Consider the following 55460-nt stretch of genomic DNA (forward strand, 5'->3'; position numbering starts at 1 on the left):
TCGCCGGGTATCGCGCGGTGATCGAGGCTGGCAACAACTTCGGCCGCTTCTTTACCGGACAGGTGACGGCAGCGGGCAAGGTTCCGCCGGCAAAGGTACTGGTTGTGGGCGCAGGTGTTGCGGGTTTGGCCGCCATCGGCACCTCCACCAGCCTTGGCGCGATCACGCTGGCCTTCGACGTTCGCCCCGAGGTGTCCGAGCAGATCGAATCGATGGGGGCGGAGTTTGTCTTCCTTGATTTCGAGGAGCAGCAGGTCGATGGCGCGGCAACGGGCGGTTATGCCGCACCCTCGTCGCCCGAGTTCCGCGAAGCCCAGCTGAAGAAGTTCCGCGAACTTGCGCCCGAGGTGGACATCGTCATCACCACGGCCCTCATCCCCGGCCGTCCGGCACCCAAGCTGTGGACCGAGGATATGGTCGCGGCGATGAAGCCGGGTTCGGTCATCATCGACCTTGCGGCCGAACGTGGCGGAAACTGCGATCTGACCAAGCCGGACGAGAAGTTCGTGACCGATAACGGCGTGACCATCGTCGGCTATACGGACTTCCCCAGCCGGATGGCAACGCAGTCCTCCACGCTTTATTCCAACAACATCCGCCACATGCTGACCGATCTTACGCCGAAGAAAGACGGCGTGATCGATCACAACATGGAAGATGACGTGATCCGCACGGCCACGGCCACGCATGAAGGTGCCATCACCTTCCCGCCGCCGCCGCTGAAGGTGCAGGCCATCGCCGCGCAAAAACCGCGCGAGAAGGTCAAGGAACCAACGCACGAAGAAAAGCGCGCCGCCGAGGTGGCGAAGTTCAAGCAGCAGACCAAGACGCAGGTCGGGCTTCTGGTGGCAGGCACTGTGCTTCTGCTTCTGGTGGGGTCGGTTGCGCCTGCCAGCTTCATGGCGCATTTCGTCGTCTTCGCGCTGTCCTGCTTCATCGGCTTCCAGGTGATCTGGGCGGTTTCGCACTCGCTCCACACGCCGCTGATGGCCGTCACCAACGCGGTATCCGGGATCATCATCCTCGGATCGCTGGTGCAGGTGGGCGCGGGTGGCTTTCTTGTGGTGCTGCTGTCCTTCATCGCGATCCTGATCGCGACCATCAACATCGTCGGGGGCTTCCTCGTGACGCGGCGCATGCTTGGCATGTTCCAGAAATCGTAAGGGGCGGGCATGGATATCGCACTGATCTCGGCGGCATATATCGCCGCCGCAATCCTCTTCATCCTGTGCCTTGGCGGTCTGTCGGGGCAGGAAAGCGCCAAGCGGGCCGTGTGGTACGGCATCGCGGGCATGGCGCTGGCCGTGCTGGCCACGCTGTTCGGGCCGGGCATGGGTTACATGCCGCTGGTGCTGCTGGCCATCCTGATCGGCGCCGGCATCGGCTGGTACCTGGCCAAAAAAGTCGAGATGACGGCAATGCCGCAGCTTGTGGCCGCGCTGCACAGCTTCGTGGGTCTTGCCGCCGTGTTCATCGGCTTCAACACGCATATCGTGATGGAACGCGTGCTGGGGATGGATGCCGGCCTTCTGACGGGCTTCGAGTACCTGATCGCCCACAAGACCCCGGCCGAAATCGCCATCCTGAAGGTTGAAACCTTCATCGGCGTGTTCGTGGGTGCCGTCACCTTCACCGGATCGGTCGTGGCCTTCGGCAAGCTTGCGGGCAAGATCGACGGCAAGGCGAAGAAGCTGCCGGGTGGCCACTGGCTGAATGCCGGGGCGGCCGCGCTGTCGCTGATCCTGCTGATCGCCTACATGAACGGCGCGGGTGGCTGGACGCTGCTGCTGATGACGCTGTGCGCCCTGTTCATCGGCTATCACCTGATCATGGGCATCGGCGGGGCGGACATGCCCGTGGTCGTTTCGATGCTGAACAGCTATTCCGGCTGGGCGGCTTCGGCCATCGGCTTCAGCCTGTCGAACGATCTGCTGATCGTGACGGGGGCGCTGGTCGGCTCGTCAGGTGCGATCCTGTCCTATATCATGTGCAAGGCGATGAACCGCAGCTTCGTCAACGTGATCCTTGGCGGGTTCGGCACCACCACCGGCCCCGCGATGGAGATCGAGGGCGAACAGGTGGCCATCGACGCCGACGGCGTGGCCAACGCCCTGAACGAGGCCGACAGCGTCATCATCGTGCCGGGTTACGGCATGGCCGTTGCGCAGGCCCAGCAGGCGGTTTCGGAACTGACGCGCAAGCTGCGCGCCAAGGGCAAGACCGTCCGCTTCGGCATCCACCCCGTTGCGGGCCGTCTTCCGGGCCACATGAACGTGCTGCTGGCCGAAGCGAAGGTGCCCTATGACATCGTGCTGGAAATGGACGAGATCAACGATGATTTCGCCTCCACGGACGTGGTGATCGTCATCGGCTCGAACGACATCGTGAACCCGGCCGCGCAGGAAGATCCGAACAGCCCCATCGCGGGCATGCCGGTTCTGAAAGTGTGGGAGGCAAAGCAGGTCTTCGTGTCCAAGCGCGGGCAGGGAACCGGCTATTCCGGAATCGAGAACCCGCTGTTCTTCAAAGAGAACACGCGCATGTTCTATGGCGATGCCAAGGGCTCGATCGGCCAGCTGGTCAACCTCATCGACTGAAAATCGAACGCCCCGCGAAAGCGGGGCGTTTTCCTGCCAGAGCGAAGCCGGTCGTTCAGTCCGGAATGGTGGCTAGGTCGTCCAGCCACACCTTCGCAACAGCATCGGACGGCGCGCGCCAATCGCCCCGTGGGCTGAGGGATCCGCCCGCCGACACCTTCGGCCCGTTCGGAATGGCAGACCGCTTGAACTGGCTGAACGCGAAGAACCGCTTCAGGAACCCTTCCAGCCACTTCTTCACCGTCGGCAGGTCATAGACGTGCTTCTTGGCCTCGGGGAAGCCGGCCGGCCATTTACCTGCCTCCAGATCCCGCCACGCCTGCCATGCAAGGAAGGCCACCTTCCGCGGCGCAAAGCCGTAACGCAGGATGTGGAACAGGAAGAAATCGTGCAATTCATAGGGGCCGATGAGGGCTTCGGTGCCCTGCAATTCCTCTCCCGGCACCAGCTCGGGCGAAATCTCGGTGTTCAGGATCGCCATCAGCACGTCATTCGTCGGCTCGTCGAACTGGTCCGAGGTTGCGGCCCAGCGGATCAGGTACTGGATCAGCGTTTTCGGCACGCCCGCATTTACCGCATAATGGCTCATCTGGTCGCCGACGCCATAGGTGCACCAGCCAAGGGCAAGCTCTGACAAATCGCCCGTGCCGATGACAAAGCCCTTGTGGTGGTTCGCCAGCCGGAACAGGTAATCGGTGCGCAGCCCTGCCTGAACGTTTTCGAAGGTGACGTCATAAACCGGCTCTCCCTTGGCGAAGGGGTGGCCCATATCCGACAGCATCTGCGTGGCAGCCGGGCGGATGTCGATCTCCTCCGCCTCGATTCCCATGGCGCGCATCAGGGTCCACGCGTTGGACTTCGTCCCCTCGCTGGTGGCAAAGCCCGGCATGGTATAGCCCATGATGGTCGATCGGGGCAGGCCCAGCCGGTCGCAGACCTTCGCCGCAACGATCAGCGCGTGGGTGCTGTCCAGCCCGCCCGAGATGCCGATGACCATGCGCCCGCCGCCAACGGATTCGAAGCGGCGGCGCAGGCCGTCCACCTGGATGTTGAACGCCTCATAGCAGTCCTGATCGATCTTGTCCGCGCGGGCGGGGATATAGGGGAAACGGCGCTGCTTGCGGTGAAAGCCGATGTCGCCCCTCGCAGGCTTGTGGGCGAAGCGGATGCGGCGGAAAGGTTCGGTGCCCTCTGCCGCGTCGTTGAATGTGCCGGTGCGCATACGCTCGGACAGGATGCGCGCGGTATCCACGTCAGCAATGCATAGCGGCGGATCAAGGTCGAACCGGTCGGACTGGGCCAGAAGATCACCCAGTTCATAGATGCCGCCCTGACCGTCCCAAGCCATGTCGGTGGTGCTTTCGCCTGCACCGGCCGCCGAATAGGCATAGGCCGCGACCGCGCGCATGGATTGCGAGGCGCAAAGCAGGTGCCGGTCATCCGCTTTGCCAATGGTGATGTTCGATGCGGAAAGGTTGGCAAGAATCACCGCCCCCGCCAGCGCGGCAGAGGTGGAGGGCGGGGCGGGGGACCAGAAATCCTCGCAAATCTCCGCATGCAGGATCAGGCCGGGAAGATCCTCGGCTTCGAAGATCAGGTCAGGACCGAAGGGAACGGTCTGGCCGGCAACCGTCACCTCTCCCCGCACATCACGGCCATGGGCGAACCAGCGCTTTTCGTAGTATTCGCGATAGTTTGGCAGAAAGGATTTCGGCACCACGCCGAGGATGCGGCCCTTCGACAAGGCCGCCGCGCAGTTGTAAAGGCGCCCGTCGCGGCGCACCGGAAGCCCGACAAGCACCACCGGCGACAGATCCGCCGTGGCCTGCGCCAGATCAGCCAGCGCGTCTTCGGCAGCTTTCAATACGGCTTCCTGCAACAGCAGGTCGTCGATTGCATAGGCGGTCACGCAAAGTTCGGGGCAGATCAGGACATCGACGTGCGCGGCATCCGCCTCGCGCATCCGCGCAATGATCGCGTCGCGGTTGAACGTCACATCGGCGGGGCGCACGGCAGGGGTGCATGTGGCGACGCGAACGAAACCATGGGCGTGGATGGAGGCGAATTCGTTCATGTACAATCCTTTCCGCGAAGGGCATCCTTGCTAGTTCTAGCCCGTCCGGACGAAAACGCAAAACCGGACCGCGACTTGGATCTGTTGAGAGTGCGGAACTCATGAGGGGAAATGTCATGCGCAGGATCATGCTGGCATCAGGCGTCGTTATGGCTTTGGCCACGGCTGCTTCGGCGCAATATACCGGACCGGTGGAACCGGCCGAGGAATCGCCCGAAAAGTACGTGCCCATGACGATTGGCGAAGCTCTGTCCAATACCGAGGATGGAAAGAAGGCGGTTCTGGAAGGAATGCTTGTCCGCAAGATCGGCAATGAAAGCTATATCCTGTCGAACGGCCGCCGCGAGATCGAGGTGGAGATCGACAACGACGACTTCCCCGAAACGCCCGTGAGCGAAACGACCCGGGTCCGGCTGGAGGTCGAGCTGGAGCGCCACATGTTCCGGCCCAACGATGCCGAAGCCGACAGCATGGTGATTTTGGACTGACCCGCCCAAAAGCCGCAGCCCCAGACTGCCGGCGCCCTTCGGGGCGCTGGTGCCATGTGCTGCCGGATAAGCGGAATTGGTAGGCCCGGAGGGACTCGAACCCCCAACCAAGGCGTTATGAGCGCCCTGCTCTGACCATTGAGCTACAGGCCCGGCCGAACTTGTGACTAAGGCCAAGGCGCCTTCGGGTCAAGTCGCGTTGCGCGGGGGGCGGGGATCGTCTAAATGCGGGCAAACGGGGATCGACGGGGGCCTTGACGTGACGACCAAGAACGGACTGACCTATGCCGATGCGGGCGTGGACATCGATGCGGGCAACGCGCTCGTGGAGCGGATCAAGCCGGCGGCCAAACGCACCAACCGCAGCGGCACCGTATCGGGCCTTGGCGGCTTCGGCGCACTGTTCGACCTGAAGGCGGCGGGTTATCAGGACCCGATCCTTGTGGCCGCGACGGATGGCGTGGGCACCAAGCTGCGCATAGCGATCGATACGGGCGTGGTGGATACGATCGGTGTCGATCTTGTGGCCATGTGCGTGAACGATCTGGTTTGCCAAGGGGCCGAGCCGCTGTTCTTCCTTGATTATTTCGCAACGGGCAAGCTGGACGTGGATCAGGCCGCGACCATCGTGGAAGGCATCGCCAAGGGCTGCGAGGCTTCGGGTTGTGCACTGGTTGGCGGTGAAACCGCCGAGATGCCGGGCATGTATCACAAGGGCGATTTCGATCTTGCCGGTTTTGCCGTGGGTGCGATGGAACGCGGCACGGCGCTGCCCGATGGCGTGACCGAGGGTGACGTGCTGCTGGGTCTTGCCTCGGACGGGGTCCACTCCAACGGTTATTCCTTCGTGCGCAAGGTGGTGGAGATGTCGGGCCTTGGCTGGGACGCGCCCGCGCCTTTCGCGGAAGGAACGCTGGGGCAGGCACTGCTGGTTCCGACGCGGCTCTACGTCAAACCCTCCTTGGCGGCGATCCGCGAAGGCGGGGTGCATGCGCTGGCCCATATCACCGGCGGCGGCTTGACGGAAAACCTGCCGCGCGTTCTTCCCGAGGGGCTGGGTGCGCAGATCGACCTTGGCGCTTGGACGCTGCCGCCCGTGTTCCGCTGGCTGGCTGAAACGGCTGGCATGGCAGAGGCGGAGCTGCTGAAAACCTTCAACGCCGGCATCGGCATGATCCTTGCCGTATCGGCCGACCGCGCCGACGCGATCGAGGCGCTGCTGGCACAGCAGGGCGAAACCGTCAGCCGTCTGGGCCATGTGACCGCAGGGCAGGGCGTTTCCTATTCGGGCCGCCTTCTGTGAAACGCGTCGCCATCCTGATTTCGGGAGGCGGGTCCAACATGATCGCGCTGGCGCAAAGCATGACGGGCGATCATCCCGCCCGCCCCGTGCTTGTCGCCTCCAACGACCCGCAGGCCGGCGGGCTGGCAAAGGCGCGATCCATGGGGATCGAAACGGCGGCGGTGGATCACCGGCCTTTCAAAGGCGATCGGGCGGCCTTCGAAGCCGCGCTGCTGGAGCCGATCCTTGCGGCGCAGCCGGATATCCTGTGCCTTGCCGGCTTCATGCGCGTTCTGACGCCTGCTTTCGTGCAACGGTTCGAGGGGCGGATGCTGAACATCCACCCGTCGCTTTTGCCGAAGTATCCGGGGCTGCACACCCATCGCCGCGCGATCGAGGCGGGCGATGCCGAAGCCGGCTGCACCGTGCACGAGGTGACAGCCGTGCTGGATGACGGGCCGATCCTTGGCCAGTCGCGCGTGCCGGTTCTGACCGATGACACGCCCGATACGCTGGCGCAGCGGGTGCTGGCCGAAGAACACAAGCTTTATCCCGCCTGCCTGCGAGAGTTCGCGGCGCGATAGGATGCTTTTCCCCTGCCGCAATCTCGGCTAGGAACAATCGGGCCGGACGAACCGGCGCCGAAAGGACAATAATGCGGACGATCACCACCACCGCCGATCTGGAAGAGATCTGCCAGCGCGCCAAGGCCGAAGCCTATGTCACGCTCGATACCGAGTTTCTGCGCGAGCGGACCTATTGGGCAAAACTGTGCCTGATCCAGATGGCGCTGCCCGGCCAGGGCGAGGCTGTCCTGATCGACCCCATCGAAGGGGACATGGATCTTGCCCCCCTTTACGATCTGTTCCGCTGGGAAAAGACGGTGAAGGTGTTCCACGCCGCGCGGCAGGACCTGGAGATTTTCTTCGTCGATAGCGGGGTGATCCCCAAGCCCCTGTTCGACACGCAGGTTGCCGCCATGGTGTGCGGCTTTGGCGAACAGGTCGGGTATGAAACGCTGGTGCGCAAGATCGCGCGTGAAAACCTTGATAAGACGTCGCGGTTCACGGACTGGTCGCGCCGTCCGCTGTCCGAGGCGCAGAAAGCCTATGCGCTGGCCGATGTGACGCATCTGCGCGTGATCTATGAACAGCTTTCGGCACAGATTGCGAAATCGGGCCGTGAACGCTGGGTGGCGGAGGAACTGGCGGTCCTGAACGATCCCGCCACCTATACGGTGCATCCCGAAGATGCGTGGCAGCGGGTGAAAACACGCACCACCTCGGCCCGTTTCCTTGCCATCGTGAAGGAGCTGGCGCGCTTCCGCGAGGATTACGCCCAGACAAACAACGTGCCCCGGTCGCGCGTGATGAAGGATGACGCACTGCTGGAGCTTGCATCGACAAAGCCCGTGACGCTGGAAGATCTTGGCCGTTCGCGCCTTCTGCTGCGCGAAGCCCGCCGCGGCGACATTGCCGAGGGCATCCTTGCCGCCGTGAAGGCGGGACAGGAGATGCCGGCCGACAAGATGCCCAAGCCCGACCTTTCGAAGGATCAGGTGCAGGTGAACCCCGCACTGGCCGATCTGTTGCGCGTGCTGCTAAAGGCCAAGTCGGAAGAACTGGGCGTTGCCGCCAAGCTTATCGCATCTTCGGCCGAACTCGATGCACTTGCGGCGGGTGACCGCGATCTGACGGCGCTGAAAGGCTGGCGGATGGAAGCGTTCGGCGCTGACGCGCTGCGCCTTTGCCGGGGCGAGATCGCGCTTTCGGCAAAGGGCAACAATGTTCGGGTCGTGACCCTTAACGCGAGCTGATCGCGTTCGTGGCGCCGCGCACGACGATGCGCTGCGCCGCCTGCTCGCCATTCAGTGCGGCAGCGGCGATGATTTCACGCGTTGCGGGGGTGCCGACGGGCTGTTCGGCCGTCGGCGCTTCGGCCACGAAATCAAACGTCAGCGTTCCGTCTTCCATCCGGGGATTAACCAGTGCAGGGCGGAACCAGCCCTGCGTCGGGGGCAGCGCGGTGGCGCGCACGATCGCGCCGCTTGCGGTGCGGTCCACCTCCAGCGCCGTGACCTGTGCGACAAGGGGGCGCGTGTCCTGCACCGCCGATGCCTTTTCGGCCACGCCCTGCGGGCGGGGGGAGTCTGCCCCACCGCTTAGCCACGTGCCCGGGTTCAGGCGTGAACAGCCGGCAAGCGCGGTGGCGGCGATAAGGATGGCAAAAAGCGGACGGTTCATTGCAACTCTCCTGACGTCGGTGAAAGTGCTAGACCATTGAAGCGGGTTTGGGAAGTCGCGGGCTGGACCTTGCGACCGGGTCGGCATACCTCTGCACCCACCGCTGAAGGAGAGGACCATGGCGACGCAGGCCTTCGAAGATATTGCCGACACGTTCGACTTCCTGGACGACTGGGAAGATCGCTATCGCCACGTGATCGAGCTGGGAAAGGCGATGCCGCCCATGCCCGACGCGTTGAAAGCGCCCGTCACCAAGGTGGAAGGCTGCGCAAGCCAGGTCTGGATCCATCCGCGGATCGAGAACGGGCGCTTCGACTTTGAAGGGGACAGCGATGCGATGATCGTGCGTGGCCTGATCGCGGTGCTTCACGCGCTTTACAGCGGCTTACCCGTGGCCGAGGTGGGGAAGGTGGATGCAAATGCCGAACTGGCGCGGCTGGGGCTGGACCGCCACCTTTCGGCGCAGCGGTCCAACGGGGTGCGCGCCATGGTTGCGCGCATCCGGGAAGTGGCGGCGGCAGCTTAAAGCTGCTCGACCGTGACCTTGGCCGCATCGAAGGCGATGTGTCCCGCCAGGCGTGCGGCTTCGGGCTTGGGCGTCTGCACGCTCCATGCCACGTCCGGCGTCGTGGAGGATGCATCGACCAGCGCGAAGCGCGTCGCTTCTCCGACGCTGCGCAGGTCGCTTTCGCCGGCATCAAGGAATGCCATCGCGACATCGCCTTGCGGGAAGAAGATGACGGGTTCGCCCGCGCCATCCTCAAGCTCCAGCGCTTCGGACGTTTCGGCAAGGACGGCACCGTCACTGCGAACGACCCAACGTCCCGGAACCTTGCGGATACGGATATCAGACGCCATCGGCACCTCCTCTGTTTGATTGTGTGGGCACATCATACAGAGGAAGCCCTTGCTGTCACCCCTTAAAGCGGTGCTGCGGCGTGGCGCAGCCAGTCCAGCGCAGATGCCGAAAGGCGCGGACCGATCTTTTCCAGCACCTCCGCGTGATAGGCATCAAGCCACGCGCGTTCATCCGGCGAAAGCCGCTCAGGCAGCACAAGGCGCCGGTCGAAAGGCACGAAGGTCAGGGTTTCAAAGCGCAGCTGTTCGCGGTCATCCGGGCCTTGCGGCGCGGCCTCCACCACGATCAGGTTCTCCAGCCGGATGCCGAAAGCCCCCTCGCGGTAATAGCCCGGCTCGTTCGACAGGATCATCCCGGCTTCCAGCGGCACCTCCGAGATGCGGGAGATGCGCTGCGGCCCTTCATGCACCGACAGGAATGCGCCGACGCCATGGCCCGTGCCGTGATTGAAATCGCGCCCGTCCAGCCAAAGGTGGAAACGCGCGATCGGATCCAGATCGCGGCCGGCCAGCCCCGCAGGCCAGCGCGCGCGCGACAGGTTGATCAGGCCCTGAAGCACGCGGGTATAGCAATCCCGCGCCTCGTTCCCGGGATCGCCCACGGCCATCGTGCGGGTGATGTCAGTCGTGCCATCGGCATATTGCGCACCGGAGTCGACCAGCAACAGCTCATTCAGCCGGACAGGGCGGTTGGTTTCCTCGGTCACGCGGTAATGCATGATCGCGCCGTTCGGGCCCGCGCCGGAAATCGTCTCGAAGCTGATGTCGTGCAAGGCGTTGGTGGCGCGGCGGAAGCCTTCCAGCGCCTGCACGACCGCGATCTCGGTAAGTGTGCCTTTCGGCGCTTCGGCATCCAGCCATGCAAGAAACTCGACCATGGCCGCACCGTCGCGCAGATGCGCCTCGCGCATGCCGGCAATCTCGGCTTCGGTCTTGCGGGCCTTGGGCAGACGGCAGGGATCGCCGGCGCCAAGGATCTTGGTGCCTTCCTCCTCCAGCGTCAGGCGCAGGGCAAGGGGGGCGCTTGCCGGATCAAGCTGCACCGGCCCGTTCAACGCGCGCAGCGCTTCGCCAAAGGCGGTGGTCGGGCGCAGCGTAACCTGCGGGCCAAGATGATCCATCACCTCGTCCGGGATCTTCGACGGATCGGTGAACAGATCCACCCGCGCATCATTGTGCAGGATGGCAAAGGCGTGCAGCACCGGATTACGCGGCACGTCGGCCCCACGGATGTTCAGCAACCAGCAGATGCTGTCGGGCAGGGTCAGAACGGCGGCAGTGCCCTTCAGCCCCTTGGCGACCATCTTGCGCTTTTCGGCCGCCGTCATGCCTGCCAGTTCATCGGGATGCAGGAAGGCGCGGCTGCGCGGCGCGGCGGGCTGGTCTTGCCAGATGCGATCCACCAGATTCTGGACCGGCCGCAGCGTGACCCCCGCATCGCGCAGGGCCGAGATTTCGTCCTGCGTGTGCAGCCACGGATCGAAGCCGATCTCTCCATGCGTGCGTTCCATGATCCACGGGCCGGGCTTGATGTCGGGCCACGGAACGGGCGTGAAATGATCCAGAGCGACCTGTGCCTTCACCTGCGTGCGATAGCGTCCGTCAATGAACACGCCCGCCTGATCCGCCAGCACCACGCAAAAGCCGGCCGAGCCGGTGAAGCCGGTCAGCCATGCCAGCCGGTCATCGCGCGCTGCGACATATTCGCCCTGATGCACATCGGCACGGGGCACGATGAAGCCAGACAGCCCTTCGCGTTGCAGCTGTTCACGCAGGGCGGCAAGGCGGGGCGGCCCCTGTTCGGGGCTGGCAGTGGTGGTGAAGGTCTGAAACATCAGCCGGTCTTTCTCATGCCCAATGCGCGGGCGCGTTTCCTCGGGTCCGCCTCGAACAGGGAGGCGAGCTGCTCGGTCATTGCACCTGCAAGCTGTTCCACATCCGTAATCGTGACGGCACGCTGGTAGTACCGCGTCACGTCATGGCCGATGCCGATGGCGATCAATTCGCAGGCGCGGCGGCGTTCGACCATCGCGATCACATCGCGCAGGTGCTTTTCAAGATAGTTGGCGGGGTTCACCGACAGGGTGGAATCGTCCACCGGTGCGCCGTCGGAAATCACCATCAGGATCTTGCGGGCCTCGGGCCGGGCGGTCAGGCGGCGATGGGCCCATTCCAGCGCCTCACCGTCGATGTTTTCCTTCAGCAACCCTTCCTTCATCATCAGGCCAAGATTTGGGCGGGCGCGCCGCCACGGCGTGTCCCCGCCCTTATAGATGATGTGCCGCAGATCGTTCAGCCGGCCGGGCTGTGCCTTGCGCCCTTCGGACAGCCACGCCTCGCGCGATTGGCCGCCCTTCCACGCGCGCGTGGTGAAGCCAAGGATTTCCACCTTCACCTGGCACCGCTCCAGCGTTCGCGCCAGAACATCCGCGCAGATTGCCGCGATGGAGATGGGACGCCCGCGCATGGACCCAGAATTGTCCAGAAGCAGCGTCACGCAGGTATCGCGGAACTCGGTATCATGCTCGATCTTGAAGGAAAGGGGGGTGGTCGGGTTGGCGACAACCCGCGCCAGACGCCCGGCATCAAGGATGCCCTCTTCAAGGTCGAATTCCCACGAGCGGCTTTGCTGCGCCTGAAGGCGGCGTTGCAGCTTGTTGGCCAGGCGGCTGACAGCGCCCTTCAGCGGTTCAAGCTGCTGATCCAGATAGGCGCGAAGCCTTTCCAGCTCTGCCGGTTCGGCCAGTTCCTCGGCGTGGATCTCCTCGTCGAAGCGGGTGGTGAAGACGGCATAGTTCGGATCGGCATCGGAATGGGTCGGCGGGGGCGGGGGCTCGTTCGGGGCCTCCCCCTCGGGCAGCTCGGCTTCCTCGCCCTCAAGCTGCTCGTCGCTATCCTCCATGGAGACTTGCGCCTGACCGGCATCCTGCTGTTCTTCCTGTCCGCGTTCAGGGGCGGCGTCATCGGGTTCGTCATCCGCGCCATCCTGATCGGCCGAAGAATCGGGCTCCTGATCGTCCTGTTCCGCCTCGTCCGGGGCATCGTCGCCTGGATCCTCCTGATCGGGATCCTCGCCAAGCTGGTCGCCGAAGCCCAGATCCCTGATCATCTGCCGCGCCATGCGGGCGAAGGCGGCCTGATCGTCCAGCGTTTCCAGATCGCCGATGGCGATGCGGTCGCGCCACAGGTCCATCACGTTGGCGGCGGCGGGCGGCAGGTCGCGCCCGGTCGCCATGTGGCGCACAAGATAGCCGGCGGCAACGGCCAGCGGCGCATCCTCGGCCTTCCTGATCTGGCCATAGCCCTTGCGATCGGCTTCATGCGCGATCTTGGCGTCGATGTTGGTGGCGGTGCCGGGCATGTCGCGCGCGCCCATCGCCTCCACCCGTGCGGTTTCCATCGCATCGAAGATGTCGCGCGCCATCTGGCCGGTGGGGGCATAGCGGGCCGCCACCGCCTCATCGTGATAGCGGCGGCGAAGGGCGAAGGCATCTGCCGTGCCGCGGGCCAGCAGTACCTCGTCGCGCGTCATGCGGCGAGTCACCTGCGGCAGGCGCATCCCGTCACGCGTCAGGCCCGGCGGATCGACCGAGTAGGTGACCGTCAGGTCGCGATCGCGCGCCATCGTCTTCGTCGCCTCGGCCAGAGCCTTCTTGAACGGATCGGCGGGATTTTCGGGCGGTTTGCTCATTCTGCCCTCCTCGGGCTTACCTCATCGCCGTGGATGCGGCGCTTTCGGGAAGTTCCTCGCCGAAGCAGCGCTGATAGAATTCGGCCACCGTCTGGCGTTCCAGCTCGTCGCACTTGTTCAGGAAGGTCAGGCGGAAGGCATAGCCGATGTTGCGGAAGATCTCGGCGTTCTGCGCCCATGCAATGACCGTGCGCGGCGACATGACGGTGGACAGATCGCCGTTCATGAAGGCGGTCCGCGTCATGTCGGCAACCGTCACCATCTGGTTGATCTGCTTGCGGCCCTTTTCGTTGTTGTAGTGGGGGGCCTTGGACAGCACGATGTTCACCTCGGCATCGTGGCGGAGGTAGTTCAGCGTGGCCACAAGGCTCCACCGGTCCATCTGGCCCTGGTTGATCTGCTGGGTGCCGTGGTAAAGGCCGGTCGTGTCGCCAAGGCCCACCGTGTTGGCCGTGGCGAACAGGCGGAAGGACGGGTGTGGGGTAATCACCTCGTTCTGGTCAAGCAGCGTCAACTTGCCGTTCGCCTCCAGCACGCGCTGGATCACGAACATCACGTCGGCGCGGCCCGCGTCATATTCGTCGAACACGATGGCGCAAGGGTTGCGCAGGGCCCAGGGCAGGATGCCTTCCTGAAAGCTCGTGACCTGCTTGCCATCGACCAGCTTGATCGCGTCCTTGCCGATCAGGTCGATCCGGCTGACATGGCTGTCAAGGTTCACGCGGACCGAGGGCCAGTTCAGGCGGCTGGCCACCTGTTCGATATGCGTGGATTTCCCCGTGCCGTGATACCCCTGGATCATCACGCGGCGGTTATAGGCAAACCCCGCAAGGATCGCGAGCGTGGTGTCCGGGTCGAACTTGTAGGTGGGGTCCTCTTCGGGAACGCGATCGGTGCGATCCGCGAATGCCTTCACCTTCATGTCGGTGTCGATCCCGAAAACCTCGCGGACAGAGATTTCCTCGGTGGGTTTCGCGGGCAGGTCGAGCATGCGTCTATCCTCTGATGGCTTGCTATTTGATGTAACATTCACAATCGCGGTGCAAGGCCGGAACCCGGTATTCCTTCCGCTCGTTCACGCTGCAACGCAGCAAGAAACAGGGGGATTGCATGCGCTTCGAAGGCAAGGTGGTCGTGGTCACAGGCGCCAGTTCCGGCATAGGGGAGGCCGCTGCACGTCGCTTTTCCTCGGAAGGGGCGATTGTGCTGCTGGTGGCACGCAACGAGGAAAAGCTGTCGCGCGTTGCCCAAAGCCTGCCGCAGGATCGTACCGTGTGGATCACAGCTGACCTTTCCACCGAAGAAGGTGCGCGCAAGCTTGCGGACAAGGCGCAGCAACTGGGCGGCGCGGATGTGCTGGTGAACAATGCCGGCATCGCGGTTGGCGGTACGATCGATCAGGTCAGCCTGCAGGACTGGAACACCCAGATCCAGACCAACCTGACCGGCTATTTCCTTGTGACCAAATTCCTGTGGGGCCAGCTGAAGGCCAAGAAGGGCAACGTGGTCATGACCTCGTCGGTATCCGGCCTTGGCGGCGACTGGGGGATGTTCGCCTACAATTCGTCCAAGGGCGGGATCACCAACATGGTGCGCGCACTGGCGCTGGACGGTGCGAAGCTTGGCATCCGGGTGAATGCCGTGAACCCCGCGCTGACACGGTCCGACATGACCAAGAACATGCTGGACGACGAGGCGCTGATGGCCAGGTTCAACGAACGCCAGCCGCTGGGCGCACCCGCCGATCCGGCGGATGTCGCGTCGGTGATGGCCTTCCTCGCCTCGGACGATGCGCGGCTGGTGACGGGCGTGAACCTGCCCGCGGATGGCGGGGTCATGGCCTCCAACGGTCAGCCCCCGCAGTGATCAGTCGCGGAAGAAGCGGCTGTCCTTGATCTGGTCCCACGCCCAGACAACCTCCTGCAACCGCTCCTCGTCGGCGCGGTTGCCCCCGTTCATGTCGGGGTGCAGGTCTTTCACAAGACTCTTGTACTGCTTGCGGATCTCGATCTTGGTCCAGCTGTCGCGGGCATCGAGGATCTCCAGCGCCTTGCGTTCCGTCGGGGGCAGCTTGCGTGTGGCGGTGTGGCGCGCAGGGTTCTGCGTGCCCTTGTCGCCAAGGATTTCCAGCGGATCATCCACGCCAAGGCGCGACCAGACATGCCCTTCGTCGGGCTTCTTGGTGGCGCGGCCCCACATGCGGTCAGATTCAAGGAAGCTTTCGAACTCTTCCTCTGTCTTTCCTTGGAAGAAGTTCCACTTCAAGTTGTATTCGCGAACGTGGTCTTTGCAGAACCACACGTATTCATCCAGATGATCGGGAGAGCGGGGCGCGCGATACAGCCCCGCTTCGGTGCAGCCGGGATAGGTGCATTCCCGTGTGGATGTTTCCTGCGCACCCGACATGCCACGACGCCCCGTTTTACGGCGCTTCTTGTCGGTCGAAACGCGGATGTCGAAATCAAAGGGGGATTTGTTCATCGTCAGGGCCTTTCCGAGTCGGAGGCGTGAGTTTAGACATTTGGGCGTCGAGGAGAAGAGGGCACCGACCATTATGACCATCGCCGAGCAGATACACGCCCGTCTTCAGGACGCATTCCAGCCGACCGTCCTGACGGTAACGGATGACAGCGAAAGCCATCGCGGCCATGCGGGCTTTCGCGAAGGGGGGCAGACCCATTTCAACGTGACGATCCGCGCGGCTGCTTTTGCAGGCAAATCGCGCATCGCGCGCCATCGCGCCATCCATACCGCGCTGGGCGACATCATGGGCCGCATCCACGCGCTTGCGCTGGATGTGGATGCCTGAGGAAGGAATTTCAATGACCGTTCACCTGTCCGACTATACCCCCTTTTCGCACCCTGTCGAAAGCGTTGCGCTGACCTTCCGTCTGGCGCCGCGGGCCACGCGTGTGCAAAGCGTTATCCGCTTCGGGCAGGGCGGCACGACCCTGCGGCTGGACGGGGAGGGGCTGACCCTGATCCGCGCCGCCATCGACGGCCAGCCCGTGGATGCCGCACCGGACGCAACCGGCCTGACGCTGACCGTTCCCGATGCGCCGTTCGTGCTGGAAACCGAGGTGGAGATCGCCCCCGAAGGCAACACCGCGCTGGAAGGGCTTTACATGTCGAACGGCATGTATTGCACCCAGTGCGAAGCAGAGGGTTTCCGCAAGATCACCTTCTATCCCGACCGCCCCGACGTCATGGCGCCGTTCCGCGTCCGGATCGAAAGCGACATGCCGGTGATGCTGTCCAACGGCAATCCGGTGGCGCAGGGGAATGGCTGGGCCGAATGGGACGATCCCTGGCCCAAGCCCGCCTACCTGTTCGCGCTGGTGGCGGGTGAACTGGTCGCCCATTCGGACCGTTTCACCACGATGAACGGCGATGACGTGGCGCTGAACATCTGGGTGCGTCCGGGAGACGAAGACCGCTGCGCCTATGCGATGAACAGCCTGATCCGCAGCATGAAGTGGGACGAACAGGTCTATGGCCGCGCCTATGACCTTTCGGTGTTCAACATCGTGGCCGTTGATGATTTCAACATGGGCGCGATGGAGAACAAGGGCCTGAACATCTTCAATTCCAAATACGTGCTGGCCCTGCCGGAAACGGCGACGGATGACGATTTCGCGCGGATCGAGGCTATCATCGCGCATGAATACTTCCACAACTGGACGGGCAACCGGATCACCTGCCGAGACTGGTTCCAGCTGTGCCTGAAGGAAGGGCTGACGGTTTACCGCGACCAGCAGTTCAGCGCGGACATGCGGTCGGCCTCCGTCAAGCGGATCGAGGATGTGTTGACCCTGCGCGCCCGCCAGTTCCGCGAGGATGCAGGCCCGCTGGCCCATCCGGTCCGCCCCGAGGCGTATGAGGAGATCAACAACTTCTATACCGCCACGGTGTACGAAAAGGGGGCCGAACTGATCGGCATGCTGAAGCTGCTGGTTGGGGATGACGCCTATCGCCGCGCGCTGGATCTTTATTTTGAACGCCATGACGGGCAGGCCTGCACGATCGAGGATTGGCTGACCGTGTTCCAGGATGCAACGGGCCGCGATCTGACGCAGTTCAAGCGCTGGTACAGCGAAGCCGGAACGCCGCGTGTATCGGTAGATGAGACGTGGGAGGAGGGCGTCTTCACCCTTACCCTTTCGCAGGACGGCCAGAAGATCATTCCCGTGGCTGTTGGCCTGCTTGGTCCCGACGGGACCGAGGTGGTGCCCACGCAGGTGCTGGAGCTGACGAAGCACCGGCAAGACTTCCGGTTTGAAGGGCTTGCGGCGCGGCCCGTCGCCTCGGTTCTGCGGGGCTTCTCGGCCCCCGTGATCCTTGACCGCAGCATGACTGCGCAGGATCGTGCCTTCCTGCTGGCCCATGACACCGATGCCTTCAACCGCTGGGAAGCGGGGCGGACCTTGGCCAAGGACGTGATGGCCCGGCTGGTGACCGATGGCGCGGCACCCCCCGCGATGTGGCTGGATGCCGTGGCTGCGGTGGCCACGGACGATGCGCTGGATCCTGCCTTCCGCGCGCTGGCCCTGCGCCTTCCGGCCGAAGATGACATGGCCCAGACGCTTCACCAAGGCGGCGTGACGCCCGATCCCGACCGCATCCATGCCGCGCGCCGGCAGATGGCGCTGGCACTGGCCGAACGGCTGCGCGATGCGCTGCCGGCGCTGGTTGCACCTGTTGCGGGCCCATGGTCGCCCGATGCCGCGCAGGCCGGGCAGCGGGCATTTCGGATGCAGGCGCTGGGCCTTTTGTCGCGCCTTAATGGCGGGGCCGAAGCGCAGCGCGTGTTCGATGCCGCCACGAACATGACCGAAGAGGTTGGCGCGCTTTCCGCCCTGCTGGAGGTGGGCGCAGGCGATGCCGCGCTGGGCGTTTTCGCCCGCAAATGGGGCGATGACAGGATCGTCATGGACAAGTGGTTCAGCCTGCAGATCCTGCATGCCGCCGATGCGCCCGCAGTGGCGCGGCAGCTGACGGAACATCCGCGGTTCGACTGGAAAAACCCCAATCGTTTCCGCGCATTGTTCGGCGCGCTTGCGGGCAATCATGCGGGGTTCCACAGGGCCGACGGCTCCGGCTATCGGTTGCTGGCGAATTGGCTGATCCGGCTGGATCCGGTCAATCCGCAAACGGCGGCACGCATGTCGCAGGCGTTTGAAGGATGGCCCCGGATGGATGCCGACCGGCAGGGCCTGATGCGCGCAGAGCTGGAGCGGATCCTTGCAGTTCCCTCCCTGTCGCGCGACCTGTCGGAGATGGCGCGGCGCATGGCCGGCAGGCGGAAATAAACCGCTTCAAGCCGGCTGCACTTGCCTTCGGGGTGTATTCGCGCCATTTCTAGGTAACGACGCCGTGTAGGGCAGGACACCATGAGAGATCGCATTGACCCCCTTATTGCCGAGCGTGCGCCTTGGCTGTTCACGGGGCGCCCGCACCACCGCGTGGCCTATGCCGTCCTGACCCGCATGCTGGGATATGAACGGACGCTGAAGCTGGGTGCCGAATATCGCGACCTGCCCACGCCCGAGTTGATGGGGCGGGTTGCCGCCCTTATCGCCAAGGATATCCAGATCACGGGGCTGGAGAACATTCCGCGCAACGGCCCCGCGATGATCGTGGCGAACCATCCCACGGGCATCGCCGACGGGGTGATCCTTCACCACCTTCTGGCGCCCCTGCGGCCGGATCTGTTCTTTTACGCCAACAGCGACATCCTGCGCGTGATGCCGCAGATGATCGACCTGATCTGCCCCGTCGAATGGCGGCAGGAAAAGCGTTCGATGCAGAAAACGCGCGAAACGATGGAGTATACGCGCAAGGCGATGGATGCGGGGCGGATCGGGGTGATCTTCCCGTCGGGCCGTCTGGCCAAGCGCACCGGCCTGAAGCTGATGGAGCGTCCGTGGATGGCCTCGGCCGCGATGATCGCGCGCAAGTTCGACGTGCCGGTGATCCCGCTGAACATCCGGGCGCGCAATTCCACGCTGTTCTATCTGTTCGACCTGATCCACCCGACGCTGCGCGACATCACCCTGTTCCACGAGGTGTTGAACAAGCATCGACAGCCCTATCGCGTGGCCGTGGGCCATCCGATCGCACCCGACCGCATTCCGGCCAAGTCGGAAGACGGGATCGAGATGCTGCGCGCAGAAACGCTGGCCTTGGGCGGTGAATACGCGCCCGCAGTCAGCCTTGTGCAGATGACGCGCATTCCCGGCCTGCGCCCCGCACCGCCGCGTCTGACCAGCCCCTGAACATGAAAATGCCCCTTCGGATGCGAAGGGGCTTTGCTTTATCCGGTCGTGGCGGCGTTACAGCGCGCAATAGGATTGCGTCCGCGTCCATGCCGCCATTTCCGCCCGCTTGGCCGAAGACCGGAAGGGCGCCCAGTCGCGGCCCATCCCGCGGCGACCCCGCGGGCCTGCAACCATGTTGTCCTTCGCCACCTGCGCCGAGGCGATGTTGACAGCGCAGGCAAGGTTCGCCGCACCGTCCTTCAGGCTGGAAGAGGTCGTGGCCTCGCAGTCATAGGCGCGCGCGGTGCGGGGAGAAATCTGCACAAGGCCGATCCACTTGCCGCCGCCACCTGCCGCGGCAGGGTTCCACGTGCTTTCATGTTTCGCCAGCGCCGACAGCATCGCTGTCCAGAAGGCCCGGCGTTCATCCACTGAAGCATTGCGATAGCCGGGGCACCACGTGTCGATATCCGCTGGAACAAGTTGGGCCAGATCCGTTTCGTTCTGGCTGACGGCCGCAAGCGTCTGGCGCGTCCAGTTGGCTCCTTCCGGGCGGAAATCCCAACGCATCGCCGGCAGGGCCGTGGATTGCGTGGCTTGGGTCTCGGTGGTTGCGCAGCCGGCGATCGGCAGGGCAAGCATCGCGCCGAAAAGAAGCATTTTGATCTTCATTGGTCTCGACATCGGTGGCACCGCCCCTCGCAGGCGGCCCGCTGTTTTTGGCCGCAGGCGGGGCCTGATGCAACCTTTTCGCGCAAAGATAGGCGTGTTTCTGCCCATGGTGCGTGGCCGCACAGGGTTGAAGCGGGCAGGCGGGCGGCTTAGAAATGCCTGATCCAAGAGGAATGACGATGCTGGACCTGACCTACGAGACCCCGAAGCCGAAGACCATCGCCGGTGCGAAGGAAGACTGGGAACTTGTGATCGGCATGGAAATCCATGCGCAGGTTTCGTCCAATTCCAAGCTGTTTTCAGGCGCATCCACAGGCTTTGGCGCAGAGCCGAACAGCCATGTGTCGTTCATCGATTGCGCCATGCCGGGCATGCTGCCCGTTATCAACGAATTCTGCATCGAACAGGCTGTCCGCACGGGTCTGGGCCTGAAGGCGGCGATCAACCTGCGTTCGGCGTTCGACCGGAAGAACTATTTCTATCCCGACCTGCCGCAGGGGTATCAGATCAGCCAGCTTTACCACCCCATCGTGGGCGAGGGCGAGGTGCTGGTTGAGATGGGGCCGGGCGTTGCCCGCCTTGTCCGGATCGAGCGGATTCACCTTGAACAGGATGCGGGCAAGTCGATCCACGACATGGACCCGAACAACAGCTTCGTCGATTTCAACCGCACGGGCGTGGCCCTGATGGAGATCGTCAGCCGTCCCGACATCCGCGGTCCGGAAGAGGCTGCGGCCTATGTGACCAAGCTGCGCCAGATCCTGCGCTATCTTGGCACCTGCGATGGCAACATGCAGAACGGCAACCTGCGCGCCGACGTGAACGTTTCCGTCTGCCGTCCGGGCCAATACGAAAAGTATCAGGCGACACAGGATTTCAGCCATCTTGGCACGCGGTGCGAGATCAAGAACATGAACTCCATGCGCTTCATCCAGGCGGCCATCGATTACGAGGCGCGCCGCCAGATCGCGATTCTGGAGGATGGCGGCAAGGTGGTGCAGGAAACGCGCCTGTACGATCCCGACAAGAACGAAACGCGGTCCATGCGGTCGAAGGAAGAAGCGCACGATTACCGCTATTTCCCCGACCCGGACCTTCTGCCGTTGGAGATCGAGCAGGCCTGGGTGGATGACATCGCCGCCTCCATGCCCGAGCTGCCCGACGCAAAGAAGGCACGGTTCATGGGCGATTTCGGCCTGACCGATTACGATGCCAACGTGCTGACCGCCGAACTGGATGCCGCCGCCTTTTTCGAGGAAGTGGCCGCAGGCCGTGACGGCAAGCAGGCCGCGAACTGGGTGATCAACGAGTTGTTTGGCCGCCTGAACAAGGAAGGGCAGTCCATCACCTCCAGCCCCATGTCGGCAGCGCAGCTTGGCGGCATCCTTGACCTGATGACCAAGGGCGAAATCTCGGGCAAGATGGCGAAGGACCTGTTCGAAATCGTTTGGACCGAAGGCGGCGATCCGGCCGAGCTGGCCGCCGCGCGCGGCATGAAGCAGGTGACCGATACCGGCGCGATCGAAAAGGCGGTGGACGAAATCATCGCCTCCAACCCGGCGCAGGTGGAAAAGGCCAAGGCCAACCCCAAACTGGCGGGCTGGTTCGTGGGGCAGGTGATCAAGGCCACCGGCGGCAAGGCCGCGCCGCAGATGGTGAACGAGATCGTTCTGAAGAAGCTTGGCCTTTGATGGAACGCGACCCGCTTGCCACCTTCAACGAGCGGGTGAAGCTGGTCGCGTCGTTCTATAATGCGATCGGGCTGGGGATGATCGCCGTGGGCGTTGTTCGTCCCCTGTCCGACGGCACAAGGCTTTCGGGGCTGTCGATCACGCTTTGGATCGCGGGCGGACTCGCTTTTCATGCGCTCGCACTCTATATTCTCAGGTATATGAAGAAGGGAGTGCTGCCATGACGTTCTTCGATTACGGAATTCCACGGATCGCGCTGGCCATGGGCGGGTGCGGCCTTCTTTTCGTCCGGGAAATGTCGCGCCGATTCGACCGCAAGATGGCGGCCGTGGCCCAGCAAAAGCACCACCCGGCGGAGTGATCCGCCGCGGGTTTCGGGATCAGCGCGATACGCTCGGCTCCCTATGATGCAGAACTGCCCGAGATTGCTGATCCTCGGTTCCGGGTCAGACAGCTTTACATTATCCGCCACAGCGATATTGCCACCGCCGCGATGCGGCTGACGGCCCTTCTGGCTGACCACACCACGCGCTTTGCAACGAAAAAGGCTGCCCCGGGGGCAGCCTTTCTGCTTTGTCATCTGCGCCGATCAGTCGGCAGCGACGACATTGTCCTTGAACGCAGGCGGCATTGCTTCCGGCGCTTTCGTGGCTGCGACCGGCTCCGCCTCTCCGTTCAGGGCGGCGTGCAGCTTGTCCATGTCGAGCTCTCCCTCCCAGCGGGCGACGACAAGCGTGGCGACGGCGTTGCCGACAAAGTTGGTCAGCGCGCGGCATTCCGACATGAAACGGTCAACGCCAAGGATCAGCGCCATGCCTGCGATCGGAACCGTCGGCACGACCGAAAGCGTCGCCGCCAGCGTGATGAAGCCGGCGCCCGTGATGCCCGCAGCCCCCTTGGAGGACAGCATCGCAACCAGCAGCAGCAGGATTTCCTGCCCCAGCGTCAGGTCGGTATTGGTGGCCTGGGCGATGAACAGCGCCGCCATCGTCATATAGATGTTGGTGCCATCGAGGTTGAACGAATACCCTGTCGGCACAACCAGACCGACCACCGAACGGGACGCACCTGCGCGTTCCATCTTCTGCAGCAGCGACGGCAGGGCCGCCTCGGACGAGGAGGTTCCCAGAACCAGCAGCAGTTCTTCGCGGATGTACTTGATCAGCTTGAAGATCGAGAAGCCGTTGTAACGCGCCACGGCACCAAGGATCACCAGCACGAATAGCAGCGCCGTCACATAGAAGCAGATCACGAGGAAGGCGAGGTTCACGACGGATTCGATGCCATACCGACCGATGGTGAAGGCCATCGCCCCGAAGGCGCCGATGGGTGCGGCCTTCATCAGGATCGAGACGAGCTTGAAGATCGGGTAGGTCAGCATCGTCAGGAACTCGGTGACCGGCTTGCCGCGTTCCCCGACCATCGCCAGCGCGACCCCGAACAGCACCGAAACGAACAGCACCTGAAGGATGTCGCCCGAAGCAAAGGCCCCGACCAGCGTCGACGGGATGATGTTCATCAGGAACCCGGTGATCGACGTTTCATGCGCGGCGGTTTGGTAATTTTCGATGGCAGCCGCGTCCAGCGTGGCCGGATCGATGTTCATGCCCGAACCGGGCTGCACCACGTTCGCCACGACCAGGCCGACGATCAGCGCCAGCGTGGAGAAGGTGATGAAGTACAGCATCGCCTTGCCGGCCACCCGGCCGACCTTCTTCATGTCGGACATGCCGGCGATGCCGGTCGTCACGGTCAGGAAGATCACCGGCGCGATGATCATCTTCACCAGCTTGATGAAGGCATCGCCAAGCGGCTTCAGCTGCGCGGCAAAGGCCGGATAGAAGTGCCCCAGAAGAATCCCGAGGATGATTGCCACAATCACCTGCACGTAAAGATGCGTGTAGAACGGGCGCGGCTTGAATGCCGGCCCCTCGGTTGCGGGTTCGAAATGCAATGTAGATCCTCCTCAAGACCCTGCCGCTGCGGCGCGGCAGGCAACAATCGCTCGCCTCTATACGTTCCTGACAAGGGGCGCAATTTTGACGTAACGGCGCTTTGCCGGGCGCCGCGCCTTGTGAAGAATGTGACAAGGCATGGTCAAGCCTCTTTCAAAACATCTGCGTTTGGCGCAGAAGGCGCGGGAAAGGATCCGGCACATGACAGGTTTCAGCTTCCGCATCGACGCGACGGACGGCAAGGCGCGCACGGGCGCGATCAACACCCCGAGGGGCGAGATCCGCACCCCCGCCTTCATGCCCGTGGGCACGGCGGCCACCGTGAAGGCAATGCTGCCCGAGAACGTGCGCGCCACGGGGGCGGACATCCTTCTGGGCAACACGTATCACCTGATGCTGCGCCCCACGGCCGAACGGATCGACCGGCTGGGCGGGCTGCACCGCTTCATGAACTGGGACCGCCCGATCCTGACCGATTCCGGGGGCTTCCAGGTGATGAGCCTGACCGCCCTGCGCAAGATGACCGAGGAGGGCGTGCGCTTCAAATCGCATATCGACGGCAGCACGCATCACCTGACGCCTGAACGCAGCATGGAAATCCAGCGCCTTCTGGGGTCTGACATCGTGATGGCGTTCGATGAATGCACCCCGTTCCCTGCCGATGAGGCGACCGCCCGCCGGTCGATGGAACTTTCGATGCGATGGGCACAGCGGTCCCGCGATGCCTTCGGGGACCGGCCCGGCCACGCCCTGTTCGGCATCCAGCAAGGCAGCGTCTTCCGCGACCAGCGCGCCGAAAGCGCCGAAAAGCTGCAGGCCATCGGCTTTGACGGCTATGCGGTTGGCGGCCTTGCCGTGGGCGAAGGGCAGGAAACGATGTTCGAGGTGCTGGACTATGCGCCCGACATGCTGCCGCAGGACAAGCCGCGTTACCTGATGGGCGTGGGCAAACCTGATGACATCGTGGGTGCGGTGGAACGCGGCATCGACATGATGGACTGCGTGCTCCCCTCGCGTTCGGGCCGCACGGGCCAGGCCTTCACGCGGCACGGCGTCATCAACATCAAGAACGCCCGCCACATGGACGATCCGCGCCCGCTGGACGAAAATTGCACATGCCCGGCCTGCCGCAACTATTCCCGTGGCTATCTGCATCACGTGATGCGCGCGGGGGAGATCATCAGCTCCATGCTGATGACATGGCACAACCTGCACTATTACCAGGAACTGATGCAGGGGCTGCGGGACGCGATCGCGCAGGGGCGGCTGCAGGCTTTTGTTGCGGACTTCCATGCGCAGCGCGCAGCGGGCGATATCGACCCGCTTTGACTTGCTGCGCGGGCAGGGCGGCATAGCTTCCGTGAAAGCTCAGGAGTTATGCCCATGCCCGAAAATCTGTTCCGGCCCATCACGGTCGGTGATCTTCAGCTGAAGAACCGGGTCGTCATGGCCCCGCTGACACGCAACCGCGCCACGGCGGATGGCGATGCGCCGCATGATCTGACGGTGGAATATTATCGCCAGCGCGCCGGTGCGGGGCTGATCCTGACCGAGGCCTCGCAGATTTCGCCCGAAGGCAAGGGCTATGCCTGGACGCCGGGCATCCATTCGGATGAACAGATCGCAGGCTGGAAAAAGGTGACCGAGGCCGTCCATTCGCGCGGTGGCAAGATCGCGATCCAGCTTTGGCATGTGGGGCGCATCAGCCACACCTCGTTGCTGAACGGGGCGCAGCCGGTCGCCCCTTCGGCCATTCAGGCAAACTCGCAGACGTTCGACGGCACGCAGATGGTTCCCGTGTCCGAACCCCGCGCGCTGGAAACGGACGAGATCCCCCGCATCGTGGAGGATTTCCGCAAGGCGGCCGCGAATGCCAAGGCGGCCGGGTTCGACGCGGTGCAGATCCACGCCGCGAACGGCTATTTGATCGACCAGTTCCTGCGCGACACGACGAACAAGCGTGATGACGCCTATGGCGGCCCGATCGAGAATCGCGTGCGCCTGCTGGACGAGATCACGGCTGCCGTGGTGGGCGTGATGGGGGCGGGGCGCACCGGCCTTCGCATTTCGCCATGGTCGGATGCGAACGATGTGGGCATCGACAGCGACACGCAGGCGGTCTTTGCCAAGGTGGTGGATGTCGCGAATGCACACGGCCTTGCCTTCATGGAGGTGGTGGAGGGCCAGACCGGCGGCCCGCGCGACTGGCCTGAAGGCGGGGTGGAGGCGCTGCGCGCGGCGTTCAATGGCGTTTACATTGCCAATAACGGCTATCACGATCACCAGTCCGCGCTGGAGGCAGCGGGCGACATGGTTTCGTTCGGCCGGCCCTACATCTCCAACCCCGATCTGGCCGAGCGTCTGGCCATGAACGCCCCGCTGAACCCCCTGCCGACAGAGAACCTTTATGGCGGCGGCGCGGAAGGATATACCGATTATCCGCCGTTGGACCGGTACGCCTGACGCGGGTGCGGGCGCGTCCCTTCACATGGTTGACACCGGCAGGGCGCGCTACCAGATAGGGTGCTCAGCCGGGGGAGGCCGGGTGTTGCCGATGACCGGGACCAGAGCCTTCCTGCGAAAGGACCTTAGATGACCGATACTCTTGCACCGAGCTATCCCGTGTTGCCGCTGCGCGACATCGTGGTGTTTCCGCACATGATCGTTCCGTTGTTCGTGGGCCGCGAAAAGTCGGTCCGCGCGCTGGAAGAGGTCATGTCCGAGGATCGGCAGATCCTCCTTGCCTCGCAGATGGATCCGTCGGTGGATGATCCGGGCGATGACGGCATCTACCGCACGGGCGTTCTGGCCAATGTGCTTCAGCTTCTGAAGCTGCCCGATGGCACCGTGAAGGTGCTGGTGGAAGGCAAGACCCGGGTCAGCATCACCGATTTCATCGAAAACGACCGCTTCTTCGAAGCCCGCGCCGAGGCACTGACGGAAACCGACGGCGATGCCGAAACGGTGGATGCCCTGCTGCGCGCCGTGGCCGAGGAATTCGAGCGTTACGCCAAGATCAAGAAGAACATCCCCGAAGAGGCGCTGGCCGCCGTTTCGGAATCGCGCGACCCTGCGCGGCTGGCCGACCTTGTGGCGGGCCATCTGGGCGTGGACGTCGCCGAGAAGCAGAAGCTGCTGGAAACGCTGGACGTCGGCACCCGTCTTGAAGGCGTTTATGGCCACATGCAGGGCGAGATGAGCGTTCTGCAGGTGGAAAAGCGCATCAAGTCCCGCGTCAAGAACCAGATGGAGAAAACGCAGCGCGAGTATTACCTGAATGAGCAGATGAAGGCCATTCAGAAGGAACTTGGCGATGGCGAGGACGGCCAGAACGAAGTGGCCGAGCTGGAAGCGCGGATCGCCAAGACCAAGCTGTCCAAGGAAGCCCGCGAAAAGGCCGATGCCGAGATCAAGAAGCTGAAGACCATGTCCCCGATGAGCGCCGAGGCGACCGTCGTGCGGAACTATCTCGATTGGCTTCTGGGCGTTCCGTGGGGTGTTAAATCCAAGGTGAAGAAGGATCTGGGCAAGGCGCAGGCCGTGCTGGATGCCGATCACCACGGGCTGGAAAAGGTCAAGGAACGCATCACCGAATATCTGGCGGTGCAGGCGCGCGCCACGAAGCTGAAGGGGCCGATCCTGTGCCTCGTCGGTCCTCCGGGCGTGGGCAAGACCTCGCTTGGCAAGTCGGTTGCCAAGGCCACGGGGCGCGAATTCATCCGCATCAGCCTTGGCGGCGTGCGTGACGAATCCGAGATCCGCGGCCACCGCCGGACCTATATCGGCTCCATGCCCGGCAAGATCATCCAGGCGCTGAAGAAGGCCAAGACCACGAACCCGCTTATCCTGCTGGATGAGATCGACAAGATGGGTCAGGACTTCCGCGGCGATCCGGCTTCGGCCATGCTGGAGGTGCTTGATCCGGAACAGAACGGCACGTTCGTCGACCATTATCTTGAGGTGGAATACGACCTGTCGAACGTGATGTTCCTGACCACGGCAAACTCCTACAACATGCCTGGCCCGCTTCTGGACCGGATGGAGATCATTCCGCTTTCGGGCTATACCGAGGATGAGAAGCGCGAGATCGCGAAGACGCACCTCGTGCCCAAGCAGATCGAGAACCACGGCCTGAAGAAGGGCGAATTCTCGGTCACGGATGATGCGCTGACCGAGGTGATCCAGTCCTATACCCGCGAAGCCGGTGTGCGGAGCCTGGAGCGTGAGATTGCGAAACTGGCCCGTAAGGCCGTGACCGAGATCGTGAAGGGCAATGCCAAGTCGGTCGAGGTGACTGCCGAGACGGTGGGCGATTACCTGGGTGTGCGCCGTCACAAGCATGGTCTGGCCGAAAAGGAAGATCAGGTCGGTGTCGTGACCGGTCTGGCCTATACCTCGGTTGGGGGGGAACTGCTTCAGATCGAGGCGCTGCGCCTGCCGGGCAAGGGCCGGATGAAAACGACCGGCAAGCTGGGCGATGTGATGAAGGAGTCGATCGACGCGGCCTCCAGCTATGTCCGTTCGGTTTCGCCCGAACTGGGTGTGAAGCCTCCGCGGTTCGAAACGCTGGATATCCACGTTCACGTTCCCGAGGGCGCAACGCCCAAGGACGGGCCAAGTGCGGGTCTGGCGATGGTCACTTCCATCGTGTCGGTGCTGACCGGCATTCCGGTGAAGAAGGACATCGCCATGACGGGCGAGGTGACGCTGCGCGGCAACGCGCTGCCGATCGGCGGCCTGAAGGAAAAACTGCTCGCGGCGCTGCGCGGCGGCATCAAGACGGTGCTGATCCCGCAGGAAAACGAGAAGGATCTAGCCGAGATTCCGGACAACGTGAAAGAGGGGCTGAAGATCATCCCCGTTACCCACGTTCGGGAGGTGCTGCGCGAGGCGCTGGTTCGTCAGCCAGAGCCGGTGGAATGGGACGAGGCGGCTGAAGAGGCCGCCGCCGCCCGCCGCCTGGCCGAACAGCAGATGCCGCAGCCGACGGCACATTGATCACGGGGCGCGCCTTCGGGCGCGCCTTTTTCTTTGCCGTTGTCGTGGATTGGCGGGTCACCTGCCGTTAGGGTCGGGGCAGCCTTCCATCAGGGAACGATTCGCATGGTTACCAAGACGACTCCCCGCAAGAAAGCCGCAGAACCCGAGGCGACCGAGGCGCCGGCGGCCAAGGAACCTTCCATCACCTCCAAGATGCCGGACCTGCTGGACGTGGTGGTGGAAAAGACAGGGCAGAAGCGCTCCTCGGTCAAGTCGGCGGTCGATGCGTTTCTGGCCGTCATGGCCGAAAGGCTGGGCAAGGGGGAGGACCTGATGCTGCCCCCGCTGGGCAAGCTGCGCGTCGTCAAGCAGAAGGAAGAAGGCGGGCCGCTGACGCTGAGACTGCGCCCGCACAATCCTGATGCGAAATCGGACAAAAACGCGAAAGAGTCTCTTGCAGAGGCCGACGACTGAGGCTAAACCCCGCGACATCGGGCGATTAGCTCAGTGGTAGAGCGCTTCGTTCACATCGAAGATGTCGGGGGTTCAAATCCCTCATCGCCCACCATCCCGTTCAGTGCGGGCCGTTAGCTCAGTTGGTAGAGCGTTTCGTTTACACCGAAAATGTCGGCGGTTCGAACCCGTCACGGCCCACCACTGCCGCACCACCGCGCGGTGCATTACAGGTTTCGTGTCCTCTTGCGGCAAGACTACACGCGTCTTGCAATTTACAGGGGTGAAGATGCGCAGCCGATTTGCAGCCAACCAGATGAGCGTGAATGCACCGGCACTGGGTGCCATGGCGATCGATCCCTCGGACAGCGCCGATCTGCCCAAGGGCGTGCGTGCCGTCACTATCGCGGGGGCAGGGGTTCTGAATTATCTGGCAGAGGATGGTCAGACCTGCACAACGGGAGAGTTGCCTGTCGGCACCTATTCCCCGTTCGCCCGCAGGATCCTCGCCACCGGGACCACAGCCACGAAGATTACCGGCTGGATGTGACGGCGGCGACCGCCCCTTTCGGGGCGGCGGCTTTCCTTACAGGCGGATCGGATCGGCCTTGGCCAGCGCGTCGAAGGCCATCAGCCGTTCAACCAGCGCCTGCATCTGGTCCAGCCGGATCATGTTCGGCCCGTCCGAGGGGGCAGTGTCCGGATCTTCGTGCGTTTCGATGAACACGCCAGCGATCCCAAGGCTGACGGCGGCGCGTGCCATGACAGGCGCGAATTCGCGCTGCCCACCAGAAGATCCGCCAAGGCCGCCCGGCTGCTGCACCGAATGCGTGGCATCCATGATGACCGGATAGCCGGTCTTCGCCATCGTCGGCAGGCTTCGCATGTCGGCAACCAGCGCGTTATACCCGAAGGAGGCCCCTCGCTCGGTCAGCATGATGCGCTCGTTCCCGGTGGAGGCGACCTTTTCAGCCACGTTCGCCATATCCCAGGGCGCAAGGAACTGGCCCTTCTTGATGTTGACAACCGCGCCGGTTTCGCCAGCGGCCAGCAGCAGGTCCGTTTGGCGGCACAGGAAGGCGGGGATCTGGATCACATCCACAACCGTTGCCGCTTCACGCGCCTGACCGATATCGTGCACATCCGTCAGGACGGGCAGGCCCGAGCCGCGAATAGCTTCCAGCACCTTCAGCCCCGCCTCGATGCCCATGCCGCGTCGCCCTTTCAGCGAGGTGCGGTTGGCCTTGTCATAGCTGGCCTTGAACACGAATTGTGCGCCGGCGGCCTTGCAGATCTCGGCCATGCGGCCAGCGATCATCTGGGCGTGGTCAAGGCTTTCAAGCTGGCAGGGGCCGGCGATAAGCAAAAGCGGGCGGTCATTGCCGACCTGGAGGTTACCGATTTCTACAGTTTTCATGGGGCAGTCCTTTACGACGAAACCTGTTCGCGCAGAATAGCGACGGTCATCGAGATCATCAGATAGATACCGAGAAACACCAGCAGGGATACCAGCGTGTTTTCGAACGCGCGCGGATAGACCGGGGCATCAGAAACCACCGGGTTGACCGAACGCGACAGATAGCGCGTCTGGCGCGCGGCCTCCACCCGTGCCGTTTCCATCGCCTGCAGTGATTGGGCCAGCATCGCCTGACGCGTTTCCACATCGGCCTGTGCAACGGCAAGCTGGGCCTGCAGCCGCGCAAGGGAATCATCCCCATTGGCCGAGTTTGTCAGCTGCGCGCGCAGGCTTTGCGCCTGTTCCTGAAGCCGGGCGATCCGTTCCCGCAGTGGCTGCATCCGCGCCTCGTTCGGCTGGGGATTTGCCTCGATCTGTGCTAGCGACAGGCGATCCTGCATGAGCTGGCTATTCAGTTCGGCCAGTTGGCTGGTGATGAGGTTGACCTCCACATCCGAGGAGATGATGCTGAACCGTTCCTGCAGGTCCACAAGGTTCATCTGGGCGCGCAGAACCGCAGCCTCGGCGTCCTGATATCCTTGCAGCGCGCCGGCCATCTGGTCTTCGCGCATACGCGCTGTCAGCTGGTCCACCTGTTCTTCGGCATAGCCGATAAGCGCTTCAGAGAAGGCGACGGCCGTCGGCGAATCCTCGGCGATGACCTCCATCTTCATGATCCCTTCGGTGGGATCAAAAGAGATCTTCACGTTCTTTTCATAAACGTTATAGACGTCTTCCATCGTGGCATCGGCCGGAAGGCGCTGCAGAACGTCGATCGATGGGGCGGAGAAGTGTTCCCGGAAGCCCAGATCCTCGTTCAGGCGTGTCATCGCTTCGCGCGATTGCAGATAGCCCTGCACCGCAATGGAATCCTGCAGCGCGCTCAGCGACGGGCCGGATACCATGCCGCCAAGCCCGCCCGAAGTGGTGGGGTTTTCCGATTGCTGGATCACGAATTCCGATTTCGCCGAATAAAGCGGCGTCGCGATGTTGTAGAAGTAGTAGCCCGCGATGATCGTTGGCAGCAGCACGAAGAAGGCCAGCCGCGCGAACAGCAGGGTCAGCTTGCGGCGGCGGCGCCGGGCGATGTCACGCTGGATCTCTCGCAGGTCGTTCAGATGGCTGTCACGGGCGCGCTGTTCAGTGGAAGGGACCTGGATCGGCTGGATGCGCTGCGGCAGGTTAGTGGGGGCTTCCGCCTCCCCCTGCCTGCTGGACACGACCAGATCCATCAGCGAAGCGCGCTGGAACGGATCGATGCCTGCCCGCCGCAACAGCACAACCGCCGCCACGTCCGAAGAGGCCTGGATATTTTGCTTGGCCGCGATGCGACGCGCCAGGCGAAGCTGCCGGCCCGTCAGCCCCTCGCCCTCCACGGCGGCGATCTCCTCGGCGGTGATGCGATGGTCGGTCGCGGCTGTATTTTCCTGCCTGCGGTTCACGCCCGCGCCAAGCCCGTCATCGGCTTCGGGAAACAGCTCCTCCGGCGGCACCTGCGATACCGGATGATCGCCTTGGGCGGGTTGGGATGGACGCGTGCGAAAGCGCCTAGCCGTGAGCTTCGTAGTCATAGAGACGCTTCGCCTCCTCAAGGGAATCAAACATGTAAAGCTGGCCGTTGCGCAGAACGGCGGCAGTGCGGCAGAATTTTTCCAGCGTCTTGGGCTGGTGCGACACGATCACCATGGTGCCGTTTGCCAGCCGCTCCTGCAGGATCATGCCGGCCTTGCGGTTAAATTCGACATCCGTCGTCGTGGGCATCCCTTCGTCGATAAGATAGATATCGAACTCCAGCGCCAGCATCAGTGCGAAGGTGAACCGCGATTTCATGCCCGCCGAATAGGTGGCGACGGGCATGTCGAAATATTCCTTGATGTCCGCCAGCCAGCGGCAGAAACTTTCGACGTAATCTGGATCAAGCCCGTAAAGGCGCGCAACATAGCGCGCGTTTTCGTTCGCGGTATGCTTGCCGATCACCCCGCCCATGAAGCCCAGCGGGAATGAGATGCGCGAGGTGCGGGTGATGGTTCCTTCATCGGGCTTTTCCAGCCCCGCCATCATGTTGATGATGGTGGTCTTGCCGGTGCCGTTGGGGGCAAGGATCCCCAGCGAATTTCCGATTTCTACGCGGAACGACGCCCCGTCAAGGATCACCTTGCGCTGCGTTCCGGTCCAGAAGGACTTGCTGACATTGTCGAACTCGATCATCCCCGCATCCTGTCAGGTTCGGCCATCTACCGGGCAGGTATTAAGGTCTCGTGTCTAGCTCTACGGCAGGATGATCGCGTTGACAATTCGCAAGGCTTGTCCGGGCCCCCGGATGAAGATAGCCCTGCCGCAAAAGGAGAACGCCATGACGCCCCTTGATCACGCCTATGCCCGGATGGCCGCGGACGATGCCGATGATGCGGCGCGGCTTTCCTTTTACGAACAGCTTGCCGATGCCGAGCTGGTGCTGCTGGTGGAAGAAGAGGCCCGCGGCGGCACCATCACCCCGCGCCTGTTCCCGCTGGAGGACGGCCCCTATGTGCTGGCTTTCGACAGCGACGAGAAGATGTCGGCTTTCACCGGGTCGATCAACGCTTATGCCGCGCTGCCGGGCCGTGTGATTGCGCAGCAGCTGGCGGGGCAGGGAACCGGCCTTGCCGTAAACCTTGGTGCCGACAGCGCCATGCTTCTTCCGCCCGAGGCCGTGGACTGGCTTGCCGGCACGCTGGAACACGCCCCTGAAGCGGCCGAGGCCGTGCCCACGGGCTTTCACGCGCCCAGCGTTCCGCAGCGCCTGTTGGACGCCCTTGGCCAGAAGCTGTCACGCTCGGGCGGTTTGGCCGACCATGCGCTGCTGGCCGGCGTCAGCTATGCCGACGGGCGACGGGGGCACCTGCTGGCCTTCATCGGCGCAAAGGACGGGGCAGAGGATGCGCTGGCCCGTGCCGCCGGCGAGGCGCTGACCTTTTCCGGCATCGATGCGGGAGAGATGGACGTCGTCTGCCTGCCTGACGGCCCTGCCGCGCGGCTGATGGCGGAAACCGGCCTGCGGCTGGACATGCCCGCCCCGGCCGGACCCGAACGTCCCGCCCCGCAGGCACCGGGCAGCGATCCGGACCGCCCGCCACGCCTCCGATAGTGGGGTAGTATGATACCGTTTTTGTAAGCGGTTGTTTTTCCTCATTTATTCATTGCGCGCGCCGCTTGACGGGCGGCGCGATATGAACGATACACCACCATCAATTCGCGAGGGCAGCCTCGCTTCACTTCGATAGGGTTCAGAGATGAAAACCTTCACCGCTACCCCGGCGGACATCGAGAAGAAGTGGATCCTGATCGATGCCGAAGGCATCGTTCTGGGCCGCCTCGCCACGATCGTCGCCAACATCCTGCGCGGCAAGAACAAGCCGTCGTTCACCCCCCACATGGACATGGGTGACAATGTCATCGTCATCAACGCCGACAAGGTGCAGATGACGGGCAAGAAGCGCAGCGACAAACGCTACTACTGGCACACCGGTCACCCGGGCGGCATCAAGTTCCGCACCGCGGCACAAGTGCTGGACGGCGCGCACCCCGAGCGTGTGGTGACCAAGGCTGTTGAGCGTATGATCACCCGCAACTCGCTGGGTCGTCAGCAGATGACGAACCTGCGCGTCTATGCCAGCGCCGAGCACCCGCACGAGGCACAGCAGCCGACCGTTCTCGACATCGCGTCGCTGAACAAGAAAAACACGCGGAGCGCCTGATCATGGCTGACATCAAATCCCTCGACGATCTGAAATCGGCCGTCTCGGACGCTGCTCCGGAAGCTGCGGCTGTTTCCATCAACCGCGAACCTGTGCGCGACGCACAGGGCCGCGCCTATGCAACCGGCAAGCGTAAGGACGCGGTTGCCCGCGTCTGGATCAAGCCGGGTTCGGGCAAGGTCGTGGTGAACGGCAAGGAAATGGCCGTCTACTTCGCCCGCCCGGTGCTGCAGATGATCCTGCGCCAGCCGTTCCAGATCGCAAACGTTGAAGGCCAATTCGACGTTTACGCAACGGTTGCCGGCGGTGGTCTGTCCGGTCAGGCCGGTGCTGTGAAGCACGGCGTGTCCAAGGCCCTGCAACTTTACGATCCCGCACTGCGTGGCGCCCTGAAAGCCGCTGGCTTCCTGACCCGCGACAGCCGCGTTGTGGAACGGAAGAAATACGGCAAGGCAAAAGCCCGCCGCAGCTTCCAGTTCTCGAAGCGCTGATACGGTTTCGACCAAAAGAAAGGCCCGCCAATCGGCGGGCCTTTTTACATGTCAGGGGCGCCAGAACGGTTTTTCCGCTTCCATTGCCGCGTCTTCCGCGGTCAGGCCGATATCGGCCAGTTGGTAATCGTCCAGCAGGGCAAGGCGCCGGCGCGTGATCCGGCGCAGTTCCCAGTTCAGGATGGTGTTTGCGATTCCAAAGGCTGCCCGCGCGAACGGCGGCAGGGGCAGCGCAGCTTGCAGATTGTTCGGCAGGGACATGATGCACCTTGTGTCGATACAATATGTGGCATAACGTGACTCAAACATAGATTGTGCCATATATTCGGGCGAGGGATTTATTGTGACAGACACAAACTGGCGTCCTGATCTGGCACAATATCCCGGTCCGAAATATCTTGCGCTGTCGCGTGCACTGCGTGACGCGGTGCGCAAGGGAACGCTGCCTGCAGGCGCCCAGCTTCCCACGGTTCGCGATCTTGCATGGCGCCTGGAGATCACGCCCGGCACCGTTTCCCGCGCATATCAGCTTGCAACGCAGGAAGGGCTGCTGGCGGCAACCGTGGGGCGGGGGACGTTTGTTGCGGCCACAACGCCCCAGCTCGGACCGACACAGCCGCTTTTCGTGGACGGATCGCTTGTGACGCAGGGCGTGGTGGATCTGCGGTCCCCGTCGCTGCCGCATGCCGGGCAGGGGGCGGCGATCCGGGCTGCCATGATGCGTGTCGCCGAGCGGGTGGGGGACGATTATGTTGACTATCCGACCCAGACGGCTGAAACGGATCTGCGGCAGGCCGTTGTCCACTGGGTTGCCGATCGCATCATGGGCGAGGTGCAGGAGGAAGACGTGGCCCTGACCCATGGCGGGCAGGCAGCGATCAACCTTGTGCTGAACTGCTGCCTGCGCGGCGACCGGCCCGTGGTGCTGGCCGAGGATCTGGCTTATCCCGGCTTCCGCCACGCCGCCCGCCTGTCGCGCGCCGAAACTGTGGGGGTGGAGCTTGACCAGCACGGCCTGCGGCCCGACGCGCTAGAGGCGGCATGCCGCCGCCACAAGGCACAGATCCTGTGCGTAACGACGGAGGCGCAGAACCCCACCGCCGCCCGGATGCCAGAAAGCCGGAGGTCGGAAATCGCGCTGATTGCCCGAGCGTATGATCTGCAGGTGATTGAGGACGACTGCTATTCCGTGGCCGAAAGCTCGTCCCCCATGATCCGTGCCCATATCCCCGAGCGGGCGTGGTACATCGGCAGCCTGTCCAAGTCGGTCTCGGCCAGCTTGCGGTTCGGCTATGCCATCTGCCCGCGCGGCATGGGCATGGCAGGCCGCCTGACGGCGCAGCATGTCAGCTTCGCGCTGCCCAGGCCCGTGGCCGATCTGGTGCAGGAACTGATGCTGTCCGGCACTGCGCAAAAGCTTCGCCAGCAAACGCAGGTGGAGTTTGCGGAGCGCCTTTCGATCATGGTTCAGGCGCTTCAAGGGCAGGATATCCGCTGGCAACCCAGCGTGCCCTTTGTGTGGCTGCGCCTTCCGGGGGGATGGCGGGGCTCCACCTTCGCACGCATGGCCCAATCGGTGGGTGTGCTTGTCCGATCGGCCGATGAATATGCACTGATCAACGGGCACGCGCCCAACGCGGTTCGACTTGCAGTTGCAGGCGGGATGCCGCGCGAACGATTCGCGAAAGCCGTGCACAGCCTGCGCGATCTTCTTCTAAGTCCGCCTGCGGAGCTGGTTGTTTAGAAGATACATGAACGCATCCACCTAAATCGCTGCCATACGGCGATTTTCGGACGTATGACTTCTGCATGAAAGCTGATGGCGGGGAAACGAATTCCCCTTGTCGCCGGTGCGCAGCCTGTGCAGAATCCGGACGAAGATCCCATAAAGGAGGAAGCATGGCTCGACGCGCCAAAGGTGCCGGGGCAGAGACGGCTGGCGGCCTTCTGCTGATCGCACCGCCCGCAATTTATGCATTGCTGCTGCTGGCCGCGCCGCTGCTTCTTCTGCTTACCTACAGCTTCCTGACCGACGGATACCTTGAGATCCTCCGGGAATTCACATGGGCGAACTACTCCGAGGCGTGGACAAACCCGCTTTATCGCGGGGTGATGCTGCGGTCGCTGGGCGTGTCGGCGCTGGTGACGGCGGCAACGGTGCTGCTGGCCTTTCCGGTGGCCTATTTCGTCAGCTTTCACGTTGACCCGGCGCGCAAGTCCACGTGGTTGTTCCTGATCACCATCCCGTTCTGGACCAGCTATCTGATCCGCGTGTTTCTGTGGAAGGTGATCCTTGGCTATAACGGCGTGATGAATGCGGGCCTGATGAAGCTTGGCATCATAACGGAGCCGCTGACGTTCCTGCTTTACAACGTGAACTCGGTCATCATCACCCTTGCCCATGCCTATGCGCCCTTTGCGATCCTGCCGATCTTCGTGGCGCTGGAAAAGATCGACCGTTCCTTGCTGGAGGCCTCGCAGGACCTGGGGGAATCCAAGATCGTCTCCTTCCTGCGCGTGACGCTGCCGCTGGCGATGCCCGGCGTGGTGGCCGCGGTGCTGATCGTGTTCATCCCGACCATCGGCGATTACGTGACGCCGCAGCTTGTGGGCGGGCCGGAGGGGCGCATGGTCGCGAACCTGATCCAGCTGCAATACCTGCGGCTTGACAACTATCCGCTTGGTTCGGCGCTGGCCATTTCGGCCATGGGGATCGTGGCGGTGATCAGCCTGATCTTCCTGCTTTTGACACGCCGCTATATCCGGGGGCCGAAATGAAGGGCGGCATCTTCCGCATCTATACCATCGCGTATCTGGTCTTCCTTTACGCGCCGATCATCCTGCTGCCGATCTTTGCCTTCAACAATGCCACGGTGATCGCGTTTCCGCTTCAGGGGTTCACCACGAAATGGTTCACCCAGATGTGGTCCGAGCCCGGGCTTTGGCCCGCGCTGCAGAATTCGCTGACGGTTGCGATTTCCACCGCCATTCTTTCCACGGTTCTGGGCGTTCTGGCCGCCCGCGCATCAACCCGCTATCGCTTTCCGGGCAAGGCGCCGGTGATGGGCCTGATCATGCTGCCGCTGGTCCTGCCCGAGATTATCGTGGCGGTCTCGCTTCTGGTTGTGCTGCTGGGGATCGGCGTGCCGCTTTCGATCCTTACCATCATCCTTGGCCATGTGCTGATGACCACGCCTTTCGCCATCGCGATCCTGTCCTCGGCTTTTCAGGGGTTGGACCGGTCGCTGGAGGAAGCGGCCTATGACCTGGGGGAGACGCCGGTTTCGGCCTTCCGGCTGGTGATCCTGCCGCTGGTCATGCCGGGGATCATCTCCTCGCTGCTGATATCGTTCACGCTGTCGCTGGATGAATTCATCATCGCCTTCTTCCTTGGCGGAACGCATGTCACGCTGCCCGTCTATATCTTTTCGCAGTTCCGTTTCCCTGCTGCGGTGCCTGTCATCATGGCGCTTGGCACGCTGCTGGTGGCGCTTTCGGTGCTGCTTCTGACCATTGCTGAATATTACCGTCGCCGCGGCATCGCGAAGTCCGGCGGCAAGGATACCGGAGGTTTCATTTGATCCCCAAGACGCCCCCCGCCTCCGCCCCCACGATGATCGAGTTTCGGGACGTTCATAAGTGGTATGGCGACTACCACGCGCTGCGCGGGATCAACGCCACCATCCGCGAGGGGGAGTTTTTCTCGCTTCTTGGGCCGTCGGGCTGCGGCAAGACCACGCTGCTGCGCACCATCGCGGGGTTCGAGGGCATTTCGGAAGGGGTCGTTCTGCTGGACGGCCGCGACATGGCCGATGTTCCGGCCAACAAGCGCCCGACCAACATGGTCTTTCAAAGCTATGCCATTTTCCCCCACCTGACCGTTGCCGAGAATGTGGGCTTCGGCCTGCGCCGCCAGCGCCTGCCCAAGGCCGAGCTTGCCGGGAAGGTGGAGGAAGCGCTGACCATGGTCGGCCTCCGCGGCTTTGGCGCACGCGCAGCCCACGCCCTGTCGGGCGGCCAGCGGCAGCGTGTGGCGCTGGCGCGGGCGCTGATCCTGAAGCCCAAGGTTTTGTTGCTGGACGAACCGCTTTCGGCGCTGGACAAGAAGATGCGCGAACAGATGCAGGTGGAATTGATCCGCTTGCAGCGTCAGGTCGGCATCACCTTCATCCTTGTCACGCACGATCAGGAAGAAGCGCTGGTCATGTCCGACCGGATCGCCGTGATGTTCGAGGGGCAGATCGCGCAGCTTTCGGATGCCGAAACGCTGTATCGCCGCCCGAATTCGCGCAAGGTGGCGGATTTCATCGGCACGATGAACTTCCTACCCGCCACCGTGCTGAACGAAAGCGACGCTGTGGTGGAGGTGGAGGCCGAGGGCTTCGGCCGGCTGAGCTTCGGTGCGGATCAGGTGGCCGACGACGGCGATGCCGGCACGGCGATCGGTTTCCGCCCCGAAATCCTGACCTTGCTTTATGAAGGTCAGGCATGGGGCGACCGAGAGGTGTCCGCCGTGGTGGAAGAAGTCGTCTATTACGGCGACATGACCTATTACGATGTGCGCATCGATGGCAGTTCCAAAACGGTCCGTCTTTCGGCGCGCAACGTGTTCGGGCGGCCGGTCTTTGATCGCGGGGTGCGGGTGCGCGTGGGCTGGAACCCCGGCGCGCTGATCCTTTTCCGCTAGGTGTCCTGCGGCAGAAGCCCAAGGCCGCGCAGATAGATGCCTATGCCGGCTTCCAGAAGGTCTTCCGCCGGAAAGGGCGATCTTGCCTCGCCGCGGGTGAAAAGCTCCACCACGCCATGGCTCATGGCCCAGACATGGGCCGAGAACATGGCGGCGGGCGGACGTTTCCCGGGTGGAATATGGGCCGAAAGCGCCTCGGCCGCGCGTTCCAGAACGGCCGAGGATTTGCGCGATGCAAGGGCAAGATCCGCGTGCTTCTGGGCGGAAATCCCGCTTTCGAACATCGCCTGATAATGCCCGGGATATTTCCGCGCGAAGGCCAGATAAGCGCGGCCCACGGCTTCGAACGCTGCCAGTGCCGAAGGTTTGCCATCGTCGAAGGCATATTCCATCAGCGCGCCGAAGATATCGAAGCCCTGGCGCGCCACTTCCACCAGCAATTCCTCGCGGCCGGCGAAATGGCGATACACCGCGGCGGGGGTGACATCGGCTTGCTTTGCCGCCTCGCTGAGGGTGAAGCCTTGCGGACCCTTTTGGGTGATCAGCGCCAGTGCGGCCTCGACCAGTGCCTGCCGAAGGTTGCCGTGGTGATAGCCGCGCCTAGCCACGGATCTCCGGCCCTCCGCAGATCAACGGATCGGGTGTACCGATCACGTCAGGATCGCGCCCGTCAAAGGGCAGGGAGCGCAGAACCGTCTGCACCGCCGCAATCCGCGCGCGCTTCTTGTCGTCAGACCGGATGACTGTCCAAGGTGCGACCGGCGAATGCGTCCGTTGCAGCGTTTCCTCGATTGCAGCGGTATAGTCGTCCCACTTCGCGAGCCCTTCCACGTCGACGCGGCTCAGCTTCCACTGCTTCAGCGGGTCGGTTTCGCGGGCAAGGAAGCGGCGAAGCTGCTCGGCGCGGCTGACATTCAGCCAAAGCTTCACAAGGGTGATCCCGTCTTCCACCAGCATCCGTTCGAAATCGGGAACTTGCCTGAAGAACCGCTCGCGGTCGGAATCGGTCGTGAAGCCGAACACCTTTTCCACCACGCCGCGATTGTACCAGCTGCGGTCGAACAGGGCGATTTCCCCCGCCGCCGGAAGCCGCTGGACGTAACGCTGGAAATACCACTCGCCCTTTTCGCGTTCCGTGGGGGATGCAAGCGCCACGACATTGGCCACGCGCGGGTTCAGGTTCTCTCGCATCGCGTTGATGGTGCCGCCCTTGCCTGCGGCATCACGCCCTTCGAACACCACCAGCAGGCGCTTTCCGGTTTCCTTCACATCGGCGGCCATCCGGACAAGCTGGCGTTGAAGGCCGTCCATCTGCGCCTTGTAGTCCTTCTTGTCCATCTCCTCGGGGTGTGGCCAGTTGGACGCGAGGATATCGTCCTTGCCCGCCTTGCGGATCGCCTCGCGCACCTCTTCGGGGGCGCCTTCGTTCAGGTATCGGGTGATCGCACCTTCGAAGGAATGGGTCATGGGGGCTCCTTTTGGCCAAGTATCGCGGGAACGAGGGCGGCTTTCAATCGGATCGGGCGGCGGCGCGGTCGATGGCGGCGATGGCCTGATCCGGCGCGGCGTGATGGACCATGTGCCCGATGCCGGGCAGCGCCGTCACATGAACGTTCGGAAGTCGGCCCAGTTCGGCCGACTGGATGGCGTAGTCCACGACATGATCCTCAAGACCGTGCACCACCTCGATCGGCATGTGCAGCTTGCGATAGTTCGGCGACATCAGCCAAAGATGCGGCTTCAGCCGGTCAAGCTGGCGCAGGTTGGTGCGCATCGCGTCCAGCCGCAGGGCCATTTCCGCCCCGGCGTCCGTGGCATAGCCGGGCGGGGGCGTGTTGGGCGAGAACAGGTTGGCGATGATGCGATGCAGCGCCCAGTCGGGCAGGAAGGCAGCGGCAAGCGGCACGATGGTTGCCTGCGCTTCAGGGCTGGCGGTCAGGCTGTAATAACGGTCCTGCCCCCCCTCCCACGGCAGAATGGCGCCGGCAAGCAGAACCACAGCACGGGTTTCGGATGGCGCCTCCAGCGCCCAGGCCATCGCCACCGCACCGCCATAGCTGTGGCCCAGCACGATGGGATCGCGCACGCCCAGCCGCGCGGCGGCGGCCCGCAGGTAATCAGCCTGCACCAGCGGGCTTTCCCCGATCCTGCCAAGATCGGTGGAATAGCCAAGGCCGGGCCGGTCGAGCCGGATCACCCGATACCTGTCCGACAGCCGCGCCGCCAGATCGGCCATGTCGCGGGTGGATCCGCTTGCACCGTGGATCAGCACAAGATCGGGCCCGTGGCCCGTCACCTCGGCATGGATGGTGGCGCCGGCCACATCGATCATCTGTCCCTTTGGCTGGTTCCGCGCCTCGATCCTGTCCGACCGCGCTTCGGCGATCGGGCCGCAGGCGGCAAGGCACAGGAAAAGGCTAAGCGCCGATAGCTTGAAGATCATATGGCGTGTTCTGGTATATCTCGTTGATCCAGTTGCCATATAGAAGGTGGGCGTGGCTTCTCCAGCGATTGCGGGGGCGCTGTGCGGGATCGTTGCCGGGATAATAGTCCACCGGCACCGCCGTTGGCACGCCTGCGGCCACATCGCGATCATATTCCTGCTTCAGCGTATCGCTGTCATATTCAAGATGGTTGAAGATATAAAGCGCGCGATGCGACGCGTCCTCCACGAGGCAAGGGCCGGTTTCATCCGAACCCAGAAGGGTCACAAGGCCGGTCTTGCTGTCGATCTCGCGCTGGTCCATCTCGGTCCAGCGGCTGACGGGCACCACCAGATCATCGGAAAAGCCGCGCAGGAAGGGGGAGGTGGGGGCAAGGTTGTCATGCCGGAAGCAGCCGAAGGCCTTTGCACCCAGCATGTGTTTCTGCACGCCGTGGAAATGGTGGATCATCGCCATTCCGCCCCAGCAGACGCCGAAGGTGGAATGAACGTTGGTTTGGGTCCAGTCGAACACCTCGCGCAGTTCGTCCCAATACGTCACCTCTTCGAATGGCAGATGCTCGATCGGGGCGCCGGTGATGATCAGGCCGTCGAACTTCTCCTCCTTCACCTCCTGGAAGGGGCGATAGAAGGCTTCCATATGCTCGGCCGCGGTGTTCTTCGTCTGATGCTCGGTCATCCGGATCAGCGACAGGTCGATCTGAAGCGGCGTCGCGCCGATCAGGCGGGCGAACTGGTTTTCCGTCTGGATCTTCTTGGGCATCAGGTTCAGCAACCCGATCCGCAGGGGGCGGATGTCCTGCATCGCGGCCCGTCCCGGCGACATGACCATCACGCCTTCCTGCGAAAGGATGTCAAAGGCGGGGAGGGTTTCTGGCAGGGTGATGGGCATGGCTTGAACCTTTCTGAGGCTGGGTATCTACGCCCCTGCGGCCCGTTTTTCCAGTGCCTCCGCGATCAGGTCCACGAAGCTGTCCGCATCGCGCAGGTCCGCCACCTGTTCGGCCGTGACGGTGACGCCGCGGCGGGCCATCGCTTCATAACGGGGCTGGCGGTGGGCAAGGGCGCGGGCATAGGTCCAGCGGATGAAATCGTTCGGATCAACGCGATCTTCGGTCACGTCCTTTTCCGCCAGATATCGTGTCCAGCATGCCTCAAGGAATTGCGGCTGATAGCACATCGGCTTGGGCGCGCGATCGAACCGGCGGACAAGTTCGGCGGTATGCGCCTCGGACCCCTTGATCCAGACCATCAGCAGGTTGCGCGAAAGCTCCTCCAGCACGGGATCGTCGGGGCTTTCGGGATCGACAACTTCGCAGATGGAGCCGCCCGAATCGCACACGAAGTTGGAATAGCCGTAAAGCTCCTCCGCCCGGCGGATGAAAGGGGTCGTGTCCAGCAGGGCCGACACTTCGGCCCGCGTGTGCTGGACCTGCCTTTCGCGGTATTCAGCGATGGGCAGCCCGCCCTTGACCGGATCGCCCGGCTTGCCCAGATAGGTGGAAAGCGGGGCAAGGTTTTCAAACGTGATGTTGGAGGCGATGTAGACCGAATCGCTCAGCAGCAGGTCGCGCAGGAAGGGGACCTTCATCGCCTCGCGCTTGAAGTTGTCGGCGATGTGTTCGCCCATGTACCGCGTGCCGATGCGATAATCGACGGAATAGTGGAACCAGTCCCCCGCGCCGCGCAGCAGGCTGGAAACATGGGTTTTGCCAAGGCCGGACATGCCGAACAGCAGCACGCGCTTCCGGCTGGCCGAGCGCCACTCGGATGGGGTTGGCAGGGTCATGTCGGCCTCCTTCACGCGGGTCTGTTACGGGCTACACGCGAAAGGATGCGTCCGTCCAGCACCAGAAGGCCAAGGCCGATGGCGGCAAAGCCCACAAAGGCGCGCGGCGGCAGCGTTTCATCCAGAACCAGCGCCCCCAGCAGCACCGCCACCGGCGCAACCAGCAGCGTCACGAGGCTGACGTTGCCGGCCCCCGCTGTTGTCAGAAGGCGGTAAAAGATCAGATATGCCAGCGCCGTCGCGGGGGCTGCCAGATACAAAAGCGCCCCTGCGCTGACCGGAGTTGGCATGGTGGGCGCGCCTTCCGTCAGCAGGGCAAGAAACACCGCCAGAAGGCTGGACGCCCCCAGCATGCCCAGCGCCGTCACTTGCGGCGGCAACCCGCGCCCGACGCGGCGCCCAACTGCCCCACCGATGGCATAGCTGAGTGACGCGCCGACCAGCGCAAGCTGGCCTGCCGACGTCAGGTCCATCCCGCGCAGAAGGTCCGGCCCGATCACGATGACCACGCCTGCAAAGCCCATCAGAACGCCCGCAAGCCGCCGCGGCGTCAGGCGCTCATCCGCAAAAGCGATGGACGCGACAACCACGCCGAAGATCGCCGTGGAGGCATTGATGATGGAGGTGAGCCCGCTTGGAACCGTGATCTGCGCCCATGAGATCAACGAGAAAGGAATCACGTTGCTGAACAGGCTGAGGACAAAGAATCCGGCCAGCGAACGGCGATCCATCGGCACGTGCAGTGACTTCAGGCGGGCATAGATCAGCAGGATCAGGAACGCGCCTGTGCAGCGCCACGCGACCAGCCAATGCGGTCCGATGCTGTCCAGCGCAAGGCTGATTGCAAGGAACGATCCGCCCCAGAACAAGGCGATTGACGAAAGCTCAAGCCATGCACGGGTGGAAAGTGAACGTTGCTGCATCTTCCTGTCCTAGCACCCGCCGCTGCATCCGGCGAGATGCAATCAAACGAGGGCTTGCAGCCAGCTGGCAACGCTGTGGGGGCTGGGAAGGGGACCGAAGGCGAGGCTGGTCAGCGTCAGCAGTGCCGTTGCAGCCCAAAGCAGGATCAGGAGGGCGGTGCGGCACGCCTCGTTCGCGGAAAGGCGGAAGACGGGAACGGGCATCGGCCCAAGCCAGATCGCACCCATCATCACCGTATATTCCGCCGTTGCCAGCCACTTGCCGCTGCGCCGCAGGAAGTCGATCATCGTCCGCCCGATTTTCTAGGGATTTGAACGATGTTTACCATGACGTCGGGCTTTCGCCTAGCGTCATGGCATGGATTCACAAAAAGTTCGGGAACCGGAAAACGCCTTGGGGCGTTACTCCCATTCGATCGTGCCCGGAGGCTTCGACGTGATGTCGTAGGTGACGCGATTGATGCCCTGCACCTCGTTGATGATGCGCGTGGCCGTTTCCCCAAGGAATTCATGGGTGAACGGATAGTAATCCGCGGTCATGCCATCAACCGAGGTTACTGCGCGAAGGGCGCAGGCGAAATCATAGGTGCGTCCATCGCCCATCACGCCCACTGTGCGGACGGGGAGGATTGCGACGAAGGCCTGCCAAATCTCGTCATAAAGACCGTGGCGGCGGATCTGGTCGATATAAACCGCATCCGCTTTGCGCAGGATTTCCAGCTTTTCGCGAGTAATCTCTCCGGGGCAGCGGATCGCGAGGCCGGGGCCGGGGAAGGGGTGGCGACCGATGAAGCTGTCGGGCAGGCCAAGCTCGCGGCCGAGGGCGCGGACTTCGTCCTTGAACAGTTCGCGCAGCGGTTCGACCAGCTTCAGGCCCATCTTTTCGGGAAGGCCGCCCACATTGTGGTGCGACTTGATCGTGACCGACGGCCCGCCCGAGAACGAGACCGATTCGATCACGTCGGGGTAAAGCGTGCCTTGCGCCAGGAAGGTCGCGCCGCCGACTTCGGCCGCGTGCTTCTGGAACACGTCGATGAACAGCTTGCCGATGATCTTGCGCTTGGTTTCGGGGTCCGACTGGCCTTCAAGCTGGCCAAGGAACAGTTCCGACTCATCAGCGTGGATCAGCGGCATGTTGTAGTGGTCGCGGAACATGGTGACCACCTGCTCCGCCTCGCCCTGACGCAGCAGGCCGTGATCGACGAAAACGCAGGTCAGCTGATCGCCGATCGCCTCGTGGATGAGGACGGCGGCCACGGAGGAATCAACCCCGCCCGACAGGCCGCAGATGACCTTCTGGTCGCCCACCTGTTCGCGGATCTTGCGGATCGCCTCCTCGCGGTAGGCGCCCATCGTCCAGTCGCCGGTGAAGCCTGCCAGCTTGACGAAGTTTTCGTACAGCTTGCCGCCCTTGGGGGTGTGGTGCACCTCGGGGTGGAACTGCACGGCATAGAAGTTGCGCGAAACATCCGCGGTAATGGCGAAGGGTGCGTTGGGGGAGGTGCCGTATACCTCGAACCCCGGGGCGATGGCGGAGACATGGTCGCCATGGCTCATCCACACCTGCTCGCGGCCGTCGGATGCGCCGAACCAGCCGTCCAGCAGCGGGATGCGATCATCGGAGGGCGTCACGAAGGCGCGGCCGAATTCTGCCGTGTTGTGGCCGCGTTCCACCTTGCCGCCAAGGCAGTGCATCATGACCTGCTGGCCATAGCAGATGCCAAGCATCGGCACGCCCAAGTCGAACACGCTGGCGGGCGGCATCGGCGCACCTTCGGCAAAGACCGAGGACGGCCCCCCCGACAGGATCACCGCCCTCGGCGCAAACTCCGCCAGGAAGGTGTCGTCAACTTTGTTGAAGGGGTGGATTTCGCAATAAACATTCAACTCACGCAGGCGGCGCGCGATAAGCTGCGTCACCTGCGAGCCGAAGTCGATGATGAGAAGGCGATCATGCTGGGTCATGATCCGGCATTAGGCACAAAGCCCCTTTTCCGCAAGGGGTCACACGAGCCTTGGAAGCAGGCGCACCTCTGCCATCAGCGCGATCAGCACTTCCACATGGCGGGCAACGGAATAGGACGCGTCACCGGCCAGCCGCGTTTCTTCCAGCCGCGCTTCGGTTTCCAGCAGGCGGGGCAGGGCCGATTCGGGGCGCGAATGATCCGTAAGGCGGCGCAGGTCCCGTTCGCGGCGGTATTCATCAATGCCCAGCCGCGCAGCGCGCACCAGAAGGCGGGGGCGGGAAAGATTGGCGAGGATGTTGCGAAAATCGGTCATATTTGTGTCTCCGTGATGGCAAGACACAATCTGCACCAAGAATACCGGATGTTGCCGGAACAGATGAAGCACCGCACGGGTGCAACAATAAATATTCAGAGTTTTACAATAATTATCAATTACAGGCGCGGTGTTAACTTTGCAGTAACCACGCTGTTCGATGGTCGCATTGTGTCATAAATAAGGCCGGCAAGGCCGGGACAAGGAAGAAAACGATGGGACCTTCTTACCCGATCCCCCCAGAGCGAACTGACTGGCTGCCGGCTGCGGTGCACCTTTATCTTGATCACACCGAAGCGGGGCAGTCGCTTCGGGAATTGGCCCGACGGACAGGGGTTCATGCCTCCACAGTGATGCGGCAGGTCCGCCGCTACGAAAACCGCCGCGACGATCCGCTGATGGATTCCGCCCTTACACTTTACTCCGCCTTTTATGCCAAGGACACGTCCATGACCCTTCCGCTTCGCATGCCCGCAGATCTGGCCACCATCGAGGCCGAGGCGCACCGTGTTCTGAGGCGGCTGGCAGAGCCGGGCGCGGTTTTGGCCTTTACCCCGGGGGTGGAAAAGGCAGTCGTGGTGCGCGAACTGGCCGACGGAAAGATGGCGCAGCTTGCCGTTGTTGCGCGCGAAGTGGCCGAGGCTTTTGTGCTGAAAGACTGGATCGCCTGCCGCAAGCAAGGCCGTGTCAGCATGTATGAACTGACGCAGGAAGGCCGGATGCATATCCGTCAGCAGTCGGGCATGGCCGAAGCGCCTGCGGGCTTTGACTGGACCGGCGCGTCGCTGCCGCGCTATGGCACGATGGAAACGCCCGTGGCGCAGATGGGGCGCCGCCGTGACAAGGGCGGCAAGCCCTTTCTGCCGGCCGAACTGGTGGCTGCCGCCGAACGCCTGCGCGAGGATTTCGAGCTGGCGCAGATGGCCCCCGGCACAACCCAGAACTGGGAAAGGTTCCTTGACGGCGGTGCACGCAGCACGAATGGCGGCACATCGCGCGGTCCGGCAGCGGCGCGTGATCGTGTGGCAGCGGCGCTGCGCGATCTGGGCCGGGGCCTTGGTGACGTGGTGCTGCGCGTTTGCTGCTATCTTGAGGGGTTGGAGGCTTGCGAGAAACGGATGGGCTGGGCCGCCCGGTCGGGCAAGGTCGTTCTTCGCATCGGGCTGGAGCGGTTGCGCCGTCATTATGCCGAGATGCACGGGCGCGGCCCGATGATCGGATAAGAAAGAAGGGCGCCCGCGGGGGCGCCCTTTTGCGTCACGCGGCTTCTGCCTTGGCGTTTTCGCGCAGCCAGTTCAGCACGTTCTCGGGCGAGGATTCGCCGTAGGGATCTTCGCCAAAGTTGTCGCACAGGCCCGGCTCTTCGAACCAAGCTTCCACCACACCGTTGTTCACAACGGCGGCATAACGCCAGGACCGCAGCCCGAAGCCGAGGTTGTCCTTGCGCACCAGCATGCCGACGCGGCGCGTGAATTCACCCGAACCGTCCGGGATGACCTTCACGTTTTCCAGCCCCTGGGCCTTTGCCCACTGGTTCATTACGAAGGCGTCGTTGACCGACAGGCAGTAGATCTCGTCGATGCCCTGTTCCTGGAAGTTGGCGAAGCCCTTTTCGAACCCCGGAAGCTGATAGGTGGAGCATGTGGGCGTGAAGGCGCCGGGCAGGGCGAAAAGCACGACGCGCTTGCCTGCGAAGTAGTCTTCGGTCGTCTTCATTTCCCACCGGAACGGGTTCGGCCCGCCGATGCTTTCGTCACGCACGCGCGTCTGGAACTTTACCTGAGGGAGCTTAACACCCGTCTTCATATTGTCATCCTCTGGAACAATGATCCTGACGGATCGCCTGCTCCTCCCCGGAGCGCAAGCTAAAGAAAGCGTTGAATGCGATCAAGCGGCTCGGTTGCATCGGTCGCGCTTTGGGCCTATGTCCTGCAAAGATTGCCGCAAGGGGGGAATTTTCCGTGCGCGACCTCAAGATCCCGGACCAGCGTCACCCCGAGAAGGCGCACCGTGCCGACAATGCCCAGCCAAAGAAGCCTTCATGGATTCGCGTGAAGGCCCCGACTTCGGCCGGATACAAGGCGACGCGTGACGTCATCAAGGAAAACCGCCTCGTCACCGTGTGCGAGGAAGCGGGCTGCCCCAATGTCGGCGAATGCTGGAGCCAGGGCCACGCCACCATGATGATCATGGGCGAGATCTGCACCCGCGGTTGCACCTTCTGCAACGTGGCCACCGGCAAGCCGCAGAACCTTGACGCGTTCGAGCCGGGCCGCGTTGCGCATGCCGTGGCCAAGCTTGGGCTGAACCACGTCGTCGTCACGTCGGTCGATCGTGACGATCTGCAGGATGGCGGGGCGGAGCATTTTGCCCAGACGATCCGCGCGATCCGGCACCGCTCCCCTTCGACCACGATCGAGATTCTGACGCCGGATTTCCTGAAATGCGACGATTCCGTTCTGGAAACGGTGGTCGCGGCGAAGCCGGACGTGTTCAACCACAACCTTGAAACCGTTCCGGGGCTGTATCTGGAGGTGCGTCCGGGTGCGCGGTATTTCCATTCGTTGCGCCTGCTGCAGCGCGTGAAGGAACTGGATCCGACGATCTTTACCAAGTCCGGCATCATGGTCGGGCTGGGGGAGAATGGCGTTCAGGTGCGGCAGGTCATGGATGACATGCGCGCGGCTGATGTGGATTTCCTGACGATCGGGCAGTATCTGCAGCCGACGCCGAAGCACCACGCCGTTGATCGCTTCGTCACGCCCGAAGAATTCGCCAGCTACGAGAAGGCGGCCTACGGCAAGGGGTTCCTGATGGTTTCCTCAACGCCGCTGACGCGGTCCTCCTATCATGCAGGTGATGATTTCGAACGGCTGCGCGCGGCGCGCCTTGCGCGGCTGGGGGCCTGACAGCAGGCTTGCTTTTTCCATAGGGGCGTGAAACAGGGAACCGTCAAACGAACCCTCCCAAGGAGATGCCCCATGGAGATTCGCGAGGCGCTTACCTTCGACGATGTCCTTCTTGTTCCGGCAGCCAGCACGGTGCTGCCATCGGACGCTGACGTGTCCACATATGTTACGCGGGCGATCCGGCTGAACATCCCGCTGCTGTCGTCGGCAATGGACACCGTGACCGAAGGGCGCATGGCCATCGCCATGGCGCAGGCTGGCGGGATGGGTGTAATCCACCGCAACCTGACAGTTGACCAGCAGGCCGATGAGGTCCGCCGCGTGAAGCGGTTCGAAAGCGGTATCGTCTACAAGCCGATCACGCTGCGGGCGGATCAGACGCTGGCCGATGCCAAGGCGCTGCGGGCCCGCTATAACGTGACGGGTTTTCCGGTCGTGAACGAGGCGGGCCGCGTGGTCGGCATCGTGACCAACCGCGACATGCGGTTCGCTTCCGATGATCGCACGCCCGTTTCCGTCATGATGACCACCGACAACCTTGCCATCCTGCAGGAGCCGGCGGACCGCGACACCGCCATCAACCTGATGAAGGCGCGCCGGATCGAAAAGCTGCTGGTGACGGACGGGCAGGGCAAGCTGACCGGTCTTCTGACGCTGAAGGATACGGAAAAATCGGTTCTGAACCCCAATGCCTGCAAGGACGATCTGGGGCGGCTTCGCGTTGCCGCAGCCTCGACGACGGGCGATGCAGGCTTCGAACGGTCGCAGGCGCTGATTGACGCAGGCGTGGACATGGTGGTGATCGATACCGCGCATGGCCACTCTGCCGGTGTTGCCAAGGCGGTGGAGCGGGTGAAGGCGCTTGGCGGTGACGTCCAGGTGGTTGCCGGCAATGTCGCCACGGCCGAGGCGACGCGCGCGCTGATCGGCGCGGGCGCCGATGCGGTGAAGGTGGGCATCGGTCCGGGATCGATCTGCACGACGCGTATCGTTGCGGGCGTGGGCGTTCCGCAGCTGACGGCGATCATGGATGCGGCAAGCGCCGCCGGCGACGTTCCGGTCATTGCGGATGGCGGCATCAAGTTCTCGGGCGATTTTGCGAAGGCGATCGCGGCGGGGGCGTCCTGCGCGATGGTCGGATCGGCCATTGCCGGAACAGATGAAAGCCCGGGCGAGGTGATCCTGTATCAGGGCCGCAGCTATAAATCCTATCGCGGAATGGGCAGCCTCGGCGCGATGGCGCGTGGTTCGGCTGACCGGTATTTCCAGAAGGATGCCGCGTCGGACAAACTGGTGCCAGAGGGGATCGAGGGGCAGGTGCCCTATAAAGGGACGGCGGGCGCCGTGGTGCACCAGCTTGTGGGCGGGCTGCGAGCTGCCATGGGCTATACCGGCAACGGAACCGTGGCCGAGATGCGTCGCAACTGCACTTTCGTGCGCATCACCAATGCCGGACTGAGTGAGAGCCACGTCCACGACGTGCAGATCACGCGGGAATCGCCCAACTACCGGATCGGCTGATCCCTTACGCCGGCGCGTATCTTCACGCGCCGGCACTTGGCGCCTGCTGCGACAGTTCTTGCCAGCGGCCTCCCCTGATTTTCCGGTCTTTTGGCCGCCAGCACATAGTCCTGATTGTTGGGTCTTCAGGCTATTGCACTGATTGGGAAGAAATTTTCAGGAAATTGCATTTTTTGTGTCATTCCCTCTGGACACCCCCCGCAGGTATGGGTAAACCCTCCCTCGTGTTCCGGCGTAGCTCAGCGGTAGAGCAGTTGACTGTTAATCAATTGGTCGTAGGTTCGATCCCTACCGCCGGAGCCAAAACTTCCGCAAGTTGCTGAAGTTGCTACGAAAACCCTCCTAAGGCGATCTTGCTTCGGAGGGCATTGCACAAAGCTCTGCACTGAGCTTTGCACAAGATCCTCCGTCCGTGCACGACACCTCCGAGAAGGAGACGTCTTCGTGACAAGGACACAGCCTCATCTGGAACTTCGAAAAACCGGTTACTACTGGCGCAGGCGTGTTCCTCGTGCGGTATCAAACCGGTTTAAAACCTCATTTTTTTGTTTCCCCCTGCGGACACATGTCCCCCGCGAAGCTGCAGAGCTCGCACGACGTGTAACGGCGATCAGCGATCTCTGCTTCGTAGCGGAGTCTGGCGTGTCGCCCGAAGAGATGACGAAAATCTTGGTGACCTACGCCCGCCTCGAAATCGAGGCGGCGGATTGCTTGCGCGCCCTCACGGGCCCCCGCAGCCGAGCAGCAGCCGAAGCCTCACTCTCAATCGAGTCTGCCGCTCGTGCCTCACTGCGTGATGCGCTTTTTCTTTGTGACAGGAGTTCTGCCTGTGAACCGGCATGCAAAAAGGACCCCGTATTGGGGTGATCGGCTTCCAAAAGGGACCCCCCTGATGCGGTGGTCCATCGTGCTTCCGAGGCAAATCGGGAGCGGCTTTTGGGATGTTGGTTGTGGAGACGATCGCGAAGATCCGGCGTTGGCATTTTCAGGATGGCAAGCCAATCAAGGAGATCTGCCGCGAGTTGGGCGTGTCGCGGAAGACGGTCCGGAAGGTAATCCGCTCCGGGGCCACCGAGTTCAGCTACGAGCGCACCGTGCAGCCCCAGCCGAAGATCGGGCCGTGGCGCGATGAACTTGACCGCCTGCTCGTCGAGAATGCCCGTCGTCCGAAGCGTGAGCGTCTGACCCGCATCCGGATCTTCGAGGAGCTCCGGGCCCTGGGCTACGAAGGCGGCTATGATGCTGTCCGGCGCTACGCCGCGAGCTGGTCGCAATCGGAGGCCGAGGCCTCCGCCGCAGCCTACGTGCCGCTCAGCTTCGATCCCGGGGAAGCCTTCCAGTTCGACTGGAGCCACGAGGTCGCGATCATCGACGGGGTGACCACCACGATCAAGGTGGCCCACGTCCGGCTGTGCCACAGCAGGATGGTCTTCGTCCGAGCCTATCCCCGCGAGACCCGGGAGATGGTGTTCGACGCCCACGACAAGGCGTTCGCCTTCTTCGGCGGCACCTGCACACGGGGCATCTACGACAACATGAAGACCGCGGTGGACACGATCTTCGTCGGTAAGAACCGGGCCTACAACCGCCGGTTCCAGCAGATGAGCGGGCACTACCTCTTCGAACCAGTCGCCTGCACCCCGGCCTCCGGCTGGGAGAAGGGCCAGGTCGAGAACCAGGTCGGGGTGATCCGGCGGCGGTTCTTCGTGCCCAGGCCGAAGTTCAGGAGCTATGCCGAACTCAACGCCTGGCTTCAGGACCGCTGCATCGCCTGGGCAAAGGCCAATCCCCATACCGAGATCCGGGACAAGACTACCTGGGAGGTCTTCGAGGCCGAGCGTCCGCGCCTGGTGCCCTATGTCGGCCCTTTCGACGGCTTCCATGCCGTGCCCGCCTCGGTCTCCAAGACCTGCCTCGTGCGGTTCGACCGTAACCGCTACTCGGTGGACGCCCGCGCCGTCGGGCGCCCGGTCGAGATCCGCGCCTACGCTGATCGGGTCGAGTTCTGGCAGGATGGTCAGGTGGTCGGCAGACATGCCCGCGCCTTCGGACGGGATCATGCCGTCTACGACCCGCTGCACTACCTCCCTGTGCTTGCGCGCAAGCCCGGCGCACTACGGAACGGGGCACCGTTCAAGGACTGGGATTTGCCGCCCGCCATGCGCCGTGTCCGGCGGAAACTGGAACGGATCCCGGGCGGGGATCGCCAGATGGTCGAGATTCTCGCCGCCTTGCTGAGCGACGGTACGGACGCCGTCGAAGCTGCCTGCACCGAAGCGCTCGGCGAAGGTGTCCATTCCGCCGATGTCATTCTCAACATCCTCGCCCGCCGCCGCGAACCCAAGCCGCCCGCACCGATCGCCACCCCGGAAGCGCTGAAGCTGGCCCACGAACCCGTCGCCGACTGCGCCCGATACGATACCCTCAGGAGCACCGACCATGCAAAGATCGCAGATCCTCGACACGATGGGCCAACTCAAGCTCTACGGCATGAAGGCTGCCTATGACGAGATCCTCACCACTGCGGTGAAGCGCCAGCACGAACCCCAACGGGTGATCGGTGACCTGCTCCAGGCCGAGATCAGCGAGAAGCGGGCCCGCTCAATCAGGTATCAGATGACGGTGGCGAAGCTGCCGCTGGCCAAGGAGATTGACGAGTTCCAGTTCGAGGGCACGCCGGTCAACGAGACCTTGGTCCGGGACCTCACCTCAGGCGACTTCCTCGAGCAGCAGCGCAACGTGGTGCTGATCGGCGGCACCGGAACCGGCAAGACCCATCTCGCCGTCAGCATCGTCCGCGCCTGTATCCGCAACGGCGCCCGTGGCCGCTTCTTCAATGTCGTCGACCTCGTCAACAAGCTCGATGCCGAGGCCCGCGATGATCGACAAGGCCACACCGCCGACATCCTCGGTCGGCTCGACTTCCTCGTCCTCGATGAACTCGGCTACCTTCCTTTTGCCCAGACCGGCGGCCAGCTCCTGTTCCACCTCGTCAGTCGCCTCTACGAGCGAACCTCGATCATCGTGACCACCAATCTCGCCTTCGGGGAATGGCCCGCCGTCTTCGGCGACGCAAAGATGACAACCGCACTGCTCGATCGTATCACCCACCATTGCGACATCGTCGAGACCGGCAACGAAAGCTGGCGCTTCAAGACCCGTGCGTGACACCCGGTGACCCGCTGGCCCGACACGGCTGCGCGATATGGAAGCTACGCCGCATCGGGCCAGCTACCACACCCCAATGGGGTCCCTTTTGCACGCCGATAGGGGGTTCCTTTTGGAGGCCGATTGACATTCTGCCTTCCCTGCGATCCGAGACGTCGCTCAGAAGCTTGGTATTGAGATCGATGAGTGCTCAGAAGATCATGCCGTTCTCGCGGATAAGATGATCCGCCTCATGATCGAAGTGAGTGAAGAAAAGGAACACCGTGCCCGTGGACATTTCTCCGAGCCACAGCCTTATCTCGCCCAAGCACTTGCCTACCCAAGCCCAGTGGGACCTCTTCAATACGACGCTCACCGTCACCGACAGTGCGTCGCTGAACAAAATCGAGGCCTTAATGCCGATCCTGGTGAGACGGCTACGACCTCCTCCCCAGCAGAGATGCCCGCCACGGCAAGGTCCAAAGCGCCACAACCTGCTGCCTTTTATGAAGGTGAGGGAGTGGCGATCACCGTGGATGCTGCTCACGGGGTTCCGGCATGCTGCTCCGATGGTAGCGACCCGACCATTCTCGAACTATGGGACATATGGTTCGACGAAATGTCTCGGGGCGTCATTCGGAGCGGCGCATATACCACGGAAGACGCTGGAAAGGCCGCGCGGTTTAGGAAAGACTCTGATACCATTCTTTCCACACGTAAACTTGTCCGAGACCTGCTTGGCGACAAGAAAATCGTGAAGGCAACAGGCGACGATTGGGTGCACTTCAACGATACGTTGCGCCGCCTCCCCAACAATCATGGCCGGTCGCAAAAAT

At 63.1% G+C, this 55460-nt stretch carries 56 protein-coding genes and 4 tRNA genes (1 of these 60 cut by a window edge); 36 read left to right on the forward strand and 24 right to left on the reverse strand.

From position 1 onward, the window contains the following. Together JX25_RS04230 and JX25_RS04235 are read left to right on the forward strand one after the other, a co-directional pair. Positions 1-1163: Re/Si-specific NAD(P)(+) transhydrogenase subunit alpha (locus JX25_RS04230; protein ID WP_128255173.1), on the forward strand; the 1163-nt coding region annotated here is incomplete at its 5' end. Positions 1164-1172: 9 nt separating this feature from the next. Then, complete coding sequence (locus tag JX25_RS04235; protein WP_128253836.1) at positions 1173-2597, forward strand: NAD(P)(+) transhydrogenase (Re/Si-specific) subunit beta; 1425 nt, start codon at positions 1173-1175, stop codon at positions 2595-2597. Between the two features lie 55 nt (positions 2598-2652). Here JX25_RS04235 and JX25_RS04240 read toward each other — a convergent pair whose 3' ends face one another. Further along, the gene (locus tag JX25_RS04240; RefSeq protein WP_128253837.1) at positions 2653-4671 is read right to left on the reverse strand and encodes an NAD(+) synthase; all 2019 of its coding nucleotides are present in this window, start codon (positions 4669-4671) and stop codon (positions 2653-2655) included. Positions 4672-4787: 116 nt separating this feature from the next. Here JX25_RS04240 and JX25_RS04245 point away from each other — a divergent pair, with 116 nt between their 5' ends. Next, positions 4788-5159: a YgiW/YdeI family stress tolerance OB fold protein gene (locus tag JX25_RS04245; protein ID WP_164876050.1), complete on the forward strand. Its 372-nt coding sequence runs from the start codon at positions 4788-4790 to the stop codon at positions 5157-5159. Between the two features lie 77 nt (positions 5160-5236). Here the strand turns inward: JX25_RS04245 and JX25_RS04250 are convergent. Further along, positions 5237-5312, reverse strand: a tRNA-Ile gene (locus JX25_RS04250). A gap of 106 nt (positions 5313-5418) precedes the next feature. Here JX25_RS04250 and purM point away from each other — a divergent pair. The 3 genes from purM (at position 5419) to rnd (ending at position 8257) form a co-directional block, all read left to right on the forward strand. Then, entirely contained in the window at positions 5419-6462 is a 1044-nt protein-coding gene (gene purM / locus JX25_RS04255; protein ID WP_128253839.1) for a phosphoribosylformylglycinamidine cyclo-ligase, read from the forward strand. Then, positions 6459-7025 carry a phosphoribosylglycinamide formyltransferase gene (purN, locus tag JX25_RS04260; protein WP_128253840.1) on the forward strand — a complete coding sequence of 189 codons (567 nt, stop codon included), beginning with the start codon at positions 6459-6461 and terminating at the stop codon, positions 7023-7025. Before purM ends, purN begins: the two co-directional genes overlap by 4 nt. A 71-nt stretch (positions 7026-7096) precedes the next feature. Continuing rightward, the gene (gene rnd / locus JX25_RS04265; protein WP_128253841.1) at positions 7097-8257 is read left to right on the forward strand and encodes a ribonuclease D; all 1161 of its coding nucleotides are present in this window, start codon (positions 7097-7099) and stop codon (positions 8255-8257) included. On the opposite strand, the gene JX25_RS04270 is transcribed toward rnd, so the two are convergent. After that, positions 8244-8684 carry a hypothetical protein gene (locus tag JX25_RS04270; protein WP_128253842.1) on the reverse strand — a complete coding sequence of 147 codons (441 nt, stop codon included), beginning with the start codon at positions 8682-8684 and terminating at the stop codon, positions 8244-8246. The two genes, rnd and JX25_RS04270, sit on opposite strands and share 14 nt — an antisense overlap. Before the next feature lie 118 nt (positions 8685-8802). Here JX25_RS04270 and JX25_RS04275 point away from each other — a divergent pair, with 118 nt between their 5' ends. After that, positions 8803-9210 (forward strand): SufE family protein, encoded by a 408-nt coding sequence (locus tag JX25_RS04275; RefSeq protein WP_128253843.1) that lies wholly within the window; start codon positions 8803-8805, stop codon positions 9208-9210. On the opposite strand, the gene JX25_RS04280 is transcribed toward JX25_RS04275, so the two are convergent. The 4 genes from JX25_RS04280 to cobS all read right to left on the reverse strand — a co-directional run bounded on the left by JX25_RS04280 (position 9207) and on the right by cobS (position 14224). Continuing rightward, positions 9207-9542, reverse strand: coding sequence for a DUF427 domain-containing protein (locus JX25_RS04280; protein ID WP_128253844.1), 336 nt, complete (start codon positions 9540-9542; stop codon positions 9207-9209). The genes JX25_RS04275 and JX25_RS04280 overlap by 4 nt on opposite strands. 62 nt (positions 9543-9604) lie before the next feature. Further along, positions 9605-11377, reverse strand: a complete 1773-nt coding sequence (locus JX25_RS04285) for an aminopeptidase P family protein (RefSeq protein WP_128253845.1) — start codon at positions 11375-11377, stop codon at positions 9605-9607. After that, positions 11377-13233 (reverse strand): cobaltochelatase subunit CobT, encoded by a 1857-nt coding sequence (gene cobT, locus JX25_RS04290; RefSeq protein ID WP_128253846.1) that lies wholly within the window; start codon positions 13231-13233, stop codon positions 11377-11379. Before cobT ends, JX25_RS04285 begins: the two co-directional genes overlap by 1 nt. A 16-nt stretch (positions 13234-13249) precedes the next feature. Continuing rightward, positions 13250-14224 carry a cobaltochelatase subunit CobS gene (cobS, locus tag JX25_RS04295; RefSeq protein ID WP_128253847.1) on the reverse strand — a complete coding sequence of 325 codons (975 nt, stop codon included), beginning with the start codon at positions 14222-14224 and terminating at the stop codon, positions 13250-13252. A gap of 119 nt (positions 14225-14343) precedes the next feature. On the opposite strand from cobS, the gene budC reads away from it, so the two are divergent. Beyond that, on the forward strand, positions 14344-15099 hold the full coding sequence (gene budC, locus JX25_RS04300) for a meso-2,3-butanediol dehydrogenase (protein ID WP_128253848.1): 756 nt from the start codon (positions 14344-14346) through the stop codon (positions 15097-15099). On the opposite strand, the gene JX25_RS04305 is transcribed toward budC, so the two are convergent. Beyond that, the gene (locus JX25_RS04305) at positions 15100-15714 is read right to left on the reverse strand and encodes a J domain-containing protein (RefSeq protein WP_128253849.1); all 615 of its coding nucleotides are present in this window, start codon (positions 15712-15714) and stop codon (positions 15100-15102) included. A gap of 73 nt (positions 15715-15787) precedes the next feature. Here JX25_RS04305 and JX25_RS04310 point away from each other — a divergent pair, with 73 nt between their 5' ends. The 3 genes from JX25_RS04310 (at position 15788) to JX25_RS04320 (ending at position 19508) form a co-directional block, all read left to right on the forward strand. Beyond that, a complete protein-coding gene (locus tag JX25_RS04310) occupies positions 15788-16042 on the forward strand; it encodes a BolA family protein (protein ID WP_128253850.1) in 255 nt (84 codons plus the stop codon). Positions 16043-16055: 13 nt separating this feature from the next. Next, positions 16056-18542, forward strand: coding sequence for an aminopeptidase N (gene pepN / locus JX25_RS04315; protein WP_128253851.1), 2487 nt, complete (start codon positions 16056-16058; stop codon positions 18540-18542). 81 nt (positions 18543-18623) lie between these two features. Then, the gene (locus JX25_RS04320; RefSeq protein WP_128253852.1) at positions 18624-19508 is read left to right on the forward strand and encodes a lysophospholipid acyltransferase family protein; all 885 of its coding nucleotides are present in this window, start codon (positions 18624-18626) and stop codon (positions 19506-19508) included. 57 nt (positions 19509-19565) lie between these two features. On the opposite strand, the gene JX25_RS04325 is transcribed toward JX25_RS04320, so the two are convergent. Then, the gene (locus JX25_RS04325) at positions 19566-20162 is read right to left on the reverse strand and encodes a lytic transglycosylase domain-containing protein (RefSeq protein WP_128253853.1); all 597 of its coding nucleotides are present in this window, start codon (positions 20160-20162) and stop codon (positions 19566-19568) included. 179 nt (positions 20163-20341) lie between these two features. On the opposite strand from JX25_RS04325, the gene gatB reads away from it, so the two are divergent. From gatB to JX25_RS14755, 3 genes are read left to right on the forward strand one after another with little or no spacing between them, the layout of a single operon-like run. Beyond that, positions 20342-21853 carry an Asp-tRNA(Asn)/Glu-tRNA(Gln) amidotransferase subunit GatB gene (gene gatB / locus JX25_RS04330; protein ID WP_128253854.1) on the forward strand — a complete coding sequence of 504 codons (1512 nt, stop codon included), beginning with the start codon at positions 20342-20344 and terminating at the stop codon, positions 21851-21853. Continuing rightward, complete coding sequence (locus JX25_RS04335) at positions 21853-22077, forward strand: hypothetical protein (RefSeq protein ID WP_241557848.1); 225 nt, start codon at positions 21853-21855, stop codon at positions 22075-22077. Before gatB ends, JX25_RS04335 begins: the two co-directional genes overlap by 1 nt. After that, positions 22074-22214, forward strand: a complete 141-nt coding sequence (locus tag JX25_RS14755; RefSeq protein WP_164876051.1) for a hypothetical protein — start codon at positions 22074-22076, stop codon at positions 22212-22214. Before JX25_RS04335 ends, JX25_RS14755 begins: the two co-directional genes overlap by 4 nt. 228 nt (positions 22215-22442) lie before the next feature. Here the strand turns inward: JX25_RS14755 and JX25_RS04340 are convergent, their stop codons facing one another. After that, complete coding sequence (locus JX25_RS04340; RefSeq protein ID WP_128253856.1) at positions 22443-23807, reverse strand: dicarboxylate/amino acid:cation symporter; 1365 nt, start codon at positions 23805-23807, stop codon at positions 22443-22445. A gap of 202 nt (positions 23808-24009) precedes the next feature. Between JX25_RS04340 and tgt the strand changes: the two genes are divergently transcribed. From tgt to JX25_RS04375, 7 genes are all read left to right on the forward strand, one after another. After that, positions 24010-25137 carry a tRNA guanosine(34) transglycosylase Tgt gene (gene tgt / locus JX25_RS04345; RefSeq protein WP_128253857.1) on the forward strand — a complete coding sequence of 376 codons (1128 nt, stop codon included), beginning with the start codon at positions 24010-24012 and terminating at the stop codon, positions 25135-25137. Positions 25138-25191: 54 nt separating this feature from the next. After that, positions 25192-26271 carry an alkene reductase gene (locus JX25_RS04350; RefSeq protein ID WP_128253858.1) on the forward strand — a complete coding sequence of 360 codons (1080 nt, stop codon included), beginning with the start codon at positions 25192-25194 and terminating at the stop codon, positions 26269-26271. A 129-nt stretch (positions 26272-26400) separates the two neighbouring features. After that, the gene (lon, locus tag JX25_RS04355; protein WP_128253859.1) at positions 26401-28806 is read left to right on the forward strand and encodes an endopeptidase La; all 2406 of its coding nucleotides are present in this window, start codon (positions 26401-26403) and stop codon (positions 28804-28806) included. 105 nt (positions 28807-28911) lie between these two features. Further along, positions 28912-29262, forward strand: a complete 351-nt coding sequence (locus tag JX25_RS04360) for an HU family DNA-binding protein (RefSeq protein ID WP_128253860.1) — start codon at positions 28912-28914, stop codon at positions 29260-29262. Positions 29263-29281: 19 nt separating this feature from the next. Next, positions 29282-29356 (forward strand) — tRNA-Val (locus JX25_RS04365). 13 nt (positions 29357-29369) lie between these two features. Continuing rightward, positions 29370-29445, forward strand: a tRNA-Val gene (locus JX25_RS04370). Between the two features lie 85 nt (positions 29446-29530). Further along, positions 29531-29791 carry a spike base protein, RCAP_Rcc01079 family gene (locus JX25_RS04375; RefSeq protein WP_128253861.1) on the forward strand — a complete coding sequence of 87 codons (261 nt, stop codon included), beginning with the start codon at positions 29531-29533 and terminating at the stop codon, positions 29789-29791. Positions 29792-29827: 36 nt separating this feature from the next. Here the strand turns inward: JX25_RS04375 and kdsA are convergent, their stop codons facing one another. Genes kdsA through JX25_RS04390 form a run of 3 tightly spaced genes read right to left on the reverse strand, consistent with a single transcriptional unit; the run spans position 29828 to position 32905 of the window. Then, the gene (gene kdsA / locus JX25_RS04380; RefSeq protein WP_128253862.1) at positions 29828-30658 is read right to left on the reverse strand and encodes a 3-deoxy-8-phosphooctulonate synthase; all 831 of its coding nucleotides are present in this window, start codon (positions 30656-30658) and stop codon (positions 29828-29830) included. 11 nt (positions 30659-30669) lie between these two features. Beyond that, positions 30670-32268, reverse strand: coding sequence for a KpsE/RkpR family capsule polysaccharide export protein (locus JX25_RS04385; RefSeq protein ID WP_128253863.1), 1599 nt, complete (start codon positions 32266-32268; stop codon positions 30670-30672). After that, the gene (locus JX25_RS04390) at positions 32246-32905 is read right to left on the reverse strand and encodes an ABC transporter ATP-binding protein (protein WP_128253864.1); all 660 of its coding nucleotides are present in this window, start codon (positions 32903-32905) and stop codon (positions 32246-32248) included. The genes JX25_RS04385 and JX25_RS04390 overlap by 23 nt, the downstream gene beginning before the upstream one ends. A 145-nt stretch (positions 32906-33050) precedes the next feature. Between JX25_RS04390 and JX25_RS04395 the strand changes: the two genes are divergently transcribed. From JX25_RS04395 to rpsI, 3 genes are all read left to right on the forward strand, one after another. Further along, positions 33051-33824 carry an SseB family protein gene (locus tag JX25_RS04395; protein ID WP_128253865.1) on the forward strand — a complete coding sequence of 258 codons (774 nt, stop codon included), beginning with the start codon at positions 33051-33053 and terminating at the stop codon, positions 33822-33824. Between the two features lie 145 nt (positions 33825-33969). After that, positions 33970-34434: a 50S ribosomal protein L13 gene (rplM, locus tag JX25_RS04400; RefSeq protein ID WP_128253866.1), complete on the forward strand. Its 465-nt coding sequence runs from the start codon at positions 33970-33972 to the stop codon at positions 34432-34434. Positions 34435-34436: 2 nt separating this feature from the next. Next, positions 34437-34925, forward strand: a complete 489-nt coding sequence (gene rpsI, locus JX25_RS04405; protein WP_128253867.1) for a 30S ribosomal protein S9 — start codon at positions 34437-34439, stop codon at positions 34923-34925. Positions 34926-34976: 51 nt separating this feature from the next. Here the strand turns inward: rpsI and JX25_RS04410 are convergent, their stop codons facing one another. Continuing rightward, a complete protein-coding gene (locus tag JX25_RS04410) occupies positions 34977-35186 on the reverse strand; it encodes a DUF1127 domain-containing protein (RefSeq protein WP_128253868.1) in 210 nt (69 codons plus the stop codon). A gap of 82 nt (positions 35187-35268) precedes the next feature. On the opposite strand from JX25_RS04410, the gene JX25_RS04415 reads away from it, so the two are divergent. The 4 genes from JX25_RS04415 to JX25_RS04430 all read left to right on the forward strand — a co-directional run bounded on the left by JX25_RS04415 (position 35269) and on the right by JX25_RS04430 (position 39612). Further along, positions 35269-36669, forward strand: a complete 1401-nt coding sequence (locus tag JX25_RS04415; protein WP_128253869.1) for an aminotransferase-like domain-containing protein — start codon at positions 35269-35271, stop codon at positions 36667-36669. A 155-nt stretch (positions 36670-36824) separates the two neighbouring features. Further along, positions 36825-37703: an ABC transporter permease gene (locus JX25_RS04420; protein WP_128253870.1), complete on the forward strand. Its 879-nt coding sequence runs from the start codon at positions 36825-36827 to the stop codon at positions 37701-37703. Then, a complete protein-coding gene (locus JX25_RS04425) occupies positions 37700-38506 on the forward strand; it encodes an ABC transporter permease (RefSeq protein WP_128253871.1) in 807 nt (268 codons plus the stop codon). The genes JX25_RS04420 and JX25_RS04425 overlap by 4 nt, the downstream gene beginning before the upstream one ends. A gap of 32 nt (positions 38507-38538) precedes the next feature. After that, complete coding sequence (locus JX25_RS04430; protein ID WP_128255174.1) at positions 38539-39612, forward strand: ABC transporter ATP-binding protein; 1074 nt, start codon at positions 38539-38541, stop codon at positions 39610-39612. On the opposite strand, the gene JX25_RS04435 is transcribed toward JX25_RS04430, so the two are convergent. The 9 genes from JX25_RS04435 to JX25_RS04475 all read right to left on the reverse strand — a co-directional run bounded on the left by JX25_RS04435 (position 39609) and on the right by JX25_RS04475 (position 47047). Continuing rightward, positions 39609-40220: a TetR/AcrR family transcriptional regulator gene (locus tag JX25_RS04435; RefSeq protein ID WP_128253872.1), complete on the reverse strand. Its 612-nt coding sequence runs from the start codon at positions 40218-40220 to the stop codon at positions 39609-39611. The two genes, JX25_RS04430 and JX25_RS04435, sit on opposite strands and share 4 nt — an antisense overlap. Next, a complete protein-coding gene (gene ppk2, locus JX25_RS04440) occupies positions 40213-41079 on the reverse strand; it encodes a polyphosphate kinase 2 (RefSeq protein WP_128253873.1) in 867 nt (288 codons plus the stop codon). Before ppk2 ends, JX25_RS04435 begins: the two co-directional genes overlap by 8 nt. A gap of 43 nt (positions 41080-41122) precedes the next feature. Then, positions 41123-42055: an alpha/beta fold hydrolase gene (locus tag JX25_RS04445; RefSeq protein WP_128253874.1), complete on the reverse strand. Its 933-nt coding sequence runs from the start codon at positions 42053-42055 to the stop codon at positions 41123-41125. Then, a complete protein-coding gene (metA, locus tag JX25_RS04450) occupies positions 42030-42947 on the reverse strand; it encodes a homoserine O-acetyltransferase MetA (protein ID WP_128253875.1) in 918 nt (305 codons plus the stop codon). Before metA ends, JX25_RS04445 begins: the two co-directional genes overlap by 26 nt. A 27-nt stretch (positions 42948-42974) precedes the next feature. Then, positions 42975-43844 carry an ATPase gene (locus JX25_RS04455; protein WP_128253876.1) on the reverse strand — a complete coding sequence of 290 codons (870 nt, stop codon included), beginning with the start codon at positions 43842-43844 and terminating at the stop codon, positions 42975-42977. A gap of 11 nt (positions 43845-43855) precedes the next feature. Beyond that, positions 43856-44767 carry a DMT family transporter gene (locus JX25_RS04460; RefSeq protein WP_128253877.1) on the reverse strand — a complete coding sequence of 304 codons (912 nt, stop codon included), beginning with the start codon at positions 44765-44767 and terminating at the stop codon, positions 43856-43858. A gap of 42 nt (positions 44768-44809) precedes the next feature. Beyond that, positions 44810-45055 carry a hypothetical protein gene (locus tag JX25_RS04465; RefSeq protein ID WP_128253878.1) on the reverse strand — a complete coding sequence of 82 codons (246 nt, stop codon included), beginning with the start codon at positions 45053-45055 and terminating at the stop codon, positions 44810-44812. Between the two features lie 114 nt (positions 45056-45169). Beyond that, entirely contained in the window at positions 45170-46732 is a 1563-nt protein-coding gene (gene guaA, locus JX25_RS04470) for a glutamine-hydrolyzing GMP synthase (RefSeq protein ID WP_128253879.1), read from the reverse strand. 39 nt (positions 46733-46771) lie between these two features. Next, positions 46772-47047, reverse strand: coding sequence for a DUF6477 family protein (locus tag JX25_RS04475; protein WP_128253880.1), 276 nt, complete (start codon positions 47045-47047; stop codon positions 46772-46774). A gap of 215 nt (positions 47048-47262) precedes the next feature. On the opposite strand from JX25_RS04475, the gene JX25_RS04480 reads away from it, so the two are divergent. Continuing rightward, the gene (locus JX25_RS04480; RefSeq protein WP_128253881.1) at positions 47263-48270 is read left to right on the forward strand and encodes a DUF6456 domain-containing protein; all 1008 of its coding nucleotides are present in this window, start codon (positions 47263-47265) and stop codon (positions 48268-48270) included. 34 nt (positions 48271-48304) lie between these two features. Here JX25_RS04480 and JX25_RS04485 read toward each other — a convergent pair whose 3' ends face one another. Continuing rightward, positions 48305-48853 (reverse strand): peroxiredoxin, encoded by a 549-nt coding sequence (locus JX25_RS04485; RefSeq protein WP_128253882.1) that lies wholly within the window; start codon positions 48851-48853, stop codon positions 48305-48307. 155 nt (positions 48854-49008) lie between these two features. Here JX25_RS04485 and lipA point away from each other — a divergent pair, with 155 nt between their 5' ends. From lipA to JX25_RS04515, 7 genes are all read left to right on the forward strand, one after another. Next, positions 49009-49956, forward strand: a complete 948-nt coding sequence (gene lipA, locus JX25_RS04490) for a lipoyl synthase (RefSeq protein WP_128253883.1) — start codon at positions 49009-49011, stop codon at positions 49954-49956. Positions 49957-50028: 72 nt separating this feature from the next. Next, complete coding sequence (gene guaB / locus JX25_RS04495; RefSeq protein ID WP_128253884.1) at positions 50029-51477, forward strand: IMP dehydrogenase; 1449 nt, start codon at positions 50029-50031, stop codon at positions 51475-51477. A gap of 228 nt (positions 51478-51705) precedes the next feature. After that, positions 51706-51780: transfer RNA gene (locus tag JX25_RS04500), tRNA-Asn, on the forward strand. Between the two features lie 141 nt (positions 51781-51921). Then, complete coding sequence (locus JX25_RS15330) at positions 51922-52344, forward strand: DUF6538 domain-containing protein (RefSeq protein WP_421780161.1); 423 nt, start codon at positions 51922-51924, stop codon at positions 52342-52344. 74 nt (positions 52345-52418) lie between these two features. Next, positions 52419-53984, forward strand: a complete 1566-nt coding sequence (gene istA, locus JX25_RS04505; protein ID WP_128253885.1) for an IS21 family transposase — start codon at positions 52419-52421, stop codon at positions 53982-53984. Then, the gene (gene istB, locus JX25_RS04510) at positions 53917-54645 is read left to right on the forward strand and encodes an IS21-like element helper ATPase IstB (RefSeq protein ID WP_128253886.1); all 729 of its coding nucleotides are present in this window, start codon (positions 53917-53919) and stop codon (positions 54643-54645) included. The genes istA and istB overlap by 68 nt, the downstream gene beginning before the upstream one ends. Before the next feature lie 220 nt (positions 54646-54865). After that, positions 54866-55460, forward strand: the start of a protein-coding gene (locus JX25_RS04515; protein ID WP_128253887.1) for a site-specific integrase. Its footprint extends 1004 nt past the window's final position; the window shows 595 of its 1599 coding nt (coding positions 1-595); the start codon lies at positions 54866-54868; its stop codon lies beyond the right edge, outside the window.

It is taken from the genome of Falsirhodobacter deserti, from assembly GCF_004015795.1.
Taxonomy (GTDB): domain Bacteria; phylum Pseudomonadota; class Alphaproteobacteria; order Rhodobacterales; family Rhodobacteraceae; genus Falsirhodobacter; species Falsirhodobacter deserti.

Excerpts from the sequence above, each read along its gene's own strand:
- JX25_RS04240 (WP_128253837.1), bottom strand. The coding sequence starts at position 4,671 with ATGAACGAATTCGCCTCCATCCACGCCCATGGTTTCGTTCGCGTCGCC.
- istA (WP_128253885.1), top strand. The coding sequence starts at position 52,419 with ATGTTGGTTGTGGAGACGATCGCGAAGATCCGGCGTTGGCATTTTCAG.
- budC (WP_128253848.1), top strand. The coding sequence starts at position 14,344 with ATGCGCTTCGAAGGCAAGGTGGTCGTGGTCACAGGCGCCAGTTCCGGC.
- ppk2 (WP_128253873.1), bottom strand. The coding sequence starts at position 41,079 with ATGACCCATTCCTTCGAAGGTGCGATCACCCGATACCTGAACGAAGGC.
- metA (WP_128253875.1), bottom strand. The coding sequence starts at position 42,947 with ATGCCCATCACCCTGCCAGAAACCCTCCCCGCCTTTGACATCCTTTCG.
- JX25_RS04325 (WP_128253853.1), bottom strand. The coding sequence starts at position 20,162 with ATGAAGATCAAAATGCTTCTTTTCGGCGCGATGCTTGCCCTGCCGATC.
- JX25_RS04425 (WP_128253871.1), top strand. The coding sequence starts at position 37,700 with ATGAAGGGCGGCATCTTCCGCATCTATACCATCGCGTATCTGGTCTTC.
- kdsA (WP_128253862.1), bottom strand. The coding sequence starts at position 30,658 with ATGAAAACTGTAGAAATCGGTAACCTCCAGGTCGGCAATGACCGCCCG.
- JX25_RS04245 (WP_164876050.1), top strand. The coding sequence starts at position 4,788 with ATGCGCAGGATCATGCTGGCATCAGGCGTCGTTATGGCTTTGGCCACG.
- JX25_RS04390 (WP_128253864.1), bottom strand. The coding sequence starts at position 32,905 with ATGATCGAGTTCGACAATGTCAGCAAGTCCTTCTGGACCGGAACGCAG.
- JX25_RS04285 (WP_128253845.1), bottom strand. The coding sequence starts at position 11,377 with ATGTTTCAGACCTTCACCACCACTGCCAGCCCCGAACAGGGGCCGCCC.
- JX25_RS04480 (WP_128253881.1), top strand. The coding sequence starts at position 47,263 with ATGGGACCTTCTTACCCGATCCCCCCAGAGCGAACTGACTGGCTGCCG.
- JX25_RS04320 (WP_128253852.1), top strand. The coding sequence starts at position 18,624 with ATGAGAGATCGCATTGACCCCCTTATTGCCGAGCGTGCGCCTTGGCTG.
- JX25_RS04445 (WP_128253874.1), bottom strand. The coding sequence starts at position 42,055 with ATGATCTTCAAGCTATCGGCGCTTAGCCTTTTCCTGTGCCTTGCCGCC.
- JX25_RS14755 (WP_164876051.1), top strand. The coding sequence starts at position 22,074 with ATGACGTTCTTCGATTACGGAATTCCACGGATCGCGCTGGCCATGGGC.
- lon (WP_128253859.1), top strand. The coding sequence starts at position 26,401 with ATGACCGATACTCTTGCACCGAGCTATCCCGTGTTGCCGCTGCGCGAC.
- JX25_RS04375 (WP_128253861.1), top strand. The coding sequence starts at position 29,531 with ATGCGCAGCCGATTTGCAGCCAACCAGATGAGCGTGAATGCACCGGCA.
- JX25_RS04395 (WP_128253865.1), top strand. The coding sequence starts at position 33,051 with ATGACGCCCCTTGATCACGCCTATGCCCGGATGGCCGCGGACGATGCC.
- guaA (WP_128253879.1), bottom strand. The coding sequence starts at position 46,732 with ATGACCCAGCATGATCGCCTTCTCATCATCGACTTCGGCTCGCAGGTG.
- JX25_RS04280 (WP_128253844.1), bottom strand. The coding sequence starts at position 9,542 with ATGGCGTCTGATATCCGTATCCGCAAGGTTCCGGGACGTTGGGTCGTT.
- JX25_RS04465 (WP_128253878.1), bottom strand. The coding sequence starts at position 45,055 with ATGATCGACTTCCTGCGGCGCAGCGGCAAGTGGCTGGCAACGGCGGAA.
- tgt (WP_128253857.1), top strand. The coding sequence starts at position 24,010 with ATGACAGGTTTCAGCTTCCGCATCGACGCGACGGACGGCAAGGCGCGC.
- JX25_RS04235 (WP_128253836.1), top strand. The coding sequence starts at position 1,173 with ATGGATATCGCACTGATCTCGGCGGCATATATCGCCGCCGCAATCCTC.
- rplM (WP_128253866.1), top strand. The coding sequence starts at position 33,970 with ATGAAAACCTTCACCGCTACCCCGGCGGACATCGAGAAGAAGTGGATC.
- JX25_RS04420 (WP_128253870.1), top strand. The coding sequence starts at position 36,825 with ATGGCTCGACGCGCCAAAGGTGCCGGGGCAGAGACGGCTGGCGGCCTT.
- JX25_RS04305 (WP_128253849.1), bottom strand. The coding sequence starts at position 15,714 with ATGAACAAATCCCCCTTTGATTTCGACATCCGCGTTTCGACCGACAAG.
- gatB (WP_128253854.1), top strand. The coding sequence starts at position 20,342 with ATGCTGGACCTGACCTACGAGACCCCGAAGCCGAAGACCATCGCCGGT.
- JX25_RS04335 (WP_241557848.1), top strand. The coding sequence starts at position 21,853 with ATGGAACGCGACCCGCTTGCCACCTTCAACGAGCGGGTGAAGCTGGTC.
- cobS (WP_128253847.1), bottom strand. The coding sequence starts at position 14,224 with ATGCTCGACCTGCCCGCGAAACCCACCGAGGAAATCTCTGTCCGCGAG.
- JX25_RS04460 (WP_128253877.1), bottom strand. The coding sequence starts at position 44,767 with ATGCAGCAACGTTCACTTTCCACCCGTGCATGGCTTGAGCTTTCGTCA.
- JX25_RS04410 (WP_128253868.1), bottom strand. The coding sequence starts at position 35,186 with ATGTCCCTGCCGAACAATCTGCAAGCTGCGCTGCCCCTGCCGCCGTTC.
- rnd (WP_128253841.1), top strand. The coding sequence starts at position 7,097 with ATGCGGACGATCACCACCACCGCCGATCTGGAAGAGATCTGCCAGCGC.
- JX25_RS04385 (WP_128253863.1), bottom strand. The coding sequence starts at position 32,268 with ATGACTACGAAGCTCACGGCTAGGCGCTTTCGCACGCGTCCATCCCAA.
- JX25_RS04275 (WP_128253843.1), top strand. The coding sequence starts at position 8,803 with ATGGCGACGCAGGCCTTCGAAGATATTGCCGACACGTTCGACTTCCTG.
- JX25_RS04475 (WP_128253880.1), bottom strand. The coding sequence starts at position 47,047 with ATGACCGATTTTCGCAACATCCTCGCCAATCTTTCCCGCCCCCGCCTT.
- JX25_RS04310 (WP_128253850.1), top strand. The coding sequence starts at position 15,788 with ATGACCATCGCCGAGCAGATACACGCCCGTCTTCAGGACGCATTCCAG.
- JX25_RS04350 (WP_128253858.1), top strand. The coding sequence starts at position 25,192 with ATGCCCGAAAATCTGTTCCGGCCCATCACGGTCGGTGATCTTCAGCTG.
- cobT (WP_128253846.1), bottom strand. The coding sequence starts at position 13,233 with ATGAGCAAACCGCCCGAAAATCCCGCCGATCCGTTCAAGAAGGCTCTG.
- pepN (WP_128253851.1), top strand. The coding sequence starts at position 16,056 with ATGACCGTTCACCTGTCCGACTATACCCCCTTTTCGCACCCTGTCGAA.
- JX25_RS04430 (WP_128255174.1), top strand. The coding sequence starts at position 38,539 with ATGATCGAGTTTCGGGACGTTCATAAGTGGTATGGCGACTACCACGCG.
- JX25_RS04485 (WP_128253882.1), bottom strand. The coding sequence starts at position 48,853 with ATGAAGACGGGTGTTAAGCTCCCTCAGGTAAAGTTCCAGACGCGCGTG.
- JX25_RS04360 (WP_128253860.1), top strand. The coding sequence starts at position 28,912 with ATGGTTACCAAGACGACTCCCCGCAAGAAAGCCGCAGAACCCGAGGCG.
- JX25_RS04270 (WP_128253842.1), bottom strand. The coding sequence starts at position 8,684 with ATGAACCGTCCGCTTTTTGCCATCCTTATCGCCGCCACCGCGCTTGCC.
- JX25_RS04455 (WP_128253876.1), bottom strand. The coding sequence starts at position 43,844 with ATGACCCTGCCAACCCCATCCGAGTGGCGCTCGGCCAGCCGGAAGCGC.
- istB (WP_128253886.1), top strand. The coding sequence starts at position 53,917 with ATGCAAAGATCGCAGATCCTCGACACGATGGGCCAACTCAAGCTCTAC.
- guaB (WP_128253884.1), top strand. The coding sequence starts at position 50,029 with ATGGAGATTCGCGAGGCGCTTACCTTCGACGATGTCCTTCTTGTTCCG.
- rpsI (WP_128253867.1), top strand. The coding sequence starts at position 34,437 with ATGGCTGACATCAAATCCCTCGACGATCTGAAATCGGCCGTCTCGGAC.